Here is a 47,401-nt window from a genome sequence, read left to right as displayed (position 1 = left end):
TCCCACGGCGACTGGTTCACGAACTGCTGCAGGGCCTGCATGTTCCCGTCCGGCAGCCGCTCGGCCATCGGCTGGACCGACTTGCGCCGGCCGTCGAGCATCAGGCCCCGCAGATAACACTCGCCCCACCGCCGCTGATCCCGCCGCGGCACCGAGGCGAACACATCGGCAACGAACTCCGATAACTCACCCCGGAGTCGTTCCACTTCCCCCAGCCTCATGCCAAGAAGATGCCCAACACCAGGCGAGATCACCCGACGTAACGAAGCACTACTAGCCCTCGGGCGGGGCGCCGGAGGTGCGGGAGCTGGTGCCGCCCGGCTTCGGAGGGGCCCAGTCGGGCTTGGCCGTCGCCTCGGCCGGGTCGGGCTCGTCGAGCGTGAGTCCCCAGGAGCCGTCCTCGCCGATGCGAGCCTCGATCTCCTTGATCCGGCCGCCCTTGGTGAAGTACAGGACCACGACCTGCCGTACGGAACCCTCGTCGTAGAAGTCCGCCGTCACGTCTTCCTTTGCGGCGGCGCCGAAGGCCTTCACCCAGTTGCGGGCCGTGGCATCGGCGTGCTTGCCGTCGACGGCGAGCGCGGCCAGCCCGTCGGTGTCGCCGTCGGCGAGCCGCCATACGGCCTTCTGCACCGTCTCGAGACTTCCTGTGGAGGGGTACCCGACGATGCGCAACGGCCGGTGATTGCCGTAGTCCGTCTGATAGGTCAGGGACTTGTCGTCCGACGCGCAGCCCGCCAGAAGCGCGCCGGCGACGACGGCGGCCGGCGCGAAACGGATGAACCCTGTCTTCCGGGCCATGGTCAGGACCTCGCCTTCGGACGGAGGATGGTCACCCGCTCGACGCAGTCGGGCTTGCCGCGGTACCGCAGGACGGCAGCCGCGAGACTGGTCCTCTTGGAGCTGCCGTGCTGGATCAGCTGAGGCCCGTGCCGCTCGCGCTCGACGATGGCCGCGTGGGTGTGGACCCCGAGGCCTGCTTGCCGGAATGCTTCGCCTCGGTGAGCGCGGACGGCACGTCGGGTGAGGGCTTCCCGGAGGGCTCGTCCACGGCGGGTGCCGCCGCGAGGGCCGGCGGGGGCGTCGTCAGGACGTCTGAGCGCACGCGGAATGTCCCGTTCCCCCGGAACGGGCGGTGATATGTGCATGGTGTGCATTCGACCCTTGGTCGGATGGTCAATGAGTGATGCAGAAGCCGTAAAGCTAATGCCTGGCTGGTGTGCACACATCACCGCGGGGTTGTTTTGCCCCACATTGATCAGGCAAGAGCGGCGATGGGCTTCATCACGGAGAAGCGAGGGAACCTCGAGCTCTGCCTGCCGTCCAGCGGGCGCTGGAGCAGGCGGAGGCAGCGAAGGACTGCTGCTGTCACAGTTCGTGGAGGACGATGAGGAGACCTGCCTGGCTCTGTCGACGAGCCGGTCGAACGGCACACCCCCACGTTTGGAGGAAAGGTCGGATGATCGGCGGCTGAGGGGGTAGAACGGTACGCGGGTGTCCTCCACGTTCCGGACGGCACCTCTCATGGACCAGCCGGGACCTCTCGGCGATATCGAAGGACAAGCAGCATGGCCAGCGGCACCGTTAAGTGGTTCAACGCCGAAAAGGGCTTCGGGTTCATCGCCCAGGACGGCGGAGGCCCGGACGTTTTCGCCCACTACTCCAACATCACCGGCAACGGCTACCGGGAACTGATCGAGGGCGAACCGGTCACCTTCGACGTGACGCAGGGACAGAAGGGCCCCCAGGCCGAGAACATCGTGCGCGGCTGACGAAGGACGATGCCTGCCGCCCCGGGTGAGCCGCTGGCCACGGCGGCACCACCAGCGCGGGGCGGAGCAGCTCGGTAGCCCGCTGGGCTCATGAGCCGGAGACACAGATCCACATCCTGTGTCCCCGCTGCGCGAACGAGGGGCCCGGCTGATGCCGGGCCCCTCGTCACGGAGGAGCAGCGCTGCTGAGTGACGCCCATCGCCCAGCAGGCGATGACGCGTTCGCTGTTCAGGACCTCGTCGCGGACCTTCTCGATCTCCTCGCGGGTCAGTCCGGTCGCTGTGCGCACGTCCTCCCAGTCCAGGGTGCGGGCGTGCTGGGCGAAACTCCTCGAAGCCGGTCGTGTGGGCATCGATGAAGTCGTGGTTCCCATCGACCACTTCAAGTCACCCCGATGTCTCCGCCGCCCGGGCTGCCGTCTGCCAGGGGGACGGACCCGTCACGAGCGCTACCGCCTGCCGCCCTGGGCGCACACAGCCGACGTCTCCGGCCACCCGCGCGCCGCCGTCGGGCGCCGCATCCCCACACGCCGTCAGATGGCCGGCGCTTCGAGCCCGAGCAGGCGCTTGCGGCCTGGACGCTCATCGAGGCGTCGCCCCTGATCGGCTCAGCGCACTGGGTGAGCGTGCGGCGGCGATCGTCCACTGAGCGCGCGTATTGGGGGGGGACATGGCTCGGTCCACCACCCTGCATGTCGCGGAGTCCCTCGGCCACGGCCGCATTCGGTCGGGCGTCGCACGACGAGGAGATGGTGGGCTGAGGCCGCGTAGGCACCCGGCCGCGGGCGTCAGTGCAGCGGCTTGTTCAGGACCGCCTTGCGGTGGCTGAAGGTCTCGATGGAGTAGCGGCCGTGGTAGTTGCCCATGCCGCTTTCCCCCACCCCGCCGAACGGCAGGTCGGAGACGGTGAGATGAGCGAGCGGCAGACCGTGCCCCAGGCCGCCCGAGGAGGTCTCCTCGGCGAACCGGCGCCGTGTTTCGTCGGACTCGGTGAAGACGTACAGGGCGAGCGGCTTGTCCCGGTCGTTGATGAAGCCGATCGCCTCGTCGAGGCCGGGGACGGTGACGATCGGGAGGATGGGGCCGAAGATCTCCTCCTGCATGACGGGCGCATCCGGGGCGACGTCCGCCAGGACGGTGGGTGCGATGTACTTCGTCGCACGGTCGCTCGTGCCGCCCACCACGGTGCGACCGGAGTCGAGCAGGCCGGTGATCCGGTCGAAGTGCCGTTCGTTGATGATCCGGCCGTACTCGCCGGACGCGGCCGGGTCGGTGCCGTACAGCGCCTTCACGGCGTTCGCGAGCAGCGGCTCGAGAGCCGTCGCGGTCTCCGGATCGGTCAGGACGTAGTCGGGGGCGACGCAGGTCTGCCCGGCGTTGAGGAACTTGCCGCGGGTCAACCGGTCAGCGACGACGGCCAGGTCGGTGTCGCGGTCGACGAACGCCGGTGACTTTCCGCCCAGTTCGAGGGTGACCGGGGTGAGGTGCGGCGGCGGCGCGCAGCACGATCCGGCCGACGGTGCCGTTGCCGGTGTAGAAGATGTGGTCGAAACGTTCGGCGAGCAGGGCCGTGGTCTCGGGAACCCCGCCCTCCACCACGGCGACCGCATCGGCGTCGAGGTACGCCGGCAGCAGCCGGGCCAGGATCGCGGAGGTGGCGGGGGCCAGCTCGCTCGGCTTTGCGGCCACCGCGTTGCCGGCGGCCAGGGCGCCGACCACGGGGGCCAGCAGGAGCTGCGCCGGGTAGTTCCAGGGCGCGATGACGAGGACGACGCCCAGGGGGTCGTACTGCGTCCAGACCGTCACGTCGGTGCCGAGGTGAGCCGGGTTCGGGGCGGGCTCCGGTCGCAGCCAGTCGGCGAGGTGATCGAGGGTGTGGTCGATCTCGCGGACGGTGAAGTCGATCTCGGTGCGAAAGGCTTCCGTGGCGCTCTTGCCCAGGTCGGCGTGGAGGGCGGCGGCCAGGTCCGTGCCGTTCTCGGTGAGCATGTCGCGCAGTCGGCGCAGCTGGGCCACGCGCCATTCGGCAGGCTTGGTTCGGCCGCTGCGGAAGGTGGCGCGCAGGCGGGCGACGACGTCGGCGGGCTGCTCAGGGGCGGAGTGCTTCACGGGTACCTCACAGGCTCATAGTCAGATGTATATGCCAACCATTTGCCCACTCATCCGCATTCCATCGTTTCCGCAGCGCATCCGTGCCGTGTGTCACAGCGGGTCGTGGCCTCCGGCCGCTGTTCGGCACGGGCGCCTGCGCGGCTGAACCCGGCCTGACGGTCGGTGACCGTCAGCTCCACGCCACTACAAGCTGTAAACGGAGCCGGCTACCGAAGAGTCGCCCATGCTGCCAGTGCAGCACCGGTTGGGCGGGGCGGGTGTCGGGAACCGTCTGCTCCCGACACCTCGAAGGACCCCTGCAGCACCACCGGATGCTGCCGTCTGCCTTTGAGGTCAGAGAGCGCCGCAGTCGGCGATGGTGATGGTGGCCGAGGTACGGCCGGACCGGGAGCCGTAGCTCTCGATCTTCCGCACGACTTCCATGCTGCTCTCGTCGGCGACCTCACCGAACACGACGTGCTTGCCGTCGAGCCACGACGTCACGATCGTGGTGATGAAGAACTGAGAGCCGTTCGTGTTCGGGCCGGCGTTGGCCATGGAGAGCTGGCCCGGCTTGGTGTGCTTGAGCGTGAAGTTCTCGTCGGCGAACTTCTCGCCGTAGATGCTCTTGCCGCCCGTGCCGTCGCCGCGGGTGAAGTCGCCGCCCTGGAGCATGAACTCCGGGATGACGCGGTGGAAGGACGAGCCCTTGTAGCCGAAGCCCTTCTCGCCGGTCGCCAGTGCGCGGAAGTTCTCCACGGTCTTGGGGGCGACGTCGTCGAACAGGTCCAGGTTGATCCGGCCGGCGGGGACGTCGTCGATGGTGATGTCAAAAAATACCTTGATAGTCATGTCCCCATCTTGACACTTGGCGCTCTCCCACTCGGCCCGGGTACCCCTTGGCCGGCGTCGTGCTTGCAGAGCAGGCGGCGGGAGAGGGCTCTCTCGCCTTCCCCTGAGGCACCGCCGACCCCGTCGCTTCGCCCGTGGCGCACGTCTGTGGTGCGATGGAACCGGGGGTGGAAGGAGAGCGATCATGCCCGCAGCGAAGCGAACGAGTGCCGCCTCCCCGGTGTCGGTCCGCCCGCTGGCCGAGCCGGATCTGGATCGGGCGGACGAGATCTTCAGAATCGCCTTCGGGACGTTCCTCGGGACCCCTGAGCCGGAGACGTTCTTCGGGACCGTCGACTACGTCCGCACCCGCTGGGCGGCAGACCCACACGCCGCCTTCGCGGCGACCGTCGACGGCGAGGTCGTCGGGTCGAACTTCGCCGCCGACTGGGGCAGCGTCGGGTTCTTCGGCCCGCTGACCATACGGCCGGATCTGTGGGACCAAGGCATCGGCAGGCGCCTCATGGAACCGGTCATGGGCCTGTTCGACACCTGGGAGAACCGCCATCTCGGCCTGTTCACCTTCTCGCACAGCCCCAAGCACCTCGAGCTCTACCGTCGGTACGGATTCTGGCCCCGATTCCTCACAGCCGTCATGAAGAAGCAGGTCTCCGCAAGTACGGCAGTCCGCGGCCGAGTGCTCTACGGCGAGCTGGCCGCCGCTGAGCGGTCCGAGGCGCTGAGCCTCAGTCGCGCACTGACGGGGGCCGTGTACGAGGGCCTGAGCCTGGAGCGCGAGATCATGGCGACGCAGGCGCAGGGCCTTGGCGACACCGTCCTCCTCGAGGGCGCCGACTCCGGCCTCGACGGTCTGGCCGTCTGTCACTGCGGAGCGGGGTCGGAAGCCGGTGAGGATGTGTGCTTCGTCAAGTTCGGCGCCGTACGCCCTGGCCGGAACGCCGCTGAGCGGTTCGAACGACTGCTGGACGCGTGCGAGCAGTTGGCCACGGAGAGGGGCCTGGGGCAACTGGACGCCGGAATGAACCTGGCCCGCCAGGATGCCTACCGGCGCATGGTGGACCGCGGTTTCCGTACCCAGCTGCAAGGCGTGACCATGCACAAGCCCAACGAACCCGGCTACAGCCACCCGGACGCCTACGTGATCGACGACTGGCGCTGAGGGACGGCGCGCAGCGGCCCGAGCAGGGGGTGTGTTGAGTCACCATCACCGCCTGCTTCTCCCGCCGCTTTGTGCGACTCGCGTGAGATCATCGGTCCATGAGCAGCGACCTGGAAGTGAGTGCTCTGGCGATCAATGTCGCGATCCCGCAGGCGCTCCGCTGGACGGACACTCGACGTGGTGAAGAGTTCCAACTGACCACACTGAACATCCGGCTTCTCCCGGACGGTCACCTCGCCGCGAAAGCGTATGGTCGGCCGGTCGGCGGTGGCCGGGGCGCATATGTCTCGTTCCCGGTGCCCGGCGAACCAGAGCTGGCGGCTCTGGTTGTCGACGCGGCCGGCCGCGCCGGGACGTTGTGGGCCGCCCACCGCGGTCTCGGCTGAGCCGAGTTCGACTCGAGGGCACACGGTGGCAGTTCAGGGCTTCGCTCTCGCGGCGGGGTCTGGTCCGGTAGATCTTCGTGCGTGACGGTGTGCAACTGGCGCACATGAAACGGGAGTTCATCGGGCCGTACCTGCCGGTCGGCGAGTACGGCCCGTATCCCGAGCGGCTCCGGCAGCCGCCGACGTCTTCGAGGCTGTACTGGAGGGCTGACTGGGCGCCAGGGGACGAGCCGTCTCCGGCCGGTCAGCCGGACGAGCGCGGCAGGGACTGGCTGGTGTTGCGCGACCCCGGCGGCGGACCGCAGCTCGCCTTCCAGTACGTGGAGCGTCTTCGTGAGCCGGACTGGCCCGACGGCCAGGTGCCCCAGCAGATGCACCTCGATCTGAGCGCCGACTCGTCGGAAGAGCTGCGCAAGCAGCGCGGCCCTTGCAGCAGACCGGCCCTGGGCACACCCGGAGAAGGGGGCTGCGGCGGCTGTGCAGAGCGGCTCGGTCCCGGCGTACCGCTCCAGGACCCCGACCGCACTGCGGACGCTGGGCATCGCGTCCGCTGTCGTGCTCACCGCGCAGGTCGAGGCGCGGGAATGGCTGCGCGGGCCGGCGATCGTGGCCGCCGGCGCAGTGCTCGGTGCAGTTGCCGCCCCGCAGCGGAATAGGAGCGCCGCCGGGGACGGTGACGCGCCTGCCGGCTGAACGGGTGTGCCGCTCGGAGCCCTCGCCCCGGGCGGCTCACCTGTTTCAATCGTCCGCGGAGCGCCCCTCGAAGTCCCGCCGCACAGCCGCACCTTCGTCTTCGACCAGCCCGTCCCCAGAGGGGAAGTCCAGAACCGCGCCGCAGTGGCTGCACAGCTTCCCGTCTTCGGTCGGCGTGCCGCACGCCTTGCAATACCGATTGCCCTTTTCGTTCTCGTTTTCCTGCGTCATGAATCTCCGAGTGCAGCTTGGAAGTGGTGGGTCGGGAAGCGGGGTACCCAGGGCGCTGGAGTCGATTCCGTGGCCGATCGGCCGGCCTGCCGTGCTGCGGCGGCCAAGCGTTCCCAAGCGGCACCCTGCCACCTGCCACCTGCCACCTGCCACCTGCCACCTGCCACCTGCCACCTGCCACCTGCCACCTGGCGGCCCGGCGGCCCGGCGACCCGCGGGAGAAGCGTCCCAGTCCGCGACCGTGTCTCTCACCAGCATCCGGCTGCCGACCCGGGGCCCAGCCCCCATCGATCCAGCCCCCGTCATCCAGCCCTGGTCGCGCCAGCCCCCGTCGATCCAGCCCTGGTGGGTCCAGCCCTCGTCGGCTCAGCCCCCGACCACTCCGCCCTCGGCGCCGACGATTCCCCGATCTTGCGCGGTGCTGCGCCTCAGCGCGAGCGCCGCGATGTCGTCGTCGAGCCGCCCGCCGCTGTGTCGGAGAAGGTCCCGGTGCAGATGGTCCAGCAGCTCGCGGGGATGTTCGGGGTCCTGTCGCCGCATCCAGTCCGACAGCGGGAAGAACCGCCCCGTGGGGTCCCGGGTCTCCGATACGCCATCCGTGTAGAGCAGCAGCTGCTCACCCGGGGCGAACGCGACGACGTCGACCCAGTAGCGGTCACCGATGAGCCCCGCGAGGTTGAGGGGTGGCGAGGGGACGGAGGGCTCCAGGACCCGGACCTTCCCGCAGTGCGCGATCAGCGGCGGGGGATGCCCGCAGTTGAGAAGGCGTATCCGGCCGCCGCCGTGCGGGATCTCGGCGAGGAGAGCAGTGGCGAAGTGCTCGGGCTGGTCCTGGACGGGAAACGCGGCGCTGTGGCGCGTGACGGTGGTCTCGAGGCGGTGGACGATGCCTTGCAGGTCGGCCTCGTCGTAGGCGGCCTCCCGGAAGCAGCTGATCACCGCCGACGCCGCCCCGACGGCGGACAGGCCCTTGCCCCGCACGTCGCCGATGAGCAGCCTGACCCCGTACGGCGTACCGATCGCTTCGTAGAAGTCGCCGCCGATCCGGGCCTGCTCCTGGGCTGCCAGATACAGCGACTCGATCTCGACGCCCCCGATGTGGCGCGGCAGCGGGCGAAGCAGCACTTTCTGCGCCGCGTCCGCCACGAGCCGGACCTGGAAGAGCATCTCCTCCCGCTGAAGCCGGACGTGACTGCCGTACGCGGCCGCCAGGGTGACCGCGATGATCGCGCCCGAGGTGTACGGCGTCCCCAGATCGGTGTGGAAGAGGCTGAGGACGAGCATGAGCGCGAGGCAGCACGCCCCCAGCAGCATGGTGGGGAGCACGGGCCACATCGCGGCCGCAAGGGCGGGCGCGGCGGGCAGGAGGCGGCTGAACGCGATCTCCCTGGGGGTGGAGAACGCCAGGCCGGCGATGAGAACGGTGATGACGAGGGGCGACAGCCGGGCAGCTTCCCATCGGCCACTGTAGGCGAGGCGATGGCGCCACGGCCGCGCAGACGTGATCACAAAAGTATCTTATCGGTCTAATCGGACGCAGGGTGTGGAAGGGGCGCGCGTGCATGGGAAAGTGCTGCATGTGGCCGGGTTCCGGGGGGCGGGACCCCCACGGAGTGCGGCCGCGCAGCCGCATGGATCCCCGAGGTGGACCGAACGAGGGACCGGCGCGCCCTGGCCACTTGGGATCACCGGTGTTAGAAAGGTCGCATGGCGAGTCCTTTCGCCCGTCTTCGACACCTGTCGGTCAAGCGTCTGATCAGCAAGAGCACGCGGACTGTAGCCGGGCAGGTGTTGGTTTTCCAGGTGGCTCTGGTCGTGTTGCTCGTGGCCTGTGGCGTCTTCGCTCTCATCCTGCAGTCGGAGCGGGACAGCGGTGCCGAGGCCAGGCGCCGCTCCACGGCCGTGGCGCAGACCTTCGCGCACTCGCCGGGGGTCCTTGCGGCACTGCAGACCCCGGATCCCAGCAAGGTTCTCCAGCCGCTCACCGAGGCGGCACGCCGGGCAGCCGACGTCGACTTCATCGTGGTCATGAGCACTACGGGCATCCGCTACACGCATCCCTTGCCGGACCGGATCGGAAAGCAGTTCGTGGGCGAGATCGGGCCGTCGCTGGAAGGGAAGGTCTACGTGGAGAGCGTCGACGGCCCACTCGGTCGCGAGGTGCAGGCCACGGTCCCGATCAAAGACGCCGACGACCAAGTGGTGGCCCTGGTCTCGGCCGGGATGAAGGTCAAGAACGTCGAAAGTCAGTTGAACCGGCAACTACCGATCATCCTGGGCGCGGGAGCCGGCGCCCTCGCGCTGTCGGGGGGCGTGACGGCACTGGTGGGCAGGCGGCTGCGCCGGCAGACACACAGTCTTGCCCCGGACGAGATGGCCCTGATGTACGAGCACCACGACACAGTGCTCCACTCCGTCAGGGAAGGGGTGCTCATCGTGGCCGCCGACGGGCGGCTGATGCTGGCCAACGACGAGGCCAGACGACTGCTGGAGCTGCCCCCGGACATCGAGGGGCGGCTCGTCTCGGATCTGCCCGGCCTCGACCCCGAGACGAAGGAGCTGCTCGCCTCCGGGCGCGAGGCGACCGATGAGGTGCATCTCGCGGGAGAGCGGCTGATCGCGGTCAACCAGCGGCCCACCGGCCGTGAGGGAGGACCCAGGGAGACGGTGGTGACACTGCGCGACTCCACCGAGCTGCAGGCGGTGACGGGCAGGGCGGAGGTGGCACGGGAGCGGCTCCGGCTGCTGTACGACGCCGGACTCCACATCGGTACCAGCCTGGACGTGCTGCGCACCGCCGACGAGCTGGCGCGGGTCCCCATCCCCCGCTTCGCGGACTTCGTCACCGTGGACCTGGCCGATGCCGTGCTGCACGGTGAGGAGCCGGCCCCCACCGGGACGGCCATGCGACGCGCGGCCGTGTCCGGCATCGTGGACGACCATCCGCTCACCGAGCAGGGCCGGCTTTTCGACTATGTTGCCTCCACGCCGCAGGCGCGCGGCTACGGCAGCGGCCGTTCCCAGCTGGTGAGGGATCTGCCCACCGCCACGGGGTGGCGCCTTCAGGACCCGGAGCGGGCCAAGGCGGTCATCGACTACGGCATCCGCTCCCTCATCACCGCGCCCATCCAGGCCCGGGGCGTCGTGCTGGGCATGGCCACCTTCTGGCGCACGCAGCAGCATGAATGCTTCAACGAGGAGGACGTGTCGCTGGCGGAGGAGCTGGTGGCCCGTGCCGCGATCAGCATCGACAACGCCCGCCGCTACACCCGCGAGCACGCCCTGGCGGTCACCCTGCAGCGCAGCCTGCTGCCGCAGGCCGTGCCCGAGCAGAGCGCCCTCGACATCGCCTACCGCTACCTCCCCGCCCAGTCGGGCGTGGGCGGCGACTGGTTCGACGTGATCCCCATGCCGGGCAGCCGGGTGGCACTGGCCGTCGGCGACGTGGTCGGACACGGCCTCCACGCCGCCGCCACGATGGGACGGCTGCGCACGGCGGTGCACAACTTCTCCGCCCTCGATCTGCCCCCCGACGAGCTGCTGAGCCATCTGGACGACCTGGTCGGAAGCATCGACCAGAGCGAGACGGCGGAGAGCGCGGCGGGCGTCGTGGGCGCCACCTGCCTGTACGGGATCTACGACCCCGTGACGCGCCGTTACGTCATGGCGCGGGCGGGGCATCTGGCGCCCGCCCTGGTGCAGCCTGACGGGACCGTCAGCTTCCCGGACGTGCCCGCCGGTCCACCGCTGGGCCTCGGCGGTATGCCGTTCCAGACCGCGGAGCTGTGCCTCGAGGAGGGGACCCAGCTCGTCCTGTACACCGACGGCCTCATCGAGGACCGCAGGCGCGACCTCGACGTGGGGATGGAGTTGCTGCGCGAGGCGCTCACCGGCAACCCCGGCCGGCCACCCGAACAGACCTGCCAGGACGTGCTGGAGAGCGTGCTTCCCGGCCGCCCCAAGGACGACGTCGCCCTGCTCGTCGCCCGCACGCGGCAACTTCCGTCCGACCGGGTCGCCGACTGGGACGTGCCACAGGACCCCGCCGCCGTGTCGGGCATGCGCGACGCCGTGTCCCGAAAGCTCGAGGAATGGGGGCTGTCGGAGATCGGCTTCACCCTGGAGCTCATCCTGAGCGAGCTGATCACCAACGCCATCCGCTACGGTTCCGGGCCGATCCACGTACGGCTGATCCGTGACCGCGCGCTGATCTGCGAGGTGGCCGACGGCAGCAGCACCTCACCGCACCTGCGCTACGCCGCGACGACGGACGAGGGCGGCCGGGGCCTGTTCCTTGTCTCGCAGATGGCTGAGCGCTGGGGCACCCGGTACACCCCACAGGGCAAGGTGATCTGGGCGGAGCAGGCCCTGCCCTAGATCCGGTGCGGGGGATGCCACGTCATGCGTCCCCCTCCGCGCCTGCTGTGCATGCTGGTGCGAGTGCACAGAGCACCGGAGGGCCCTGCAGAGGCCCTCCGGTCATTGTGTGTGGCCGGTCAGCAACTGTCCGTCCAGCTGTGGGATGCGATGTTGCCGTTCGCCGACTCGCCCGTAGCCGTCCCACACCAGGGCCAGCCGTGGCTGAACGCTTCCCGTCCGAGCGTCAGGTCCAGCCACATGTCGCCCCGGCCGAGGCAGGCGTACGCAGCACTCCGGTCCTCGCCGTAGTACAGATTGACGTCGTCGTAGCTGCCGGCGTAGCCCCGGTTCACCACCGAGGAGGCGAGGTTGCGCAGCTGCGGGCACCCCGGGCCCGGATAGTCCCAGTTGCTTGTTTTCTTCCGGCTGCTGCCGGTGAATATCTCCCGCGCCCGGGCGTCAGATACATCGAGGTGGTCGACGTCTCGCCCTCCACGTCCGCCCTTGCCTGGCTGCGGCGAAGACGATCCGAATCCACGATCAGAGCCGTCCGGAAGGCGGCGCGAGAAGCCACAGCCCGTCGCAGCCACTACGGACGAAGGTCCGCCGGCGGGCCCACTGGGTAGATCACGAAACCGCACCCGGCGCTGGGCGTGCTCGCAACGGCCCGCCGCCTCATCCGCCGGCGCCGCCTGCGAGCCTCGTTCCGAAACGAACCGCCGGCCGGTCCGGTTCCTGTCGACCCCTTGACCGCCGGTCTCCTCCTCCCCGATGCTCGGTTGCGTATGGCGGTGCGTGTACCTGATGAGGCAACTCAGGGAGCGACGCACCCGGCTCGAGTTTCCCGTCTGAGGAGCAGCTCATGGCTCACGAGGTACGTGCCGTCGTCGCCCGGAAGAAGGGCGCACCGGTTTCCGTCGAGACGATCGTCGTCCCGGATCCCGGTCCGGGTGAGGCACTGGTCAAGGTCGAGGCGTGCGGCGTCTGCCACACCGACCTCCACTACCGCGAGGGCGGGATCAACGACGAGTTCCCCTTCCTCCTGGGACACGAGGCGGCCGGCCGCGTCGAGGCGGTGGGGGAGGGGGTCACCGGCGTGGAGCCCGGGGACTTCGTCATCCTCAACTGGCGTGCGGTGTGCGGCCAGTGCCGGGCCTGCAGCAAGGGCAAGCCCTGGTACTGCTTCGCCACCCATAACGCCACGCAGCCGATGACGCTGCTCGACGGCACCCCGCTCTCGCCCGCCCTCGGCATCGGCGCCTTCGCGGAGAAGACACTGGTCGCCGCGGGGCAGTGCACGAAGGTGGACCCGGCCGCCCCGGCGGCGGCAGCCGGGCTGCTCGGATGCGGTGTCATGGCGGGTTTCGGCGCCGCGGTCAACACCGGTGCCGTCGGGCGGGGGGACTCCGTCGCCGTCATCGGCTGCGGCGGTGTCGGCATGGCCGCCGTCGCGGGCGCCCGGCTGGCCGGCGCGTCCAAGGTGATCGCCGTCGACATCGACCAGCGCAAGCTGGACCGTGCCATGACCATGGGGGCCACCCATACGGTCGACGCCGCCAAGGGCGACGTGGTGGAGGCGGTGCGCGAACTCACCGGTGGATTCGGAGCGGACGTCGTCGTCGAGGCGGTCGGCCGCCCGGAGACGTACCGGCAGGCCTTCCACGCGCGGGACCTGGCGGGCACGGTCGTGCTGGTCGGTGTGCCCACCCCGGAGATGAAGGTGGAACTGCCGCTGCTCGACGTCTTCGGTCGCGGCGGCGCGCTGAAGTCCAGCTGGTACGGCGACTGCCTGCCCTCGCGCGACTTCCCGGCCCTCATCGATCTGTACCTGGGCGGCCGGTTCGATCTGGACGCCTTCGTCACCGAGACCATCGGACTCGGTGACGTGGAGGAGGCCTTCGAGAAGATGCACGGCGGCGACGTGCTGCGCTCCGTGGTGGTGCTGTGATGGCCGGCGCACCCCGCATCGAACGCCTCGTCACGAGCGGCACGTTCAGTCTCGACGGCGGCACCTGGGACGTCGACAACAACGTCTGGATCGTCGGTGACGACGACGAGGTCCTCGTCATCGACGCGGCGCACGACTCCGACGCCGTCCTGGAGGCCGTCGGTGACCGCCGGCTGACAGCCGTCGTGTGCACCCACGCCCACGACGACCACGTGCGCGCCGCACCGGACCTCGCTCTCGCCGGCGGCGCGCGCGTCCTGCTGCACCCCGACGACCAGGTGCTGTGGAAGATGGTCCACCCGAACCGGCGGCCCGACGGCCCCCTCGCCGACGGTGACGAACTCGTCGTCGCGGGCATCGGGCTGCGCGTGCTCCATACACCCGGGCACGCGCCCGGGGCGGTGTGCCTGTACGCCCCCGACCTGGGCGCACTGTTCAGCGGTGACACGTTGTTCGCGGGAGGGCCGGGCGCGACCGGGCGCTCGTACAGCGACTTCGGCACGATCCTGACCTCGATCGGCGACCGGCTGCTGACGCTCCCCGGCGACACGGTCGTGCACACCGGGCACGGCGACACGACCACCATCGAGGCGGAGGCCCCGCACCTGGAGGAGTGGGCCGTCCGCGGCTGGTGACACGAGCACCGCCGCACCGGCCGGGCGGGCCGGACTCCCTCGGTCCTCCACGTTCCGAGCGATACCCATGGACGCGCCCCACCCGGCCGTCCCGGCCCGGACCCATCGCAGGATTCGAAGGGCCCCCGGTCTGTGCCCGGTGCGGCGATGCGCGTCCCGAGCCGGAGCCGCCTCCCGAGCCCGGGGCCTGGCGGGGACCGGACCCCGGCGACTGGACGTCGTCGCCGGACCGCGCCGCCTGCACCGCGGGCATGCGCCGCATCCGCGAGCACATCGCGGCGGGGCGGCATCCACCAGGCCGACCTCTGTCGGGTGCTCTCCGCACCCCTGCCCCGACCCGGCCGCCGCGGGCATCGACGCGCTCACCGCATGGCTCGCCCGCGGCAACCCAGCGCCCCTTGCGGCACCATCCGGCTTCCGGCGCACGGCGTCGAAGCCGCCACCGCTTCGCCCGAACCGTTCCTGAGGCGGACGCGCCGCACCACCGAGTCCGGGCCCATCAGGGGCGCAGGACCGGTGCTGCGCTTCGGTACGGACGCCGGTATCACCCGGGGGTCCGACCCGGACCGGGAGTGGTACGCGACCGAGCCGAAGTCCTCCCGGCTGGTCGCGCCGGCGTCCGGACCCCGTCACGAGGCCGGGGTGTGCCACCTGCCTTGACAGTGCCGCGCGCTCGTCCCCACACTCGTTGCCCACATCGCACTTTGTTCCTCTATGTGCAACGAGGTCGAGCAGCCCATGAAGACTTCCTTGTGTCCCCCCGCCGACCCGCCCGGCGCCGCATGAGCACCGTCGCCCGGGCCGCTCACGCCCATTGCCTGCGAGGTCTTCCCCGCCTGGACCGGACCCTGGTGATGGGCATCGTGAACGTCACGCCCGACTCGTTCTCCGACGGCGGGCGGTGGTTCGAACCGGAACGGGCCGTCGCGCACGGACTCGCACTGCTGGATGAGGGCGCGGACATCCTGGACGTGGGCGGCGAGTCGACCCGTCCCGGTGCCACGCGCCCGACGGGGGAGGAGGAACTGCGGCGCGTGCTGCCGGTCGTCCGCGCACTGGCCGCCGCGGGCGCCACCGTCAGTGTCGACACCATGCGGGCCGAGGTCGCCGCCCGCGCCCTCGAGGCCGGTGCCGCTCTGGTCAACGACGTCTCCGGCGGACTCGCGGCCCGGCGATGGTGCCGCTGATGGCGCGGGCCGGCGTGCCTTGTGTGGTGACGCACTGGCTCGGACAGCACTCCGTCGGCATGCAGGCGCACGCCGTCTACGACGATGTCGTCACCGTCGTCGTCGACGAGTTGCGGGTGAGAGTCGACGCGGCCCTGAACGCCGGAATCCCGCCGGACTGTCTCATCGTCGACCCGGGGCTGGGGTTCGCCAAGCACGCCGAGCGCAACTGGCGGCTCCTCGGCCGCCTCCGGGAGGTCGCCGCCGCACTCGGCCGCCCGGTTCTGGTGGGCGCGGCGCGTAAGGCGTTTCTGGGCCACCTTCTGAGGGACCCGGAGACGGGACGGCCCCGCCCCGCGCACCTGCGGGACGTGGCCACCTCCGCTGGGTCGGTCCTGGCCGCCACGCAGGGTGCCTGGTGCGTCCGCGTCCACGCCGTCACCTCGACGGCCGACGCGGTGCGCGTGACCGCCCGCTGGCGACTCGAGAACGCGCGCGACGCCGTCGCCGACACCCCGTTTCTGAGGGGTGACCAGCTCTGACCTGCGTTTCCTATGACGCAGGGCGTCTCGTATCACGCAACGAAAAATAGGGGCGGCGAGCGACCCGTGAACTCCTTGACAAGGGTTTGTGGGCGACCTCAAACTGGCGTTGCGTTCACCGCAATCCGTTTCGCTATACGCACCGAGGTGTCATGATGATTCCCGCGTGCCGTCTCGTGGATCTGCCCCGAGGCGAGGCCCACAGGCTCGACATCGACCCGCCGGTCTCGGTGTTCCACACCGACGACGGCGAACTCTTCGCCATCGACGACACATGCACCCACCAGGACGCCTCGCTCGCTGACGGCTGGCTGGAGGGCTGCGAGGTCGAATGCCCGCTGCACGCCTCGAAGTTCAACCTCAAGACCGGAGCCGTCGACGCTCCGCCGGCCAAGCTCCCGGTGCGCACGCACGAGGTCTTCGTCGAGGACGGCATGATCTACGTCCGGCTGTCCACGGCAGCCCCCAACCTGCCTCCCTGCATAGCCGCCCGGCTCGCCGGGGGCGTCGCGTGAGGACGGTGGCCGTGGTGGGCGCGTCGCTGGCCGGTCTGTCAGCGGCGCGTTCCTTGCGAAAGCAGGGGTACGACGGACGGCTGGTCGTCATAGGTGACGAGCTCCACCGTCCGTACGACAGGCCGCCGCTGTCCAAGGAGTTCCTGGCCGGCGGCATCGGCGAGGCCGATCTGGCCCTGGAGCCGGACGACGAGGACCTGCAGGCGGAGTGGCTGCTCGGAGCGCGCGCCGCCGGACTCGGCACCGCCCCCCGCGCCGTACGTCTCACCGACGGCCGTGAGGTGAGAGCCGACGGCATCGTCATCGCCACCGGCGCCGCCGCCCGCACCCTGCCCGGCATGGAAGGCCTGGCCGGTGTGCACACCCTGCGCACCTTGGACGACGCCCGCGCCCTGCGGGACGAACTGGCCCGGGGCGGTCGTCTGGTCGTGATCGGTGGCGGCTTCATCGGCGCCGAGGTCGCCTCGACCGCCTACGCCCTCGGCCTCGATGTGACCATCGTCGAGGCTGCGTCCACACCACTGGTCGGACCGCTCGGCACCGCCATGGGCGCCATCGTCTCCGCCCTCCACGCCGACCACGGCGTACGCCTGTTGTGCGGAGTCGGCGTCAAGGGGCTGAGCGGCGAGACCCGCGTCGACGCCGTCCTGATGGAGGACGGCCGCAGCATCCCCGCCGACATCGTCGTCGTGGGTGTCGGGGCCCGCCCCTGCGTCGACTGGCTGACAGGCTCCGGCGTCGCACTCGACGACGGCGTCAAGTGCGGCGCGGACGGCCGTACCAGCATGGCCGGGGTGGTCGCGGTAGGCGACTGCGCCTCCTGGTACGACCCGCGCGCGGGCACTCACCGCCGCGTCGAGCACTGGACCGGTGCCCGGGAACGCCCCGACGCGGCGGTCACCGCCCTGCTCTCCTGGGGCGAGTCCGAACCGGGCGTACCCAGGCCTCCGTACTTCTGGTCCGACCAGTACGGCGTGAAGATCCAGTTCGCCGGCCACGCGTCCCGTGCCGACAGCGTCACGATCGAGGAAGGCGCCGCGGACGACCGTAACGTCCTGGCCGTCTACCGGCGTGCCGGGCACCCGGTCGCCGTTCTCGGAATGAACCAGCCCCGGCTGTTCATGCGCTGGCGCAAGCAGCTCGCCGCCCACACGTCCTGAAAAGGGCGCTGCTCCTTGATCGACGACGTCCGGTGTAGCCCGTCCCGGCGCGTGCATGCCCGATCCACGACGTTTCCCCGAGGAGTGCACTGTGACCTCGACCGGCCTGCCGGAAAGTCTCATCGCCACCCTGCCCGGCTCCGCCTACACGGACCCCGGGGCCTTCGCCCAGGAGCAGGAACACATATTTGAGAAGATGTGGTTCTGCGCCGTGCGCTCCGCCGACGTCGCCGGCACCGGGGCGTTCCGGACCGTCCAAGTCGGCCGCGAGAGCATCCTCATCACCCGAGCCCGCGACCGGTCCGTACGCGCCTTCTTCAACGTCTGCCGGCACCGTGGGGCCACGCTCTGCACGGCGGAGAGCGGCGAGGTCAAGCGCGCCTTCCAATGCCCCTACCACGCCTGGACGTACGACCTGACGGGCAAACTCGTCGCGGCGCCCAACCTCACCAAGATGCCCGATGTCGGCCGCACCGAGTACGGCCTGGCAGCCGTGGCGACGCGCGAATGGCTCGGCTACGTGTGGGTGTGCCTCGCCGAGAACTCGCCCCCCTTCGACGAGGTCGTGCAGGACGTGGTAGCGCGTCTCGGCGACACGGAGTCGATCGAGCACTACGGCATCGAGGACCTCGAGGTCGGCAGACGGATCGTCTACGACGTCCGGGCCAACTGGAAGCTCATCGTCGAGAACTTCATGGAGTGCTACCACTGCGCGACCATCCACCCCGAACTCACCGAAGTGCTGCCCGAGTTCGCCGACGGCTACGCCGCCCAGTACTACGTGGGACACGGCGCGGAGTTCGGCGCGGACGTCAAGGGCTTCACCGTCGACGGCTCAGAGGGCCTCGACCGGATCCCGGGCGTCACCGAGGACCAGGACCGCCGGTACTACGCGATCACCGTCCGGCCGCAGGTGTTCATCAACCTCGTGCCCGACCACGTGATCTTCCACCGGATGTTCCCGGTCGCCGCGGATCGCACCATCGTCGAGTGCGACTGGCTGTACCTCAAGCACGTCGTCGAGAGCGGCAAGGACGTCAGCCGGTCGGTGGAGCTGTTCGACCGGGTCAACCGGCAGGACTTCGACGCCTGCGAGCGCTGCCAGCCGGCCATGAGCTCCCGGCTGTACGCCAAGGGTGGCGTCCTGGTGCCCAGCGAGCACCACATCGGCGAGTTCCACACCTTCGTCCAGGAGCGTCTGAGCGCGGGGAGACCGCAGTAACGGCGGTTCCCGGCCGCCCCCCCGGTGCACGGGGCGTTCGGCGCGGCGGGCTCAGCCCAGATAGCCCATCCGGTGGCTGATCTCGTCCGCGCCCTTGACCAGAACCGGAGCGAGATCGTGAATGCGGTCCTCGGTGAGCCGGTACGCCGGTCCTGAGGCGCTGAGCGCCGCGATGACCTCTCCGTCCCGGTTGCGGACCGGGGCGGCCATGGCGTGCAATCCCGCCTCGAACTCCTCCAGCGTCCAGGAGTAGCCGCGCTCCAGCGCCTCGGCGAGGTTCTTCTCCAGCTTCGTCTTCGCGGTCAGGGTGCGCGGCGTCATCTTCTTCAGGCCCGCGTCCGACAGCAGCGCGGCACGCTCCTTCGCCGGCATGTGGGCCAGCAGGATCTTGCCACTGGACGTGGCGTGCAGCGGCGTCAGCTGACCGACCCAGTTGAACGCCGTTACGGCACCAGGACCGCGCACCTGGTACAGGTTGATCGCGTACTTCTCCTGCATCACGGCGAGGTTCACCGTCTCGCCGATCTCCTCGGCGAGACGCTCGCAGACCGGGCGGCTCTGCTGGGTGATGTCGATGCGTCCGGTGACCGCGCCGGCGAGACGGACGATGCCGAAACCGAGGCGGTACTTGCCGCGCTCGCCCGCCTGCTCCACCAGGCCGCGCGCCTCCAGGGCGCCCAGCAACCGGAACGCGGTCGACTTGTGGACGTCGATCTCGGCGGCCACCTCGCTGACGCCGGCCTCGCCGCGCCGGGCCAGGATCTCCAGCACGGTGATGGCCCGGTCGACCGACTGCACCCCACCGGTCGGCGCACTTGTCGTTTCGGTATCTGGATGGTGGTTGCTCACAACGCAACTATACGGGTGATTAACATAGCTGGCAGCGATGCAGGTCACCGGCCTGGACCAGAAAATCTGAAGTTGCGCTGTCCGCAACCTGGTGCGCATAGAGATGCCGGTACTAGCATGCCGCGCATTCTCTACGGCGCGAGCGAGACGAGGCCTCATGGCTCACTTGCAGTACGACTTCGTCATCGTCGGTGGTGGATCGGCCGGCTGTGCACTGGCCAACCGGCTCTCCGCGGATCCCGGCAACCGGGTACTGGTCCTGGAGGCGGGCAGACCCGACTACCCCTGGGACGTCTTCATCCACATGCCCGCGGCGCTGACCTACCCGATCGGCAGCCGCTTCTACGACTGGAAGTACGAGTCCGAACCCGAGCCCCACATGGGCGGCCGGCGCGTCTACCACGCGCGCGGCAAGGTCCTGGGCGGGTCCAGCAGCATCAACGGCATGATCTTCCAGCGCGGCAACCCCATGGACTACGAGCGCTGGGCGGCCGATCCCGGAATGGAGAGCTGGGACTACGCGCACTGCCTGCCGTACTTCCGGCGGATGGAGAACTGCCTGGCCGCCGACCCGGAGGACGAGTTCCGCGGCCACGACGGCCCCCTCGTCCTCGAACGCGGTCCGGGGACCAACCCGCTCTTCGAAGCCTTCCTCAAGGCCACCGAGGAGGCGGGGCACGCACCCACCAGCGACGTGAACGGCTATCGACAGGAAGGTTTCGCCAGGTTCGACCGCAACGTCCACCGCGGGCGCCGGCTGTCGGCCGCGCAGGCGTACCTCAAGCCCGTGCGGAAGCGGCCCAACCTCACCGTCACCACGCGCGCCCTGGTCACCCGCGTCCTCTTCGAGGGCAAGCGGGCCGTCGGTGTCGAGTACCGGCGTGGCCGTGGCAGACCGCAGCAGGTGAGGGCCGGTGAGGTCATCCTCTGCGGAGGCGCGATCAACTCCCCGCAACTCCTCCAGCTCTCCGGCGTCGGCAACGCCGAGGAACTCGCGGCGCTCGGCGTGGACGTCGTACACGATCTGCCGGGCGTCGGCGAGAATCTCCAGGATCATCTGGAGGTGTACATCCAGTACGCCTGCAAGCAGCCCGTCTCCATGCAGCCGTACCTGGCCAAGTGGCGTGCCCCCTTCATCGGCCTGCAGTGGCTTTTCCGCACGGGCCCGGCCGCGACCAACCACTTCGAGGCGGGGGGCTTCGTCCGCGGCAACGACGACGTGGCCTACCCCAACCTGATGTTCCATTTCCTGCCCGTCGCGGTCCGCTACGACGGATCCGTGCCCGCCGGCGGACACGGCTACCAGGTGCACGTCGGACCCATGTACTCCGACGCCATCGGCTCGGTGAAGATCAAGAGCAAGGATCCCGCCGAGCACCCCGCGCTGCGCTTCAACTACCTCTCCACGGAGAAGGACCGCCGTGAGTGGGTCGAGGCCGTCAGGGTCGCACGCGCGCTGCTCAACCAGCCCGCCATGGCCCCGTACAACGCCGGGGAGATCTCGCCCGGCCCGTCCGTGGAGAGTGACGAGGAGATCCTCGCCTGGGTCGCCAAGGACGGTGAGACCGCGCTGCACCCGTCCTGCACCTGCAAGATGGGCACCGACGACATGGCCGTCGTCGACCCGGCCGACCTGCGCGTGCACGGTGTGGAGGGGCTGCGGGTCGTCGACGCGTCCGTGATGCCCTACATCACCAACGGCAACATCTACGCGCCGGTGATGATGATCGCGGAGAAGGCCGCCGACCTCATCCTCGGCAAGGAGCCGCTGCCGCCGTCCCGCGCCGCGTACTACCGGCACCGCGAAGCACCCGCGTAACCCGCAGATTTCAGGAAGCCGACCGGCCCGGAGACGTGACGCTCCGGGCCTGCCGGCGTCGGGTTCTCAGGGTTGCCTCCTTGGCAGAACCGTCATCGGCCAAACCCTTGACGTGCGTTCCCGCCTTCTCCCAGAGTGTTCCACCACAAGCAATGCGATGCGTGATGCGCAACGCGGTTCGCTCGAAGGGCCTCGACGTGGCAGACCTGTACGTGGACGGCAAATGGCGGGATCCCGTGGCCGGAGGTCACCGGGACATCCGCTGCCCCGCCGACGGCACACTCTCCGTGACCGTGTCCGAAGGCACCCGCCCCGATACCGAGGCGGCCATCGCCGCGGCCCGCCGTGCCTTCGATGAAGGCCCCTGGCCGCGCACCCCCGAGCGCGAGCGCGGCGCGCTCCTGCTGCGCACCGCCGACATCCTCGAACGCGACGCCGACGCGTTCGCCCGCGCCGAATCGCTGGACACCGGCAAGCGGCTCGTGGAGAGCGAGTACGACATCGCCGACGTCGTCTCCTGCTTCCGTCACTACGGAGGGCTCGGCGGCACCGACGCCGGCCGGGTGATCGACACCGGCCGTGACGACGCCGTCAGCCGCGTCGTGTACGAGCCGATCGGCGTGTGCGCACTGATCACCCCCTGGAACTACCCGCTGCTGCAGGCGAGCTGGAAGGTCGCCCCGGCACTCCTCGCGGGCAACACCATCGTCCTCAAGCCCAGCGAACTCACCCCCTCCACCTCGATCCTGCTGATGAAGGCCCTTACGGAGGCAGGACTTCCGGACGGCGCCGCCAACCTCGTCCTGGGAACCGGGCCCGAGGTGGGAGCACCGCTCGCCGAGGACCCCGCCGTCGACATGGTGTCCTTCACCGGCGGCCTGGACACCGGCAGACGCATCATGGCCACCGCCGCCGCGACCGTGAAGAAGGTCGCACTGGAGCTCGGCGGCAAGAACCCCAACGTCGTCTTCGCCGACGCCGACTTCGAGACGGCCGTGGACTTCGCGCTCACGGCCGTCTTCCTGCATTCGGGCCAGGTCTGCTCAGCCGGTGCACGGCTGATCGTCGAGGACGCGCTGCACGACCGGTTCGTCGACGAGGTGGTCCGCCGCGCCCGGCGGATCCGCCTCGGCGGCCCCTTCGACCCGCACGCCGACACCGGCCCGCTGATCTCCGCCCAGCACCTGGCGAAGGTCGAGGCGTACGTCGCGGCCGGACTCGCGGAGGGCGCCGTCCTGCGCTGCGGCGGCGCACGCCCCGACGACCCGGCCCTGGCCGACGGCCACTACTACCCGCCGACCGTGCTCGACGCGTGCGGTCAGGACATGCGCGTGGTGCACGAGGAGTCCTTCGGGCCCGTCCTCACCGTGGAGCGCTTCACCGACGAGGACGACGCGGTACGCATCGCCAACGACACCGAGTACGGACTCGCCGGCGCCGTCTGGACGCAGGACGCCGGCAAGGCCCAGCGGGTCGCCCGCCGGCTGCACCACGGCACGGTGTGGATCAACGACTACCACCCCTATGTGCCGCAGGCGGAATGGGGCGGGTTCGGGCACTCCGGCGTAGGCCGGGAGCTGGGACCGACGGGCCTGGACGAGTACCGGGAGCCCAAACACATCTGGCAGAACATCCAACCCCGGCCGCAGCACTGGTTCCGCGGCTGAACGCCGAAAAGAGGTCGAACATGACCCCAGCAACGACCGAGGCGCCGCGGCGGCGCGACACCCCCCAGGACTCGGCGCCCACTCCCGTCATCTCCGTACGCGAGCTGTGGAAGGTGTTCGGGCCGAAGGCGGCCCAGGTGCCAGGATCCGAGGAACTGCGCGGACTCTCCCGCCGCGAACTGATGGACCGCACCGGGTGCACGGCCGCCGTGCGCGACGTGAACTTCGATGTCGCGCCCGGCGAGGTGTTCGTCGTGATGGGCCTGTCCGGCTCCGGCAAGTCCACCCTGGTGCGCTGTCTGACCCGGCTCATCGAACCCACCGCCGGCGAGATCCTGTTCGAGGGCGAGGACATCCGCGATGCGGACGCGAGCCGCCTGCGCGAGCTGCGCCGCAGCAAGTTCTCCATGGTCTTCCAGCACTTCGGGCTGCTGCCGCACCGCCGGGTCGTCGACAACGTGGCCTTCGGTCTGGAGATCCGCGGCATGAGCAGAGCCGAGCGCACCAAGCGCGCGCTGGAGGTCGTCGAACTCGTCGGCCTCTCGGGCTACGAGAGCTCCTACCCCGACCAGCTCTCCGGCGGCATGCAGCAGCGCGTGGGACTCGCCCGCGCCCTGGCCGGCGACCCCGACGTGCTCCTGTTCGACGAGCCGTTCTCCGCGCTCGACCCGCTGATCCGCCGGGACATGCAGAACGAGGTCGTCCGCCTGCATCACGAGGTCGGCAAGACGATGGTGTTCATCACCCACGACCTGTCCGAGGCGCTGAGGCTGGGCGACCGCATCCTCATCATGCGGGACGGCAGGATGGTCCAGTGCGGCACCGGTGACGAACTGGTCGGCGCCCCGGCCGACGACTACGTGCGCGACTTCGTCAGGGACGTGCCCCGCGGTGACGTGCTGACCCTGCGGTGGATCATGCGTCCGGTGGAGCCGGACGACCCACTGGACGGCCCGGAGCTGGGCCCGGACGTCGTGGTGAAGGAGGCCACGCGGGCGGTGCTCGCGGCCGACAAGCCGGCCAAGGTCGTCGAGAACGGCAAGCTGCTCGGCATCGTCGGTGACGACGAGATCCTCGCGGTGGTCGCCGGGCAGGAAGGCGACGCGTGATGACGGTCGCCGTACAGAAGACGCAGAGGCCGCAGAGAACCGGGAGCGAGGAGCCGCCCGCTCCCGCCCGGCGCGCGCGCACGGTGAGCCGCGCGACGGTCGTGGCCGCGATCCTGGTCGTCTGGCTCGTCCTCTTCGTCGTGCTGCGCGGCAGGCAGACCCTGTCCCTCGCAGCGGCCGATCTGACCGACCTGCACCGGTGGTTCAACGACGTCAACGACTCCATCGGCGCGAACCGCAACTCCAACCCGCTCTTCCTCTACTTCTTCAACGAGATCCGCCTGGTCATCGACTCCCTGGTGACTTTCGTGCAGGAGCTGATCTCGCAACCGACCGCAGGCCGCCCGGTTCCGCAGATCGGCTGGCTCGGTGTCGTGGGCGTCGTCGGCTACGTCTCGTGGGCCGTGGGCAACTGGCGCGTGGCACTGCTCGCCGTCGCCGGTTTCACCTTCCTCGGCCTGCAGGGGCTCTGGCAGGAGAGCATGGACACGCTGGCGCTGACGCTCTCCGCGGTCTTCGTGGCGCTGCTGTTCGCCCTTCCCCTCGGGGTGTGGGCCGGGCTGTCCGACCGGTTCAACCGGATCGTGACGCCGTTCCTCGACTTCATGCAGACGATGCCCACCTTCGTCTACCTGGCGCCCCTGACCCTGTTCTTCCTGATCGGTCCGGCCTCCGCCACGATCGCCACGGCCATCTACGCGGCACCGCCCGCGATCCGCATCACCGCCCACGCCATCCGCTCGGTTCCCGAGACCACCGTCGAGGCGGCGGATTCGATGGGCGCGACACGGCGCCAGGCGCTGTTGAAGGTCCTGCTGCCGATGTCCAAACGGACCGTGGTGATGGGCGTCAACCAGACCATCATGGCCGCCCTGGCCATGGTGACCATCGCGGCCCTGATCAACGCGCCCGGCCTCGGAGCGACCGTGGTCCAGGCCCTGCAGTCGCTGGACGTCGGCACGGCCTTCAACGCCGGACTGGCGATCGTCGTGATGGCCATCGTGCTGGACCGGGTCACCACCGCCGCGAGCGGGCGGGCGGACACGGCGCGGGGCTCGGACAGTCCTTTCCTCAAGTGGCGGCGGCACCTGCTGGTGGCCGGGGGAGTGGCGGCCGCGGTCCTGGTGTACCTGTCGCACACGTACCTGTGGGCGGCCGAGTTCCCCGGCGAGGGCAGCACCGGAAGCACCATCGCCAGAGCGGCGACCGACGTGACCACCTGGGCACAGGACCACCTCTCCGGCCTGACCAACGCCTTCCGCGACGTCCTCACCAACGGCCTGCTCAACCCCTTCCAGACCCTGCTGACCGACTCCCCGTGGTGGCTCGTGGGCGCCGCCCTCGTCGCGCTCGGCACGGTACTCGGCGGATGGCCCGCCGGGGCCACCACCGCCGTGTGCGCGGGCCTGCTCATCGGCACCGGTGTGTGGTCGGACGCCATGACGACCCTGGCGTCCACCGCGGTGGCGACCGTGCTCGTGATGCTGCTCGGCGTCGTCCTCGGCGTCTGGATGGGACGCAGCGCGCTCGTCGACCGGCTGCTCAGGCCGTCCCTGGACGCGGCCCAGGTCATGCCGCCGTTCGTTTATCTCGTGCCGTTCCTCGCGCTGTTCGGCGCGACACGGTTCACGGCGATCGTCGCCGCGATCGTCTACGCGGCACCCGTCGCCATCAAGATCATCGCCGACGGTGTGCGGGCCGTGCCCGGGACCACCGTCGAAGCGGCCATGTCCACCGGATGCAACACCTGGCAGATCATCACCAAGGTCCAGCTGCCGATGTCACGCGGAGCCCTGACCCTCGCGACCAACCAGGGCCTGATCTACGTACTGTCGATGGTCGTGGTGGGCGGCCTGGTGGGAGCGGGCGCCCTCGGCTACGACGTCGTGGCCGGCTTCTCGCAGGGCCAGCTGTACGGGAAGGGCCTGGCTGCCGGACTCGCCATCGTCCTGCTCGGAGTCATGTTCGACCGGATCACTCAGGCAGCGGCTCGCCGCGCCGGCGCATAAGGAGCACCTCACCATGGCACGACACTGGAGAGCCGGCGCTGCCGGCCTGGCCGTCCTCGGCCTCACCCTCACGGCCTGCGGGGGCGCGAAGGTCGGTGACGACAGCGCGGCAGGCTCCGCCGGCTCGGGCAAGTGCGGCACCTTCAACCTCGCGATCAACCCGTGGGTGGGCTACGAGGCGAACGCGGCTGTCCTCGCCTACGTCGCCGAGCACGACCTGGGCTGCAAGGTCGAGCAGAAGGACCTCAAGGAGGAGATCGCCTGGCAGGGCTTCGGGACGGGTGAGGTCGACGCCGTCGTGGAGAACTGGGGCCACGACGACCTGAAGAAGAAGTACATCACCGATCAGAAGACGGCCGTCGAGGCCGGTCCGACCGGCAACAAGGGCCTCATCGGCTGGTACGTGCCGCCGTGGCTGGCGAAGGCGCACCCCGACATCACCGACTGGAAGAACCTCAACAAGTACGCGTCGAAGTTCAAGACCTCGGAGTCGGGGGGCAAGGGCCAGCTCCTCGACGGAGACCCCTCGTACGTCACCAACGACGAGGCGCTGGTGAAGAACCTCAAGCTGGACTTCAAGGTGGTGTACGCGGGCAGCGAGACCGCGCTCATCCAGGCGTACCGCAACGCCGAGAAGAACAAGCAATGGGTGATCGGCTACTTCTACGAGCCCCAGTGGTTCCTGTCCGAGGTGCCGCTGAAGAAGGTCGGCCTTCCCGAGTACAAGGAGGGCTGCGACGCCGACGCGGAGAAGGTCGCCTGCGACTACCCCGTGTACGAACTCGACAAGATCGTCAGCGCGAAGTTCGCCAAGTCGGGCAGCCCGGCCTATGACCTGGTGAAGAACTTCAGCTGGACGAACGACGACCAGAACACCGTGGCCAAGTACATCGCGGTGGACAAGATGGCGCCCGAGGCCGCGGCGAAGAAGTGGGTCGAGGCCAACCGCGACAAGGTCGACGCCTGGATCAAGTAGGGCGCGGGAACGCCCGTGTGAGTCCGGCCGGAGAGGCCCGGCAGGCTGTGTCGTCAGCCTGCCGGGCCTCGTCGTTTTGCGGTGGTACCTCCCCGTCGCGCCCGGGTGTTTTTCCGGCGTCGCGGACCCCTTGACACGCCGATGCACGGCGGGCACATTGAGTTGCGCAACCTGAACCCTGTTGCGTAGACAGCAACTGGATCGCTTTCAACGTCGGAGGTGCGGCGATGGCGGGACCCCGGGTGGTCATCATCGGAGCGGGCGTCGTGGGGGCAGCGCTCGCCGACGAGATCTCCGCGCGCGGCTGGACCGAAGTGACCGTGGTCGACCAGGGCCCACTGCCTGCCACCGGGGGCTCGTCGTCGCACGCCCCCGGCCTGGTCTTCCAGACCAACCCCTCCAAGACCATGACCGAGATGGCCCGTTACACCGTCGAGAAGCTCTGCTCCCTCGATGTCGACGGGCAGCCCTGCTTCCTCCAGGTCGGCGGCCTGGAGGTGGCCACCAGCCCGGAGCGCGCCACCGAACTCCGGCGGCGCCACGGCTGGCTCGCCTCCTGGGGTATCGAGTCCCGGCTGCTGACCACCGAGGAGTGCGTCGCACAGCACCCGCTCGTCAACCCGGACAAGGTCCTCGCCGGCCTCCACGTACCGACGGACGGTCTCGCCAAGGCGGTCCTCGCCGTCGAGGCGCAGATCCGCCGGGCCACCGAGCGCGGTGTCCGTTTCCTCGCCCGCCACGAAGTGCTCGACGTCCAGCAGGCCGAGGGCGAGGTGACCGGCGTCCTGACCGACCAGGGCGAGATCCCGGCCGACATCGTCGTGTGCTGCGCCGGCATCTGGGGCCCGAAGATCGCCCGCATGGCCGGCATGAACCTCCCGCTCACCCCGCTCGCCCACCAGCTCGCCTGGACGGGCCCGGTCCCCGCCCTGGCCGGGCAGACGCAGGAGGCGGTCCGCCCGATCCTGCGTCACCAGGACGCCGACCTCTACTACCGCGACCGCTTCGACGGCCTGGGCATCGGCTACTACGGCCACCGCCCCATGCCCATCTCCGCCGACGACATCCTCTCCGTGGACGAGTCCGACCAGATGCCCTCCGTCCTGAAGTTCACCGAGGAGGACTTCGAGGAGGCCTGGACCGAGACGCAGTCACTGCTCCCGGCGACGAAGGACGCCAAGGTGGAGGAGGGCATCAACGGCCTGTTCTCCTTCACCACCGACGGCCTGCCGCTCCTCGGCGAGTCCCCGGACGTCAAGGGCTTCTGGGTCGCCGAGGCCGTCTGGGTCACCCACTCCGCGGGCGTCGGGAGGGCCATGGCCGAGTGGCTGGTCGACGGTTACTGCTCCTCCTTCGACCTGCACGAGTGCGACGTCAACCGCTTTGAACCGCACCAGCTCTCGCCCGAGTACGTACTGGCCCGCGACTGCCAGAACTTCGTCGAGGTCTACGACATCCTCCACCCCCTCCAGCCGTCCGGGGAGCCGCGCCCGATCCGCACCAGCCCGTTCCACAGCCGGCAGCAGGAGCTGGGTGCCTTCTTCCTGGAGGCGAACGGCTGGGAGCGCCCCCAGTGGTACGAGGCCAACGCGGGCCTGGTCGAGGGACGTTCCATCGTCACTCCCAACGACTGGGCAGCGCGGTACTGGTCGCCCATCGTCGCCGCGGAGGCACAGACCACCCGCGAGACCGTCGCCCTGTACGACATGACGGCCCTCAAGCGGCTGGAGGTCAGCGGGCGCGGCGCCGGTGACTTCCTGGAGCGGCTGTGCACCGGCAAGGTCGCCAAGTCAGTCGGCTCGGTGACGTACACGCTGCTCCTCGACCACGACGGCGGCATCCGCAGCGACGTCACCGTCGCCCGGCTGGCCCCCGACCTCTTCCAGGTCGGCGCCAACGGCAACCTGGACCTCGACTGGTTCACCCGCCACCTCCCCGGCGACGGCACCGTCCAGGTCCGCGACATCACCCCCGGCACCTGCTGCATCGGCCTGTGGGGGCCGCGCGCCCGCGACGTCCTCCAGCCCTTGACCGACGCCGACTTCTCGGCGACCGGCCTCAAGTATTTCCGCGCCAAGCGCGCCCACATCGGCTCCGTGCCCGTCACTGCGATGCGCCTGTCGTACGTAGGCGAGCTCGGCTGGGAGCTGTACACCACCGCCGACCTGGGGCAGAAGCTATGGGACACGCTGTGGCGGGCGGCCGAGCCGCTGGGCGGCATCGCGGCCGGGCGGGGCGCCTTCAACAGTCTCCGCCTGGAGAAGGGCTATCGCTCCTTCGGCACGGACATGACGTACGAACACGACCCGTACGAGGCCGGTGTCGGCTTCGCCGTGAAGCTCGACAAGGACGACTTCGTCGGGAAGGCCGCGTTGGAGCGGCGCAAGGCCGATGTCCGGCGGAAGCTGACCTGTCTCACGATCGACGACCCGAAGGCCGTGGTCATGGGCAAGGAGCCGGTGTACGACGGGGACCGTGCGGTGGGGTACGTCACCAGCGCCGCGTATGGATACACGATCGGCAAGGGCATCGCCTATGCGTGGCTGCCGGTGGAACTGGCCGCTCCGGGGGCTGTTCTGCACATCGGGTACTTCGACCAGTCTGTTGAGGCCGTGGTCGCCGAGGAGCCTCTCTTCGACCCCACCATGTCCCGTTTGCGTGGCTGAGTCTTCGTCTGCGGGTGCGTCGTGGCTTGTCGCGCCCCGCGGCGGAGCCGCTGATCGACACAGCCCCGCGCCCCTCAAGGCCGTTCCACCACAGCCTCGCCGGAAGGAACACTCCAGGTGACCGCACAACTCCTCGACGGAAAGGCCACTGCCTCCGCCGTTCGCGGTGAACTCGCCGAACGTGTGGCCAAGTTGGCCGCTACCACCGGACGGGCGCCGGGCCTGGGTACCGTCCTGGTCGGTGACGACCCCGGCAGTCACGCATACGTCGCGGGCAAGCACCGGGACTGCGCCCAGGTGGGGATCGCCTCGATCCGCCGGGAACTGCCCGCCGACGCCTCCCAGCAGCAGGTCGAGGCGACGATCGACGAGCTCAACGCCGACCCCTCCTGCACCGGCTACATCGTCCAGCTCCCGCTGCCCCGCCACCTGGACGCGGGCGCCGTACTGGAGCGCATGGACCCGGCCAAGGACGCCGACGGACTGCACCCCGTCAACCTCGGCCGGCTCGTCCTCGGCGTCGAGGCACCGCTGCCCTGCACCCCACGCGGCATCGTCGAACTGCTCCGCCGTCACGACGTGCCCCTCGCCGGAGCGCGCGTGTGCGTCATCGGGCGGGGCATCACGGTCGGACGGCCCATCGGGCTCCTCCTCACCCGCCGCTCGGAGAACGCCACCGTGACCCTCTGCCACACCGGAACCAAGGGCCTGGCCTGGCACACACGCGAGGCGGACGTCGTCGTCGCGGCCGCCGGCTCACCCGGGCTGATCACCAAGGACATGCTGCGCCCGGGTGCGGCCGTCCTGGACGTCGGCATCACCCGCACCGACCAGGGCCTGGTCGGAGACACCCATCCGGACGCCGCCCAGGTCGCCGGTTGGCTCGCGCCGATGCCCGGGGGCGTGGGCCCCATGACCCGCGCCATGTTGCTCGCCAATGTCGTCGAGGCCGCCGAGAGGAACGCGAACGCCGTATGAACGCGCTGAACACCCCCCTGGCGGAGCTGGACCCCGAGGTCCACGCCGCGCTCCGCGCCGAACTGCACCGCCAGCAGTCCACCCTGGAGATGATCGCCTCCGAGAACTTCGCGCCCTCCGCCGTGATGGAGGCCCAGGGTTCGGTCGCGACCAACAAATACGCCGAGGGCTACCCCGGCCGCCGCTACTACGGCGGCTGCGAACACGTCGACGTCACCGAACGGCTGGCCATCGAGCGCGTCAAGTCCCTGTTCGGTGCCGGCTTCGCCAACGTCCAGCCGCACTCGGGCGCCCAGGCGAACACCGCCGTCTTCTTCGCCCTGCTCCGGCCCGGCGACACCGTCCTCGGCCTCGACCTCGCGCACGGCGGGCACCTCACGCACGGCATGCGCATCAACTACAGCGGCAAGATGCTCAACGTCGTGCCCTACCACGTGTCCGAGGCGGACAACCTCGTCGACATGGACGAGGTCGAGCGGCTGGCCAAGGAGCACCGCCCCAAGATGATCATCGCGGGCTGGTCGGCGTACCCCAGGCAGCTGGACTTCGCGGCCTTCCGCAGGATCGCCGACGAGGTGGGCGCCCTGCTGATGGTCGACATGGCGCACTTCGCCGGGCTGGTGGCGGCCGGGCTGCACCCGAGCCCCGTGCCGCACGCCCACGTCACGACCACGACCACGCACAAGACCCTCGGCGGCCCGCGCGGCGGCGTCATCCTCACCAACGAGGCCGACCTCGCCAAGAAGATCAACTCGGCGGTGTTCCCCGGCATGCAGGGCGGCCCCCTGGAGCACGTCATCGCCGCCAAGGCGGTGTCGTTCAAGGTCGCCGCGACACCGGAGTTCGCCGAACGCCAGGCCCGCACGCTCGCCGGCTCCCGCATCCTCGCCGAACGCCTCACCCGGGCGGACGCGGCAGCCGCCGGAGTCACGGTGCTGACCGGCGGCACGGACGTCCACCTCGTCCTGGTCGACCTGCGCGACTCCGAGCTGGACGGCCGCCAGGCCGAGGACCTGCTCCACGACATCGGCATCACGGTCAACCGCAACGCCGTGCCCTTCGACCCGCGCCCGCCCATGGTCACCTCGGGCCTGCGCATCGGCACCCCCGCCCTGGCCACCCGGGGCTTCACCGAGGATGACTTCGCCGAGGTCGCGGACGTCATCGCCCTCGCCCTCCAGCCGGAGCCGGACGTGGCCGCCCTGCGCGCCCGCACCGAGGCCCTGGCCGCCAAGCACCCGCTCTACCCGCACCTGTCCGACAACGGAGCCGCCCGATGACCCCCCGCACCCCCGGCGCCGAGCTCCCCGAGCACCCCGACCGGCTGTGGCGCAACCCGGAGCCGAAGCGCTCCTACGACGTCGTCATCGTGGGCGGCGGCGGACACGGCCTGGCCACCGCCCACTACCTGGCGAAGAACCACGGCATCACCAATGTCGCCGTGCTGGAGAAGGGCTGGCTGGCGGGCGGCAACATGGCCCGCAACACCACGATCATCCGCTCCAACTACCTCTGGGACGAGAGCGCCGGAATCTACGAGCACGCCCTCAAGCTGTGGGAGGGCCTGGCGGACGAACTCGACTACCCGATCCTCTTCTCCCAGCGCGGCGTGCTGAACCTCGCCCACAGCCTCCAGGACGTCCGCGACAGCGTGCGCCGCGTCGAGGCCAACCGGCTCAACGGTGTGGACGCCGAATGGCTCGACGCGGACGGAGTCAAGGACGTCTGCCCGATCGTCAACATCTCCCCGGACGTGCGTTACCCCGTCCTGGGCGCCACCTACCAGCCGCGCGCGGGCATCGCCAAACACGACCACGTCGCCTGGGGCCTGGCCCGCTCCGCCGACGCCGCAGGCATCGACATCATCCAGAACTGCGAGGTCACCGGCCTCGACGTGGCCGGCAACCGGGTGATCGGAGTCCAGACCACCCGGGGCCCGATCGCCGCGGGCAAGGTCGCGCTCTGCTCGGCGGGCCACACCTCGGTCCTGGCGGCCATGGCGGGCATCGAACTCCCCGTGCAGAGCCATCCCCTGCAGGCGCTCGTGTCGGAGCTGCTGGAACCGGTCCACCCGACGGTCGTCATGTCCAACGCGGTCCACGTGTACGTCAGCCAGGCGCACAAGGGCGAGCTGGTGATGGGCGCGGGCATCGACGCGTACAACTCCTACACCCAGCGCGGCGCCTTCCACATCATCGAAGAGCAGATGGCGGCGGCCCTGGAACTCTTCCCGGTCTTCGCCCGCGCCCACGTCCTGCGCACCTGGGGCGGCATCGTCGACGTCAGCCCCGACGCCTCACCGATCACCGGCCTCAGCCCGGTGGACAACCTGTACCTCAACTGCGGCTGGGGAACGGGCGGTTTCAAGGCCACTCCCGGTGTCGGCTGGGTCTACGCCCACACCATCGCCCACGACACGCCGCATCCGCTGAACGCCCCCTTCTCGCTCGACCGTTTCACCACCGGCGCGCTCGTCGACGAGCACGGCGCGGCCGCGGTGGCCCACTAGGACCACTGGAAGCTTTGGGAGCCGATCCATGCTGCTGATCCCCTGCCCGTGGTGCGGACCTCGCGACGAGGCCGAGTTCCACTACGGCGGCCAGGCCCATGTGCCGTACCCGGAGGCCCCGGCGTCCCTCACCGACGAGGAGTGGGCCCGCTACCTCTTCTTCCGCGACAACCCCAGGGGCCCCTTCGCCGAGCGCTGGAGCCACGCCGCGGGCTGCCGCCGCTGGTTCAACGCCGTACGGGACACGTCGACGAACGAGATCCTGACGGTGTACCGGGCGGGGGAGGAGCGCCCGGTGATCTCTCAGCCGCGCTCAGCGCACCCAGCCCGTCCGGCGCTCGAGGACGAGGCCGTTCAGGCCGAAGCGGGGGTCCGGGGGCAGAGCCCCCAGCGGGGCCCGGAGGCAGAGCCCCTGGTTTCGGGAAGGGGCGGGGTGGGGGAGACAAACCAGCCCTTCCGCCACCCCACCCGAGGCCGAATCCACCGCGACCAGCCCCTCACCTTCACCTTCGACGGCACGGAGTACCAGGGCTACAGCGGCGACACCCTCGCCTCCGCCCTCCTCGCCAACGGCGTCATCCAGACCGGCACCAGCATCAAACTCGGCCGCCCCCGCGGCATCTTCTCGGCCGGCGTCGAGGAACCCAACGCGGTCGTCCAGATCGAGGAACCGTTCCCCGAGCCCATGCTCCCGGCCACCGTCGTCGAGCTCTACGACGGCCTCGTCGCGACCGGCCTCCCCGGCCAGGGCCGCCTCGCCACCGAACCGGACCCGGCCCGCTACGACGCCGTGCACACCCACTGCGACCTCCTGGTCGTCGGCGCCGGTCCGGCCGGCCTCGCCGCGGCGGCGGCCGCCGCCCGCTCCGGCGCCCGCGTCATCCTCGCCGATGACCAGCCGGACCCCGGCGGCAGCCTCCTCGGCACCGGCGAACTCCTCGACTGGGTGGCCGAGACGACCGCCCGGCTCGACGCCGCCCCCGACGTACGAGTCCTGCGCCGCACCACGGTCTTCGGCTACTACGACGACAACCACCTGCTCGCCGTCGAGCGCCGCACCAACCACCTCGGCGCTGCGGCTCCCGAGAAGATCTCCCGGGAGCGGGTCCACCGCATCCGGGCCCGGCACGTCGTCCTCGCCACCGGCGCCCATGAACGCTCGCTGGCCTTCGCGGACAACGACCGGCCCGGCGTGATGCTGGCCGCTTCGGCCCGCGCCTACGTCAACCGCCACGGCGTCCTGCCCGGCCGCCACGCGGTCGTCTTCACCACCAACGACAGCGCCTACCCGGTGGCGCTGGACCTCGCCGCGGCAGGCGTCGCCATCGAGGCAGTGGTCGACACCCGCCCCGAGCCGGGGGAGTGGGCGGAGCGTACCCGCCGGGCCGGCATCGAGGTGCTGACGGGCCATGCCGTCACCGCCACGGTCGGTGCCCCCCGTCTCACCGCCGTGACCGTCGCCCCGTACGGGGAGACAGCGGGGCGACGGGAGTTCGCCGCCGACCTGCTCCTGGTCTCGGGCGGCTGGAACCCGGTCGCGCACCTGTTCAGCCAGGCGGGCGGCAAGCTCCGCCACGACGAGGAGCTCGGCAGCTTCGTCCCCCACACCTCCCGCCAGGCCGTGGAGGTCGCGGGCGCCGCAAGCGGCGTCCTCGACCTGGCCCGGGTCCTCGCGCAGGGGGCGGCCGCGGGCGCCCGCGCGATCGAGGCCGAGGGCTACACCTCGGAGGCGCCCCGCCTGCCGCAGGTGGCGGCACAGCCGCAGACGCCGTCCATGCCGGTGTTCACCGTCCCCGGCCGGGAAGGCGCCCCGCGTTTCGTCGACCTCCAGCGCGACGTCACCGTGGACGACCTCGCCCGGGCGACCGGCGCCGGAATGCGCTCGGTCGAGCACACCAAGCGCTACACCACGGCCGGCACGGCCAACGACCAGGGCAAGACCTCCGGCGTCCTGGCCAGTGGTGTCGTTGCCGAACTGCTCGGCGTGGACATCTCGGCGCTCGGCACGACCACCTTCCGGCCCCCGTACACCCCCGTCTCCTTCGCCGCCCTCGCAGGCCGCGACCGCGGCGTGCTGAGCGACCCGGTCCGCACGACCGCCCTGCACGAGTGGCACGCCGGGCACGGCGCTCTCTTCGAGAACGTCGGCCAGTGGAAGCGGCCCTGGTACTACCCGCAGGACGGCGAGGACATGGAGACGGCCGTGCTGCGCGAATGCGCCGCCGCCCGCGAGGGCGTCGCCTTCATGGACGCCTCCACCCTCGGCAAGATCGACGTCCAGGGCCCGGCCGCCGCCGCCTTCCTCGACCTGCTCTACACCAACATGATGAGCACCCTGAAGGTCGGCATGATCCGCTACGGCGTGATGTGCCGCCCGGACGGGATGGTCTTCGACGACGGCACCGTCATCCGCCTCGGCCAGGACCGCTACCTGGTCACCACCACGACGGGCAACGCCGCCACCGTGCTGGACTGGATGGAGGAGTGGCTCCAGACCGAGTGGCCCGAGCTGAAGGTCCACTGCACCTCCGTGACCGAACAGTGGGCCACCGTCGCCCTGGTCGGTCCGAAGTCCCGCGAGGTGCTCGGCTCACTCGCGCCCCAACTGGCCGTGGCGAACGACGACTTCCCGTTCATGGCGTGGCGGGACACGACGGTCGCGGGCATCGAGGCCCGGGTGTGCCGGATCAGCTTCTCCGGCGAGCTGGCCTACGAGATCAACGTGTCGCCGTGGGAGGCCCTCGCCCTGTGGGAGGCGCTGTACGCGGCGGGCGCCCCGTACGGCATCACGCCCTACGGCACGGAGACCATGCACGTCCTGCGCGCGGAGAAGGGCTATCCGATCGTCGGACAGGACACCGACGGCACGGTGACGCCGCAGGATCTCGGCATGAGCTGGGCGGTGTCGAAGAAGAAGCCCGACTTCATCGGCAAGCGTTCCTTCGCCCGTGCCGACACCGCCCGCCCCGACCGCAAGCACCTGGTAGGTCTGCTCCCGGAGGACCCGGGCACGTTCCTCCCCGAGGGCACGCAGCTGGTCGCCGACAGCGTGCTGCCCTCACCCCCCGTTCCGATGCTCGGCCATGTCACGTCCAGCTACCGCAGCGCGGCCCTCGGCCGGACCTTCGCGCTCGCGCTGGTCAAGGGCGGACGCGAGCGCATCGGTGAGCGCCTCTACGCACCCGTCGGTGACCGGCTGGTCCCGGTGACCGTCGCGAGCCCCGTCCTCTACGACCCCGAGGGAGCCCGCCGCGATGGCTGACACCGCCCTTACCGCCCCGCTCCGCAGCCCCCTGTCGCACGCCACGGACCGGCTGGCCGCCGCGACCCGCACCTCGGGGGGCGCCGTCCGGCTGGCGGAACTCCCCTTCCTGACCCAGATCAACGTCCGCCTCGATCCCAAGGGAGCGGCGGCGGACGCCGTGGGGCTGGCGCTGGGCCTGCAACTGCCCGTCGAGCCCGGCACCGTCGTACGCGCCGGAGAGCTGACCGCGCTGTGGCTCGGCCCCGACGAGTGGCTCGTGGTGGGCCCGCCGGGCGGCCGGCGCGGCCTGGAGAGCCGGATCCGTGAGGCCGCCGGTGACGAGCCCGTGTCCGTCGTCGACGTCTCGGCTCAGCGCACCACGCTCCTCGTCGCCGGCCCCCGTGCCCGCGACCTGCTCGCCCACGGCTGCTCGCTCGACCTGCACACACGCGTCTTCGGCCCGGGCCGCTGCGCCCAGACGACCCTGGGCCGCACCCAGGTCGTCCTGGTGGCCCGTGACGACCCCAGGGCCGGGTTCTGGGTCCTGGTGCGCTCCTCCTTCGCCGGCTACCTGACGGACTGGCTGCTGGACGCCGCCGTGGAGTGGACGGGCTGACACGGGCACCACGAAGGCGGCGGTCGGAGACCCGGTGTCCGTCACCGGCTCTCCGACCGCCGCTCTGCGTGCGAGTCCTCTTCTGGCCGGCGAGCCTCAGCCCGTGTAACCGAGACGACGGCTGAGCTCGTCCGCTGCCGCGACGAGCAGTCGTGCCAGTTCGTGCATCCGCTCCTCGGTCATCCGGAAGGCCGGGCCCGACGCGCTGAGAGCGGCGACGACCTGCCCCTCGTCCGAACGTACGGGCGCGGACACGGCGTTGAGGCCCTCCTCGTATTCCTCCACGGTGACGGCGTAGCCCTGCTCGCGGGCCTCGGCGAGGTCCGCCTCCAGCTTCTTCCTGGACGTCACCGTGCGCGGTGTCATACGGGGCAGGCCGGTCTCGGCGAGGAGTTCGTCGCGGTCCTTGCGGTCGAGGTGGGCGAGGAGGATCTTGCCGCTCGACGTGCAGTGCAGCGGAGTCTGCCGTCCCACCCAGTTCTGCGCGGCGATGGCCGAGGTGCTGCGCACCTGGTAGAGGTTGATCGCGTGGTGGGACTCGAGGACGGCGATGTTCATCGTCTCGCCCACGTCGTCGATGAGACGCTCGCAGATGCCCCGCCCGTACCGGGTGACGGCGATACGGCCCGTCACCGCGCCGGCCAGGCGCACGACTCCGAAGCCGAGACGGTATTTGCCGCGCTCGCTCTCCTGTTCGACCATGCCGTGCGCTTCCAGGGCGCCGAGCAGGCGGAAGGCGGTGGACTTGTGGACGTCGATCGCCGCTGCCACTTCACTGACGCCCGCCTCGCCGTGCTGGGCGAGGATCTCCAGCACGGCGACAGCACGGTCAACGGACTGCACTCCGCCGCTCGGAGCGCCTGCGGACTCGGCACCGTGGTTGCTCATGGCGAAACCCTAGGTGAAATGGTCAACAGGTGTGAGGGCCGGTGGCCACTTTTCCTCAACGGAAAACGACGGTCCGGTTGCCATTGACCATGATGCGGCTCTGGCTGTGCCATTCCACCGCCCGTGCCAGGACCTGCGCTTCGACGTCACGCCCCAGGGCGACCAGGCTGTCCGGCCCCTGTGAGTGGCTCACTCGGACGACGTCCTGCTCGATGATGGGCCCCTCGTCGAGGTCCGGGGTGACGTAGTGGGCCGTCGCTCCGACGAGCTTGACGCCGCGCTCGTGCGCCTGGACGTAGGGCCGGGCGCCCTTGAAGCTCGGCAGGAACGAGTGGTGGATGTTGATCGCCCGGCCTTCCAGCTGTTTGCACAGGTCGTTCGACAGGATCTGCATGTAGCGGGCGAGGACCACCAGGTCGATGTCCAGCTCCTCGACGAGCTCGAGCAGTCGCGCCTCCGCCTCGGGCTTCGTCTCCCGGGTGACCGGCACGTGGTGGAACGGGATTCCGTAGCTCTCGGCGAGCGGCTGGAAGTCCCGGTGGTTGGAGACGATCGCCGGCACCTCGATGTTCAGTGCGCCGGTGCGGCAACGGAAGAGCAGGTCGTTCAGGCAGTGCCCGAACTTCGACACCATGATCAGCGTGCGCGTCGGGGTCGACGCCTCGAACAGCTGCCAGGAGATCCGGTACGCCTCCGCCACCGGGGCGAAGCCGGACTTCAGGTCCTCCAGCGTCATGCCCGGGTCCGTGACGTCGAAGTGCACCCGCATGAAGAAGCGGTCCTCGAGCCGGTCGTCGAACTGCTGGCTCTCCTGGATGTTCCCGGAGTGCCGGACGAGGAAGCCGGTGACGGCGTGGACGAGGCCCGAACGGTCGGGGCACGACAGAGTGAGGACGAACTCGCGGCCGGTGGCGGGTCCAAGAGACACAGAGCCCTCCCTGAGGGAAGTGCGTATTGCGCAACAGTGGGACTGATACGCAACATGGTCCCGGCTCTTGCGGTCCGTGGTCAAGGTCTTGACAGTGCTTCGGGCGGACTGCACTGTGAGTTGCGTAGCAAGAGGTCCGTTGCGTATGAGGCAACCACTCGCCCGACCGGGGCGCTTCACTCCGAGGTGAACCATGACTACGACCGGCCTGCCGGACAGCCTGATCGCGACCCTTCCCGGCGACCACTACACGGACCCGGAGATCTTCCGCCTGGAGCAGGAGCACATCTTCGAGTCCATGTGGTTCTGCGCGGCACGCTCGTCGGAACTGGCGACGCCGGGTGCGTTCCGGACCGTGGACGTCGGACGGGAGAGCGTCCTGCTGACCCGCTCCCGGGACCGCTCGGTCCGGGCCTTCTTCAACGTGTGCCGGCACCGGGGCGCGAAGCTGTGCACCGAGGAGTCCGGCGAGGTGAAGCGCGCCTTCCAGTGCCCGTACCACGCCTGGACCTACGACCTGAACGGCAAACTCGTCGCGGCCCCGAACCTGACCAAGATGCCCGACATCGGCCGCACCGAGTACGGCCTGGCCAGCGTGGCGGTCCGTGAGTGGCTCGGTTACGTGTGGGTGTGCCTCGCCGAGAACCCGCCGCCGTTCGAGAAGTCGGTGATCGCCGACGTGGTCGCGCGCCTGGGCGACGTCGAGTCCATCGAGCGCTACGACGTCGAGAGCCTGGAGGTCGGCCGGCGGATCGTCTACGACGTCCGGGCCAACTGGAAGCTCATCGTCGAGAACTTCATGGAGTGCTACCACTGCGCGACCATCCACCCGGAGCTCACCGAAGTGCTGCCGGAGTTCGCCGACGGGTACGCCGCGCAGTTCTACGTGGGGCACGGCGCCGAGTTCGGCGCGGACGTCCGGGGCTTCACCGTGGACGGCTCGGAGGGCCTGGACCGCATCCCGGGCGTCACCGAGGAACAGGACCGCCGGTACTACGCCATCACGGTGCGCCCGCAGGTGTTCATCAACCTCGTGCCCGACCACGTGATCTTCCACCGGATGTTCCCGGTCGCCGCGGATCGCACCATCGTCGAGTGCGACTGGCTGTACCTCAAGGGCGTGGTGGACAGCGGCCGGGACGTCAGCCGGTCGGTGGAGCTGTTCGACCGGGTCAACCGGCAGGACTTCGACGCCTGCGAGCGCTGCCAGCCGGCCATGAGCTCCCGGCTGTACGCCAAGGGCGGAGTCCTGGTGCCCAGCGAGCACCACATCGGCGAGTTCCACGACTGGGTCCAGGACCGTCTCGGAACCCGCGCGAACCTCGCGGAGCACTAGCCGATGGCCCGCAAGGCACCCGCCGAGGACCCCGGTGACTCCCGTCTGCGGGTGGGCCCGCCCGAGGACCACGCCGCGGGCCTCCCTGCGGTCACCTCCTCCCTGCGCCACGCCCACGCGCAGATGGGCGCCCGCCGCAGTCTGCTCACGCTGCTGAGCGTCAACCAGAAATCGGGCTTCGACTGCCCCGGATGCGCCTGGCCCGAGCCCGGGCACCGCCACCGCGCCGAGTTCTGCGAGAACGGCGCCAAGGCGGTGGCCGAGGAGGCCACCCTGCGCCGGGTCGGCCCCCGCTTCTTCGCCGAGCACACCCTTTCGGAGCTCGCCGGACGCAGTGACTACTGGCTCGGCCAGCAAGGCCGCCTGACGCACCCCCTGTACCGCCCGGCCGGCAGCGACCACTACCGGCCGGTCTCCTGGGGCGAGGCGTTCGCCGTCGTCGCCCGGGAGCTGCGCGCACTCGACTCACCGGACCAGGCGGCCTTCTACACCTCCGGCCGTGCGAGCAACGAGGCCGCCTTCGTCTACCAGCTCTTCGTCCGCCTCCTCGGCACCAACAACCTGCCCGACTGCTCCAACATGTGCCACGAGTCGAGCGGTTCGGCCCTGACCGAGACCATCGGCATCGGCAAGGGAAGCGTCCGGCTGGAGGACCTGTACGAGGCGGACCTGATCCTCGTCGTCGGGCAGAACCCGGGCACCAACCACCCCCGGATGCTCTCGGCACTCGAAACCGCCAAGGACCGGGGAGCCCGGATCATCTCGGTCAACCCCCTCCCCGAAGCCGGCCTGCTGCGCTTCAAGAACCCCCAGCGACCCTCCGGCGTACTGGGGAGCGGCACCCAACTCACCGACCTCTTCCTGCAGATCAGGCTCGGCGGCGACCAGGCCCTCTTCCAGGCCTTCAACCGCATGCTCCTGGAGACGGAGGACGACGCCCCCGGCACCGTCCTCGACCACGACTTCATCACCGCGCACACCCACGGTTTCGAGGACTTCGCCGACCAGGCCCGCACGACGCCCTGGGGCGACGTCCTGGAGGCCACCGGCCTGTCGGCGCGGGAGATCCGGGAGGCGTTCCAGGAGGTCCTGGCCGCCGAGAAGATCGTCGTCTGCTGGGCCATGGGCCTCACCCAGCACCGCCACTCGGTGCCGACCATCCGCGACGTCGTCAACTTCCTGCTCCTGCGCGGCAACATCGGACGCCCCGGCGCCGGACTCTGCCCCGTGCGCGGCCACTCCAACGTCCAGGGCGACCGGACGATGGGCATCCACGAGAAGCCGGACGCCGCTTTCCTCGACGCGCTCGGCGCGGAGTTCGGCTTCGAGCCGCCGCGCCCCCACGGCCACGACGCCGTGGAGACCATCCGGGCCATGCGGGACGGGCGGGTACGGGTCTTCGTCGCCCTCGGCGGCAACTTCGTCTCCGCCGCCCCCGACACCGAGCTGACCGAGCGCGCGCTGCGTTCCTGCGAGCTCACGGTGCAGATCTCCACCAAGCTCAACCGGTCCCACGCGGTGGCCGGCCGCCAGGCCCTCATCCTGCCCTGCCTGGGCCGCACCGAAGCCGACCTGAGGCCTGCCGGAGAGCAACAGGTGACGGTGGAGGACTCCATGGGCATGGTGCACCTCTCACGCGGCCGGCTGGTACCCGCCTCCGACGCCCTGCTGAGCGAGGTCGCGATCATCTGCCGGATGGCGGACGAGGCCCTCGCGGGCGACGGACCACACGTGCCGTGGGCTGACTTCGCGGCGGACTACGACCGGATCCGGGACAGGATCGCCCGGGTGATCCCCGGCTTCGAGGACTTCAACGCCCGGGTGCGGACACCGGGTGGCTTCGCCCTGCCGCACCCGCCCCGAGACGAGCGGCGCTTCCCCACCAGGACGGGACTGGCCAACTTCACCGTCAACCGGCTGGACGTCCTGCGCGTCCCGCCGGGGCGGCTCCTGCTGCAGACCCTCCGCTCGCACGACCAGTTCAACACCACCGTCTACGGACTGGACGACCGCTACCGCGGCATCAGCCAGGGCCGCAGAGTGCTGTTCGTCCACCCCGACGACCTCGCCGCACAGGGCCTGGCAGACGGCCAACCGGTCGACATCATCAGCGAGTTCTCCGACGGGGTCGAACGCCGGGCACCGGCCTTCCGAACGGTCTCCTACCCCACCCCGCGTGGCTGCTGTGCCGCCTACTTCCCCGAGACCAACGTCCTCGTTCCCCTGGACTCCACCGCGGACATCAGCAACACACCGACGTCCAAGTCGATCGTGGTCCGGCTGGAACGTGCGCGGTGATTGTTCCGTCCGCCACTCCCTCGCGTGACGCCGCGACACCGGCCTTGGCGGAGCCGACGGATCGTGCGAGCGTGACCACCGCGGGCGGCACCAACAACGGCCTGACCTACACCTACGTCGACACTCCGACGGTCGCGACCGTCAACCCCGCCTCGGGGCCGACCTCGGGCGGGACGGCGGTGACGATCACCGGTACCAACCTCGACACGACCGACTCGGTCACCTTCGACGGCGCCCCGGCACCGTTCTCGGTGATCAACGCCACCACATTGTCGGCGGTCACCCCGCCCGGCACCGCGGGTGCGGTCGATGTGGTGGTGACCAACCCCGCGGGGTCGGACACGGCAGTCGACGCGTTCACGTACGTGGCCGGCCCCGGTATCTGCCCCTTCCTCCCACGACGGGGCGCCGTGCCGTCGGCCCTGGTACGGCGCTTCGTCACCTGCCCGCCCCGAGACGGCCTCCACGGGCCCGGACACACACACCATCACTCCCTGACCCCCGGCTCAGGCAGACGTCGTGAGAACACGCATTCCCGCCACGGTTCTGCGCCAACTGCTGGAGTAGTGCCATCGGAGGCCTACGGGCTCATAGGGGCGCGGGATAGCTCGCGCGGGCATTTTCCCGGCGTAGGTGATTTCCTGCGGCGGGCTGGGGTACGGATCTGTCGTCGTTCTCCGAGGACGACTGGGGGAACGAGGGTGCGCGGGACGACGATGCACACCTCCGTGCGCTCAGCAGGCCGAGGGCACGCTGGGCAGGACTCCACGCGAGGCACGGTGCTCTCCTCGACCCTGGGTTACGCCGATGTCCGCGCGGACAGCCGGCGCCGTGTACGCATTCGAACCGGGCGATATGCCCGGCGGCGAGCCAGGAGGGGGGCGGACATGATCCCGCTCCGCGGCCATCGCGATCCCGTCAGCCCAGCACCGCCGAGTCGTGCGCCCGGGACCGGATTCCCCCGGCCACCACAGCTACCCGGGCCGGTGACACAGGAAGCAGCCTTCCCAGTAAGGAAGCCCGCTGAGGACACGGTGACGCGCGCAGGACGTCGTCGCCGCCCTGTCCGGCCCCGGGAAGTGCTGATATGGGCCGCTGCCGGCCGGCGGGGTGAAATGTTCCACCATGATCCTGAATTGGTCCAGGTGGTCACGCACGCGGGGCGGGTGATAGCCCAACTCGCTCCAGCGATGCCCGCTCGCCGCAAGTGCCGTGGCGCGCAGTACGAAGTCCTTGGACCGCGCGCGCTCGGACTCGCCGGTGCCCCAGTCGACCTCCTCCAGATGGAAACCGACCGCACCACGGCCCATCATGTTCTGGTCCTGCAAGGTCAGTAGCGCCGCGAAGCGAAGGTCCCAGGCCTCGCATGCAAGAGTTGACACAGCGAGCATCAGCACCTCGACAAACACCTCGGTGCCGCCATTGGACAGATCCAGCTCCCGGCCCCCACCGGAGAAGATGTTCGCCACCTCACCACCGTACCGCCGGACTGCGATCTCCCTGGCCTGCGCAGCTACTTCGCGGTGATGTGGCGGTTCCGTACCGGCAGCCCCTGGCGGGACGTGCCGGAGAGCTACGGCTCCTGGCCGAGGATCTACGACCGGCTCCGGATGCGGGCGCGTGAAGCGGTCTTCCCGACCCTATGGACGCGGGCGATCGGGAGGAGGGCGGCGGCCTGAAGCCCGTGGATCCGGGAGAGTCCGACGGTTCGTCAGCGCGGTCGCTCCTCGGGAGCCGCCGTCAATACGCGAGTTGCAGGAGCAAGGACTCGCCGTGGCCCCGGCGGCGTCGAACGTGACCACGCCAGCCGGCCAGAACCGCGATCAGTGTCCAGCCCACCGTGCCGGCGATCAGGCCACCCATCCGCTCCGCGGCGTCCACGTCATCCGCCTGCTCCATCGGCACCTCGCCCTCCGGATCACGAATGACGTCGAGCCGGTCGCCCACCTTGGGAACCCACACGTCACCGTTGTAGCCCAGCTTCTCTTCCAGCTCGCTTCCGTCCTTGGCCCGAAGGGTGAAGCGGTGATTGTTGCTCGACGTTCCGGCCGCACTGTCGGCCACGATGACGACGTTCTCCCGTACACCGCGCAACTCCAGTGCCGCTTCAGGCGCGTACTGCACGGCCCCGACGAGGACGAAGAGCGCCGGCACCGAGGACAGGACCGTCAGCCACAGGGCCCGATGGAGCAAAAGCAGCGCCACAGCGGACGCCAGGCACAGCACAAGACCGACTGTGATGGGGATCCATTCCGACCCCAACGTCAGGTACGCGACGCCGGCAGTGCCCACAGCGGTCGCCCACCCGAAAATCACCAGCGCGACGGTACGCCGCACCGACTTCCACGGTGCGACGGCCTCAGCGGGCGGCTCATCCGCACGGCCCGCCGGTGTCATCATGCTGCCGTGTATGCCACCTGGCATTCCCGCTCCTGTGTCGCTTGTTGCTGCCTGCTTCCTTCGGCAAGCACGTTACAGCGACTCAGGGACTGATCAGCTCGCCGTGCAGGTGATGCCTGGCGTGGACTGTTCGTCCTGATCCACCGACAGGTCCCACTGGAGTTTCACGGCGGTCCAGTGGGCGAGGTGGCGGCAGCATTCGGCGGCGTTGTCGTGCACGAACCAGTGTGGGGTCCTGGCAGGCCTTCTGCCGGTTGGAGCGGGCGCTGACCTGCTCCGGATGCCGTTCGTCGTCGTTCAGGCAGTTGGCGTGGATGCAGCACGCCGCGCCAAGCCGAGGAGGCGCTCCTGCTTCCCTGGGCATGTGCGCCTCCCCGGCCCATGGCTCGGGACCTCAGCGCTGGAGGTGCGAGGGCAGCGGCACCCAGCGGCGCGGGGCGTCGCGATCCGTGAGGTCCTGGCCGTCGTGGATCCTCAGCCCCGCCGCGGCACAGGCGTAGGCGAGTGTGTCGGCGTCGTGCGGGAAGGCGGACCGGCGCTGCCAGAAGCGGAAGTGCCAGTGCGTGGCCGGGTCGGGGCTGTCCGGCTGGAGGCCTATCTCCTCGTGCTCGACGACTTCGCCATCGCGGGCCAGGGTGCCGAATGTCCCGCCCTTGGGGTTGAAGTAGACGCCGTAGGCTGCGGTGCCCGCCGATATCGCACGCAGTACGGCGTCGTCGCTCGGCATATAGCCGTCCTGCGTGATCGCGCAGCCGCCAGGGGCCCCGGGCACCTCCGTCACGCCCACGTAGCGGAGGGACTCGTCGTAGTCCATCGGATCGAAGGGCGCATGCTCGGAGTCTGCTTTCGGGCACTGCGCGGGGTCGGCGCCGAGCCGCCGGATCACCTCGTCCTCGCTCAGGCCCGGCACGAAGCAGATGCCGAGTCCTTCGGTCCACAGCTCCTGCTCGCCGAAGGCCGCGATGAGCGCGTCCGCCGCTGTGAACGCCGCGGCTTCATCGGCGGGCAGTTCCACCGCCCCCGGTAGATCCGCGACGAGGGGTGCGAGCGAGGTCGTCAGCAGCAGCCGGCCCGGGGACCAGGGCCCGCTCTGTGGCGTCCACGCATCGGCCCCGGCGTCGATCAGCGCTTTGACACTGCCCTCGTCTACGCTGCAGGCGGCGTACCACAGCGGTGTGTGTCCGTCGTCGTCGCGTGCGTCGACCTCCGCGTGATGCGACAAGAGCGCGGCGACCGCTTCCGCTGCCCCTCGTTCCGCCGTCAGATGCAGCGGAGTGGTGCCAGGCCATCCGACGCGGGTGTCGGGCGGTGCCCCAGCCTCCAGCCGAGCACGGATCAGGGTCGCGTCCCCCCAGTCCTCGTAACCCAATTGCTGCCAGTCGGCCCGCGGCACAGAGCGCCTGCGGGCTTTCTCCTGGCGGCGCAGCATCTCGCGCTGGTGCCGAGTCAGGGGCGGCGCCAGGAAAGCAGGCGGTCCGCTCACCTCCATGTACCCGAAGGTGCCCGGTTGCTCTGACGGATCCGGCGGCTCTAGCCCCGGCCAGACCTCGAGCGCCCGCGCCGAGGCGGCATGGAGCGCCGCCACGTCGACCGAGGTGCGGGTCTCGGCAATCCCCTCGTCCGGCCACTCCACCACCAGCTGAGCCTCTCCGGCGGTTGGCAGCTCTGCCAGATACAGGTCGACGTCGGTCTTGAAGAGGGACCTGCGGGAAGGGTGCAAGCCGGGATCCAGCGGGATCAGCCCGATCGCTTGCGGTGTGGAAGCCACGGTCACCTGTCCCTGCGGACCGGTGATCTCCACACTCCGGTCTGTCGTGCCGTCCAGCGAGGTCACCCGGCGGCCGTCGGAGAACAGCAGACCCACCCGCAACCCGGACTGCCGCCCCGCAGCCGTGCTCTGTTGGCGGGTCCTGCGGAAGACCGCCAGATGCAGGGTGGCTGCCTGCGGCCACACGGACCATCCCGTAAGCAGCACCTTGGTGTCCGGACCGACGCCGAGCACCTCAAGCTGCGACAGCAGCGCCGGAGCGAACCAGTCAACCGGCGGCGCGTACCGCCCGGCGTCCACTTCCGGCGGGCCCAGCCTGACCCATACCGTCCGCTCGGCGGCCGGTTCCTCCGGTAACACCAGATCGTCGAAGAATCCCATGCACCGATCGTGGCAGAGGGGTCTGACAGTGAGGATGCAGGCGGCATCGCTCGGGGGCCTGACTCTGGGTCTGACTGGCGCTTCGGCTGTCTGTGTGTTGAATCGTCGGCCCTCGGGTGATGCCATCGCGTGTGCTCGCGGGTGTCCGTGACCTCATAGGAGCCTGTCGGAAAGACAACGGCTTCTCGGTACTCCAGCAGCGTTTCGCCATCTGACCGGGTCAGATGGC

The 47,401-nt window shown here is 70.0% G+C and carries 37 protein-coding genes and 5 pseudogenes; 27 read left to right on the top strand and 15 right to left on the bottom strand.

Annotated elements, in window-relative coordinates:
- A partial coding sequence (locus tag AB0937_RS37295) for a transposase (protein WP_366718451.1) occupies nucleotides 1-221 on the bottom strand: 221 nt, incomplete at its 3' end.
- Between the two features lie 52 nt (nucleotides 222-273).
- A complete protein-coding gene (locus AB0937_RS37290; RefSeq protein ID WP_366718449.1) occupies nucleotides 274-801 on the bottom strand; it encodes a hypothetical protein in 528 nt (175 codons plus the stop codon).
- A gap of 767 nt (nucleotides 802-1,568) precedes the next feature.
- Between AB0937_RS37290 and AB0937_RS37285 the strand changes: the two genes are divergently transcribed.
- Entirely contained in the window at nucleotides 1,569-1,772 is a 204-nt protein-coding gene (locus AB0937_RS37285) for a cold-shock protein (protein ID WP_356650991.1), read from the top strand.
- Nucleotides 1,773-1,957: 185 nt separating this feature from the next.
- On the opposite strand, the pseudogene AB0937_RS37280 reads toward AB0937_RS37285, so the two are convergent.
- The 3 genes and pseudogenes from AB0937_RS37280 to AB0937_RS37270 form a co-directional block, all read right to left on the bottom strand.
- Nucleotides 1,958-2,153: pseudogene (locus AB0937_RS37280) on the bottom strand (hypothetical protein); the annotation flags it as partial.
- A 407-nt stretch (nucleotides 2,154-2,560) separates the two neighbouring features.
- A pseudogene (locus tag AB0937_RS37275) lies at nucleotides 2,561-3,881 on the bottom strand (aldehyde dehydrogenase family protein).
- A gap of 336 nt (nucleotides 3,882-4,217) precedes the next feature.
- Nucleotides 4,218-4,715 carry a peptidylprolyl isomerase gene (locus AB0937_RS37270; RefSeq protein WP_366718447.1) on the bottom strand — a complete coding sequence of 166 codons (498 nt, stop codon included), beginning with the start codon at nucleotides 4,713-4,715 and terminating at the stop codon, nucleotides 4,218-4,220.
- A 184-nt stretch (nucleotides 4,716-4,899) separates the two neighbouring features.
- On the opposite strand from AB0937_RS37270, the gene AB0937_RS37265 reads away from it, so the two are divergent.
- From AB0937_RS37265 to AB0937_RS37255, 3 genes are all read left to right on the top strand, one after another.
- The gene (locus AB0937_RS37265) at nucleotides 4,900-5,874 is read left to right on the top strand and encodes a GNAT family N-acetyltransferase (RefSeq protein WP_366718445.1); all 975 of its coding nucleotides are present in this window, start codon (nucleotides 4,900-4,902) and stop codon (nucleotides 5,872-5,874) included.
- Nucleotides 5,875-5,972: 98 nt separating this feature from the next.
- Complete coding sequence (locus AB0937_RS37260; RefSeq protein WP_366718443.1) at nucleotides 5,973-6,260, top strand: hypothetical protein; 288 nt, start codon at nucleotides 5,973-5,975, stop codon at nucleotides 6,258-6,260.
- 477 nt (nucleotides 6,261-6,737) lie between these two features.
- Nucleotides 6,738-6,953: a hypothetical protein gene (locus AB0937_RS37255; protein ID WP_366718441.1), complete on the top strand. Its 216-nt coding sequence runs from the start codon at nucleotides 6,738-6,740 to the stop codon at nucleotides 6,951-6,953.
- Between the two features lie 45 nt (nucleotides 6,954-6,998).
- On the opposite strand, the gene AB0937_RS37250 is transcribed toward AB0937_RS37255, so the two are convergent.
- Both AB0937_RS37250 and AB0937_RS37245 read right to left on the bottom strand, forming a co-directional pair.
- On the bottom strand, nucleotides 6,999-7,184 hold the full coding sequence (locus AB0937_RS37250; RefSeq protein WP_366718439.1) for a hypothetical protein: 186 nt from the start codon (nucleotides 7,182-7,184) through the stop codon (nucleotides 6,999-7,001).
- 366 nt (nucleotides 7,185-7,550) lie between these two features.
- Nucleotides 7,551-8,690: a PP2C family protein-serine/threonine phosphatase gene (locus AB0937_RS37245; RefSeq protein WP_366718457.1), complete on the bottom strand. Its 1,140-nt coding sequence runs from the start codon at nucleotides 8,688-8,690 to the stop codon at nucleotides 7,551-7,553.
- Nucleotides 8,691-8,891: 201 nt separating this feature from the next.
- On the opposite strand from AB0937_RS37245, the gene AB0937_RS37240 reads away from it, so the two are divergent.
- The gene (locus tag AB0937_RS37240; RefSeq protein WP_366718437.1) at nucleotides 8,892-11,561 is read left to right on the top strand and encodes a SpoIIE family protein phosphatase; all 2,670 of its coding nucleotides are present in this window, start codon (nucleotides 8,892-8,894) and stop codon (nucleotides 11,559-11,561) included.
- A 119-nt stretch (nucleotides 11,562-11,680) separates the two neighbouring features.
- Here the strand turns inward: AB0937_RS37240 and AB0937_RS37235 are convergent, their stop codons facing one another.
- Nucleotides 11,681-11,896, bottom strand: coding sequence for a hypothetical protein (locus AB0937_RS37235; RefSeq protein WP_366718435.1), 216 nt, complete (start codon nucleotides 11,894-11,896; stop codon nucleotides 11,681-11,683).
- 509 nt (nucleotides 11,897-12,405) lie between these two features.
- On the opposite strand from AB0937_RS37235, the gene AB0937_RS37230 reads away from it, so the two are divergent.
- From AB0937_RS37230 to AB0937_RS37200, 7 genes and pseudogenes are all read left to right on the top strand, one after another.
- Complete coding sequence (locus AB0937_RS37230) at nucleotides 12,406-13,491, top strand: S-(hydroxymethyl)mycothiol dehydrogenase (RefSeq protein ID WP_366718433.1); 1,086 nt, start codon at nucleotides 12,406-12,408, stop codon at nucleotides 13,489-13,491.
- Complete coding sequence (locus AB0937_RS37225) at nucleotides 13,491-14,126, top strand: MBL fold metallo-hydrolase (RefSeq protein ID WP_366718431.1); 636 nt, start codon at nucleotides 13,491-13,493, stop codon at nucleotides 14,124-14,126. The genes AB0937_RS37230 and AB0937_RS37225 overlap by 1 nt, the downstream gene beginning before the upstream one ends.
- Before the next feature lie 107 nt (nucleotides 14,127-14,233).
- Nucleotides 14,234-14,786: pseudogene (locus AB0937_RS37220) on the top strand (hypothetical protein); the annotation flags it as partial.
- Between the two features lie 122 nt (nucleotides 14,787-14,908).
- Nucleotides 14,909-15,834, top strand: a pseudogene (gene folP, locus AB0937_RS37215) (dihydropteroate synthase).
- A 152-nt stretch (nucleotides 15,835-15,986) separates the two neighbouring features.
- On the top strand, nucleotides 15,987-16,349 hold the full coding sequence (locus AB0937_RS37210) for a bifunctional 3-phenylpropionate/cinnamic acid dioxygenase ferredoxin subunit (protein ID WP_062931108.1): 363 nt from the start codon (nucleotides 15,987-15,989) through the stop codon (nucleotides 16,347-16,349).
- A complete protein-coding gene (locus AB0937_RS37205) occupies nucleotides 16,346-17,509 on the top strand; it encodes an FAD-dependent oxidoreductase (RefSeq protein WP_366718429.1) in 1,164 nt (387 codons plus the stop codon). The genes AB0937_RS37210 and AB0937_RS37205 overlap by 4 nt, the downstream gene beginning before the upstream one ends.
- Nucleotides 17,510-17,600: 91 nt before the next feature.
- Nucleotides 17,601-18,731, top strand: a complete 1,131-nt coding sequence (locus tag AB0937_RS37200) for an aromatic ring-hydroxylating dioxygenase subunit alpha (protein WP_366718427.1) — start codon at nucleotides 17,601-17,603, stop codon at nucleotides 18,729-18,731.
- A gap of 51 nt (nucleotides 18,732-18,782) precedes the next feature.
- Here AB0937_RS37200 and AB0937_RS37195 read toward each other — a convergent pair whose 3' ends face one another.
- Nucleotides 18,783-19,529: an IclR family transcriptional regulator gene (locus AB0937_RS37195; protein ID WP_366718455.1), complete on the bottom strand. Its 747-nt coding sequence runs from the start codon at nucleotides 19,527-19,529 to the stop codon at nucleotides 18,783-18,785.
- Between the two features lie 208 nt (nucleotides 19,530-19,737).
- Here AB0937_RS37195 and betA point away from each other — a divergent pair, with 208 nt between their 5' ends.
- The 11 genes from betA to AB0937_RS37140 all read left to right on the top strand — a co-directional run bounded on the left by betA (nucleotide 19,738) and on the right by AB0937_RS37140 (nucleotide 37,173).
- Entirely contained in the window at nucleotides 19,738-21,399 is a 1,662-nt protein-coding gene (betA, locus tag AB0937_RS37190) for a choline dehydrogenase (protein WP_366718425.1), read from the top strand.
- A 197-nt stretch (nucleotides 21,400-21,596) separates the two neighbouring features.
- Nucleotides 21,597-23,066, top strand: coding sequence for an aldehyde dehydrogenase family protein (locus AB0937_RS37185; RefSeq protein ID WP_366718453.1), 1,470 nt, complete (start codon nucleotides 21,597-21,599; stop codon nucleotides 23,064-23,066).
- A 20-nt stretch (nucleotides 23,067-23,086) separates the two neighbouring features.
- A complete protein-coding gene (locus tag AB0937_RS37180; RefSeq protein WP_366718423.1) occupies nucleotides 23,087-24,175 on the top strand; it encodes a glycine betaine/L-proline ABC transporter ATP-binding protein in 1,089 nt (362 codons plus the stop codon).
- Nucleotides 24,175-26,184: an ABC transporter permease subunit gene (locus AB0937_RS37175; protein ID WP_366718421.1), complete on the top strand. Its 2,010-nt coding sequence runs from the start codon at nucleotides 24,175-24,177 to the stop codon at nucleotides 26,182-26,184. Before AB0937_RS37180 ends, AB0937_RS37175 begins: the two co-directional genes overlap by 1 nt.
- A 13-nt stretch (nucleotides 26,185-26,197) precedes the next feature.
- The gene (locus AB0937_RS37170; protein WP_366718419.1) at nucleotides 26,198-27,160 is read left to right on the top strand and encodes an ABC transporter substrate-binding protein; all 963 of its coding nucleotides are present in this window, start codon (nucleotides 26,198-26,200) and stop codon (nucleotides 27,158-27,160) included.
- 227 nt (nucleotides 27,161-27,387) lie between these two features.
- On the top strand, nucleotides 27,388-29,826 hold the full coding sequence (locus AB0937_RS37165) for an FAD-dependent oxidoreductase (RefSeq protein ID WP_366718417.1): 2,439 nt from the start codon (nucleotides 27,388-27,390) through the stop codon (nucleotides 29,824-29,826).
- Between the two features lie 117 nt (nucleotides 29,827-29,943).
- Nucleotides 29,944-30,804 (top strand): bifunctional methylenetetrahydrofolate dehydrogenase/methenyltetrahydrofolate cyclohydrolase, encoded by an 861-nt coding sequence (locus AB0937_RS37160; RefSeq protein ID WP_366718415.1) that lies wholly within the window; start codon nucleotides 29,944-29,946, stop codon nucleotides 30,802-30,804.
- Complete coding sequence (gene glyA / locus AB0937_RS37155; RefSeq protein WP_366718413.1) at nucleotides 30,801-32,084, top strand: serine hydroxymethyltransferase; 1,284 nt, start codon at nucleotides 30,801-30,803, stop codon at nucleotides 32,082-32,084. Before AB0937_RS37160 ends, glyA begins: the two co-directional genes overlap by 4 nt.
- The gene (locus AB0937_RS37150) at nucleotides 32,081-33,313 is read left to right on the top strand and encodes a sarcosine oxidase subunit beta family protein (RefSeq protein WP_366718411.1); all 1,233 of its coding nucleotides are present in this window, start codon (nucleotides 32,081-32,083) and stop codon (nucleotides 33,311-33,313) included. The genes glyA and AB0937_RS37150 overlap by 4 nt, the downstream gene beginning before the upstream one ends.
- Before the next feature lie 28 nt (nucleotides 33,314-33,341).
- Nucleotides 33,342-36,575 (top strand): sarcosine oxidase subunit alpha family protein, encoded by a 3,234-nt coding sequence (locus AB0937_RS37145; RefSeq protein WP_366718409.1) that lies wholly within the window; start codon nucleotides 33,342-33,344, stop codon nucleotides 36,573-36,575.
- Nucleotides 36,568-37,173 (top strand): sarcosine oxidase subunit gamma family protein, encoded by a 606-nt coding sequence (locus tag AB0937_RS37140; protein ID WP_366718407.1) that lies wholly within the window; start codon nucleotides 36,568-36,570, stop codon nucleotides 37,171-37,173. Before AB0937_RS37145 ends, AB0937_RS37140 begins: the two co-directional genes overlap by 8 nt.
- Nucleotides 37,174-37,269: 96 nt before the next feature.
- On the opposite strand, the gene AB0937_RS37135 is transcribed toward AB0937_RS37140, so the two are convergent.
- Together AB0937_RS37135 and purU are read right to left on the bottom strand one after the other, a co-directional pair.
- Nucleotides 37,270-38,061 carry an IclR family transcriptional regulator gene (locus AB0937_RS37135; protein ID WP_366718405.1) on the bottom strand — a complete coding sequence of 264 codons (792 nt, stop codon included), beginning with the start codon at nucleotides 38,059-38,061 and terminating at the stop codon, nucleotides 37,270-37,272.
- 55 nt (nucleotides 38,062-38,116) lie between these two features.
- Nucleotides 38,117-38,989 (bottom strand): formyltetrahydrofolate deformylase, encoded by an 873-nt coding sequence (gene purU, locus AB0937_RS37130; RefSeq protein ID WP_366718403.1) that lies wholly within the window; start codon nucleotides 38,987-38,989, stop codon nucleotides 38,117-38,119.
- Nucleotides 38,990-39,182: 193 nt separating this feature from the next.
- On the opposite strand from purU, the gene AB0937_RS37125 reads away from it, so the two are divergent.
- The 3 genes and pseudogenes from AB0937_RS37125 to AB0937_RS37115 form a co-directional block, all read left to right on the top strand.
- Nucleotides 39,183-40,325 (top strand): aromatic ring-hydroxylating dioxygenase subunit alpha, encoded by a 1,143-nt coding sequence (locus tag AB0937_RS37125; RefSeq protein WP_366718401.1) that lies wholly within the window; start codon nucleotides 39,183-39,185, stop codon nucleotides 40,323-40,325.
- Nucleotides 40,326-40,328: 3 nt separating this feature from the next.
- The gene (locus AB0937_RS37120; RefSeq protein ID WP_366718399.1) at nucleotides 40,329-42,623 is read left to right on the top strand and encodes an FdhF/YdeP family oxidoreductase; all 2,295 of its coding nucleotides are present in this window, start codon (nucleotides 40,329-40,331) and stop codon (nucleotides 42,621-42,623) included.
- Nucleotides 42,624-42,691: 68 nt separating this feature from the next.
- Nucleotides 42,692-43,006, top strand: a pseudogene (locus tag AB0937_RS37115) (IPT/TIG domain-containing protein); the annotation flags it as partial.
- A 591-nt stretch (nucleotides 43,007-43,597) separates the two neighbouring features.
- On the opposite strand, the gene AB0937_RS37110 reads toward AB0937_RS37115, so the two are convergent.
- Nucleotides 43,598-44,092, bottom strand: coding sequence for a hypothetical protein (locus tag AB0937_RS37110; RefSeq protein ID WP_366718397.1), 495 nt, complete (start codon nucleotides 44,090-44,092; stop codon nucleotides 43,598-43,600).
- A 57-nt stretch (nucleotides 44,093-44,149) separates the two neighbouring features.
- Between AB0937_RS37110 and AB0937_RS37105 the strand changes: the two genes are divergently transcribed.
- A complete protein-coding gene (locus tag AB0937_RS37105) occupies nucleotides 44,150-44,302 on the top strand; it encodes a transposase (protein WP_366718395.1) in 153 nt (50 codons plus the stop codon).
- Between the two features lie 61 nt (nucleotides 44,303-44,363).
- Here the strand turns inward: AB0937_RS37105 and AB0937_RS37100 are convergent, their stop codons facing one another.
- The 3 genes from AB0937_RS37100 to AB0937_RS37090 form a co-directional block, all read right to left on the bottom strand.
- Nucleotides 44,364-45,047 carry a hypothetical protein gene (locus tag AB0937_RS37100; protein WP_366718393.1) on the bottom strand — a complete coding sequence of 228 codons (684 nt, stop codon included), beginning with the start codon at nucleotides 45,045-45,047 and terminating at the stop codon, nucleotides 44,364-44,366.
- A gap of 69 nt (nucleotides 45,048-45,116) precedes the next feature.
- On the bottom strand, nucleotides 45,117-45,242 hold the full coding sequence (locus tag AB0937_RS37095) for a hypothetical protein (protein ID WP_366718391.1): 126 nt from the start codon (nucleotides 45,240-45,242) through the stop codon (nucleotides 45,117-45,119).
- Nucleotides 45,243-45,417: 175 nt separating this feature from the next.
- Nucleotides 45,418-47,172, bottom strand: coding sequence for an ankyrin repeat domain-containing protein (locus AB0937_RS37090; RefSeq protein WP_366718389.1), 1,755 nt, complete (start codon nucleotides 47,170-47,172; stop codon nucleotides 45,418-45,420).
- Nucleotides 47,173-47,401: the final 229 nt, after the last annotated feature.

The sequence above is a fragment of the Streptomyces sp. NPDC047880 genome (assembly GCF_040706515.1).
GTDB lineage: Bacteria > Actinomycetota > Actinomycetes > Streptomycetales > Streptomycetaceae > Streptomyces.
Note: the sequence above shows the minus strand (reverse complement) of the source record. Positions and strands in the feature narration are given on the sequence as shown.

What these genes read in the sequence shown, in the direction of transcription:
- AB0937_RS37090 (WP_366718389.1), bottom strand. Translation starts at nt 47,172, where the DNA reads ATGGGATTCTTCGACGATCTGGTGTTACCGGAGGAACCGGCCGCCGAG.
- AB0937_RS37225 (WP_366718431.1), top strand. Translation starts at nt 13,491, where the DNA reads ATGGCCGGCGCACCCCGCATCGAACGCCTCGTCACGAGCGGCACGTTC.
- glyA (WP_366718413.1), top strand. Translation starts at nt 30,801, where the DNA reads ATGAACGCGCTGAACACCCCCCTGGCGGAGCTGGACCCCGAGGTCCAC.
- AB0937_RS37150 (WP_366718411.1), top strand. Translation starts at nt 32,081, where the DNA reads ATGACCCCCCGCACCCCCGGCGCCGAGCTCCCCGAGCACCCCGACCGG.
- AB0937_RS37260 (WP_366718443.1), top strand. Translation starts at nt 5,973, where the DNA reads ATGAGCAGCGACCTGGAAGTGAGTGCTCTGGCGATCAATGTCGCGATC.
- AB0937_RS37290 (WP_366718449.1), bottom strand. Translation starts at nt 801, where the DNA reads ATGGCCCGGAAGACAGGGTTCATCCGTTTCGCGCCGGCCGCCGTCGTC.
- AB0937_RS37240 (WP_366718437.1), top strand. Translation starts at nt 8,892, where the DNA reads ATGGCGAGTCCTTTCGCCCGTCTTCGACACCTGTCGGTCAAGCGTCTG.
- AB0937_RS37100 (WP_366718393.1), bottom strand. Translation starts at nt 45,047, where the DNA reads ATGCCAGGTGGCATACACGGCAGCATGATGACACCGGCGGGCCGTGCG.
- AB0937_RS37180 (WP_366718423.1), top strand. Translation starts at nt 23,087, where the DNA reads ATGACCCCAGCAACGACCGAGGCGCCGCGGCGGCGCGACACCCCCCAG.
- AB0937_RS37210 (WP_062931108.1), top strand. Translation starts at nt 15,987, where the DNA reads ATGATGATTCCCGCGTGCCGTCTCGTGGATCTGCCCCGAGGCGAGGCC.
- AB0937_RS37120 (WP_366718399.1), top strand. Translation starts at nt 40,329, where the DNA reads ATGGCCCGCAAGGCACCCGCCGAGGACCCCGGTGACTCCCGTCTGCGG.
- AB0937_RS37165 (WP_366718417.1), top strand. Translation starts at nt 27,388, where the DNA reads ATGGCGGGACCCCGGGTGGTCATCATCGGAGCGGGCGTCGTGGGGGCA.
- AB0937_RS37265 (WP_366718445.1), top strand. Translation starts at nt 4,900, where the DNA reads ATGCCCGCAGCGAAGCGAACGAGTGCCGCCTCCCCGGTGTCGGTCCGC.
- AB0937_RS37230 (WP_366718433.1), top strand. Translation starts at nt 12,406, where the DNA reads ATGGCTCACGAGGTACGTGCCGTCGTCGCCCGGAAGAAGGGCGCACCG.
- AB0937_RS37175 (WP_366718421.1), top strand. Translation starts at nt 24,175, where the DNA reads ATGACGGTCGCCGTACAGAAGACGCAGAGGCCGCAGAGAACCGGGAGC.
- AB0937_RS37105 (WP_366718395.1), top strand. Translation starts at nt 44,150, where the DNA reads ATGTGGCGGTTCCGTACCGGCAGCCCCTGGCGGGACGTGCCGGAGAGC.
- AB0937_RS37145 (WP_366718409.1), top strand. Translation starts at nt 33,342, where the DNA reads ATGCTGCTGATCCCCTGCCCGTGGTGCGGACCTCGCGACGAGGCCGAG.
- AB0937_RS37125 (WP_366718401.1), top strand. Translation starts at nt 39,183, where the DNA reads ATGACTACGACCGGCCTGCCGGACAGCCTGATCGCGACCCTTCCCGGC.
- AB0937_RS37135 (WP_366718405.1), bottom strand. Translation starts at nt 38,061, where the DNA reads ATGAGCAACCACGGTGCCGAGTCCGCAGGCGCTCCGAGCGGCGGAGTG.
- AB0937_RS37140 (WP_366718407.1), top strand. Translation starts at nt 36,568, where the DNA reads ATGGCTGACACCGCCCTTACCGCCCCGCTCCGCAGCCCCCTGTCGCAC.
- AB0937_RS37250 (WP_366718439.1), bottom strand. Translation starts at nt 7,184, where the DNA reads ATGACGCAGGAAAACGAGAACGAAAAGGGCAATCGGTATTGCAAGGCG.
- AB0937_RS37170 (WP_366718419.1), top strand. Translation starts at nt 26,198, where the DNA reads ATGGCACGACACTGGAGAGCCGGCGCTGCCGGCCTGGCCGTCCTCGGC.
- betA (WP_366718425.1), top strand. Translation starts at nt 19,738, where the DNA reads ATGGCTCACTTGCAGTACGACTTCGTCATCGTCGGTGGTGGATCGGCC.
- AB0937_RS37270 (WP_366718447.1), bottom strand. Translation starts at nt 4,715, where the DNA reads ATGACTATCAAGGTATTTTTTGACATCACCATCGACGACGTCCCCGCC.
- AB0937_RS37285 (WP_356650991.1), top strand. Translation starts at nt 1,569, where the DNA reads ATGGCCAGCGGCACCGTTAAGTGGTTCAACGCCGAAAAGGGCTTCGGG.